Source organism: Lysinibacillus sp. NPDC093216 (genome assembly GCF_050280325.1).
GTDB lineage: Bacteria > Bacillota > Bacilli > Bacillales_A > Planococcaceae > Lysinibacillus.
Map to the genome: position 1 here is coordinate 230,687 of NZ_JBNNVB010000003.1, position 57,671 is coordinate 288,357.

Genomic DNA, 57,671 nt, shown 5'->3' on the forward strand with positions numbered 1-57,671 from the left:
ATTTTTCTTTAATCCATTTTGTGAAAACTACTGTAAACAACACAATTATCAATGTATTCTCCACTGTTAATAGACTTAAAAGCTTTACACCGTCCAGTGTAATATTTAAATCCCCTAATAATGTCACAACCCGTGTAAGAAATTCCTTTTCCAATCTTATTGCAATGAAATTGTTACGTTGAAATTCAATTGAAAGAATAGCAATACCTCCGAGCGTAAATAACACAAAGGGCACATTGGTAATAACAGTGCGATAGCTTTGTATAATAGATCTTATGCCATAGGAATCTTCACTTCTTTTTTCCTCACCAGCTGTGACACTGAAAGTTTCTTGGATCAACGACTTCGTCATCCACAATGTTACAAAGGAAATAATCAGCAATGAGATTAACAGTTGAAAAAAGTGCGTTTGGAAAAACCAACCGCCAATAATTAATCCAAGCATCATGGATAAGTTTACAGCCCAGTAATTGATGGAGTACATTAAAGCCCTGTTTTCTTTTGTGCTGACATCAATCAGCATTGCTTCAGCAGCAGGGTTAATAAAGCCAGTAGATATACTCATTACTAACAGCATTAAAAAAGTTACCCAAGCAGATGTAAAGGCTGGTGAATTGGCAACAATCATCCCCGCAAATGCTAGGACTTTCATCCATTCACCAATGACCATCATTTTTTTCCTGCCTATTGAGTCAGCTAAGTAACCCCCATATAAACTTGCGATAAATTGAACAATCAATTGGATTAAAAGAAGAATTCCTGCATAGATAGCATTCAGCTCTTTTGTAAAATAAATAGCCATGAATGGAAAAACCATTGAACCAACAACTCGGCTCATAAAAGATGTATAAATTCTTATTTGAATGTTACGATGTAAATTTTTGAACATTACTTCCACCCCCACCTCATTATGCTTTGTTCAATAGTGGAAAAAAAGGGTATAATCCAATCATAAATGTCCCCTTTTAAGTGGATAAGGAGAGATTGATGATGAAGAATTATTCTTATTTCCAGATGAGGGCTTTTTTATATCCTAGAGAAGAACAACAGACTGCTGAATGCAAACTTTATGAATTGGAGAGCTTATGGTTTTGTACACAAAAAAGTGTTAAACGTAAGCTAAAACAGTTCGGAGAGGCAGGCAAACTAATCTATGCTCCGGGTAAAGGTAGAGGAAATCCTTCACAAATTGTGTTTTATAAACCCTTTCAACAAGAAATTGAGGATGCCGTAAAACAGCTAGTTCAACGCGATCAATTGGAGGAAGTTATTTTACTATTGCAATTGCCTATTCCAAAAACTTGGATCGCCAATGTATCGCAAGAAATTCAAAGTTTATTCGGCATTCAATCATCCGGGCAACCAAGGGACGTGTTACGAACTGCTCGAACTAGAGAATTAACGACACTGGATCCATTACATACCTCTATTACCTTTGAGACCTTTATTATTTATCAACTAGGAGATACACTCGTAACCTATAATCAAGAACAAGACACAGTAATCCCTCACATAGCACACAACTGGGAAAGTGACAATGAAGGGAAAACATGGACTTTTTACTTAAGAAAAGGAGTCCGCTTTCATAATCAGCACTTATTAACAAGTGAAGATGTGCGCTATACGCTTGATCGTTTTAAAACAAGTTCTTCACCACATTCTTGGCTTGTGGAAGATATAGACCAAATAGAGTGTCTTTCTCCTTTTACAATTCGCTTTAAGCTTTTTAAACCAAATGCACTTTTCCCTAGATTTCTGAGCTTCCACAATCTCGTTATATTGCCTGTCAATGAGCCATTCGACGAAAATAAGTGGATAGGAACAGTTCCTTTTCAAATTAAAAAACGGACGGATAACTTACTCGTCCTCCAAGCGTTCGACAATTACTTTCTTACTAGACCAATATTAGATGAGATTGAAATTTATCGGGTACCAATTGAAACAACTCACTCTGCTATGTATGAAGTGCAAAATCACAATGAAACGATTACAACTTACCAACATAAACAAGACATTGAAGTGGGATTTCGCTTTTTGTCATTTAATTTCAAACGCAATACTATTGTTCATAATGCTGCGTTTCGAGAGGCTATTTATCATCTTATGGATGTACGGAAATTGTGGAAGGATTTAGGTCGAAGTAATCTTCAAGAAGCGTCCAGCTATTTCTTTTGGAAATCTAAGCACCAAACAAAGGATATTCAGCGCGTTCAATCTTTACTAGAAGAGGCCGGATATCAAGGAGAATTAATAACTGTATATACGCTGGACAAACAAAACTGTGTTGAGGAAGCCGAGTGGGTCAAACAAGAAGCTCGTAAATTCGGTCTTCACTTAGATGTTAAAGTCTACTCAATATCAGATTACTACGATCCTTCTCTTGAAGAAGCCGATTTATTAATGATGGGTGAAGTTGCTTCGATGGATCATCACTTATCTTTTTTAGGTGCATTTTTAAATAAAGCACTTATTTTTAATCGTTTTTTATCTAATGCTCACTTAGAAAATTTGAATGTCTATTTTGAAAAAATAAAGCAAGCAACGGATTGGCAGACAAGAGAATGTTGGATTAACGAGGTTGAATGTTATATACGACAAGAGAATTTATTTTTATATTTAAATCATCCTATTAAAAGCCGTATCTTCCATCCTATGATTAAGGATATCCAATTTGATTCGTTCGGCTTCGTAGATTTTCGAAAGCTTTGGATTAAGTAGTTTAAATTCTCCCGAATAGTATTCACAACAAATATCATATACTTTAAAGAAGTGTATATTTTTGGATAATCACTAAAAATTAGGAACGGAATTTGTTAATACGTAATGTGAGCGAAGCGGCTCATTGGACGCCCCAGAAAAGCGCTCAGTCGGAACGGAAATCAACCACGCGTTTGGTAATGAGCCATATTTTTTTGAAATTTACTTAATAGATTAAAGGTCGTGACTATGAAATTATGAAGGAAAAATTTTCGGGGGAATAGGTGAAAACAACAATGAAAAAAATCTCTGTATATAAAACAATAGTAGTATGTTTATTATTTATTCCATTCTATCTATTTCAACCAGTCTCACAAATCTCTGCAGATTCTGGGGAACAAGACATTAAGCGTACTATAAATAAGTATGTTGAAAACTTTTTAGAAGAGCAGCGAATTCCAGGGGCATCTATTGCTATTGTTCATAAAAATGATATTTTTTATTCTAAATCGTGGGGCGTAACGGGAGAATCCGAAGAAAAGGTAACTGCTGAAACTCCATTTGTAGTTGGTTCTATTAGTAAATCATTAACAGGTTTAGCCATCATGAGATTGGTTGATGCAGGCATTATTCAATTAGATGATCCAGTTCAAAAGTATATGCCATGGTTTACCCTAAAAGATAAACAAGCCGCTTCTCAAATAACGATTAAACAGTTACTTACGCAAACAAGTGGGATAAGCACTTATTCTGGCTTAGCTATATCGGACAAAGAATCTAAAGATTTAAGTGCTATAAAGGAAAATGCAGAAAGTTTATCGAATGTGAAGCTGACTGCTGCTCCTGGAGAAAAACATCAGTATAGTAATGCTAACTTTTCTATTCTTGGAGCTCTCATCGAAGAAGTGACCAATCAACCATTTTCTGAATATATGGAGGAACAAGTTTTTTCTCCATTAGGGATGAAAAGTGCAGCCGCTAATAGTAGCATGGCCTATGAAAAAGGATACTTATCTGGCTATCAATCATGGCTTGGTCACCCTGTCAAAAGCACAGTCACATTTGATAATGGAGGGACACCCTACGGATATATAACGGCAAGTGCAACAGATATGGTGCAGTACATTAAGCTACTTAGTCACCATGAGCATAACGATTTTTTAAGTAAAAATGCGTTGAACCTTTATATATCGCCATTTGTTCAAACTAGTAAATATCGATATTACGGCCTTGGTGTACGAATCTCATATCCAGAATCCAAAGAAGAAATGATATGGCATTCTGGTTCAAATCCTGACGCACGCTCAGAAGTATTTTATCTACCAGAAACTGATTGGGGCGGGGTAATTCTCACTAACAAAAGTCATATATTAGAGGAAAAATCACTTCTTTACTTGAAAGAAGGGATTATTAATATTTTAAATGGGAAAGAGCCCGTTGACGCACCTAAATATAAACCTACATTTCAAGTCATAACAATTGCTATATTATGTTTACTTTTTGTGATGTTTATTTATCTTCTATTAAAGGTTAAAACTAATAAAGGAAGAGTGTCGGGTATATTCGGTTTTATACTTTTAGTTTTGGCCATTATCTCCATTCCATTATTAAGCTATAATACAGGAACACCTTGGCACACTATTAGATATTTTGCTCCCGATATTGCATTTTTGGCCATAGCACTGGTTACCCTTTTAACATTGAATGGCTTATTATCTATCTATATTGCATTTAAACGACGACAAAAAAGACAACTTCTCTAAGTAGGAGTTGTCTTTTTTAGTTATGCTTGTATTATCAAGGAAAAAGCTTCATATCTAAAATTGATTATTCATTCCCTTGACCGTAGCCTGCTTCCGAGGCCATAGCGTCTGCTTTCGTAACATGTACCGTACCAAATGGATGGTTAGGAGGAGCGTATATTGAATAAAGCTTTAATGGCACATTCCCTATATTCGTGACGTTATGCCACGTTCCAGCAGGCACTACTACGGCATAATTTTCGTAGACTTTTCTTTCATAATTTAAATTGTTTTTACTAGGGCCCATTTGAGCAAATCCCTCACCCTGTTCAATATATAAAATTTGATCAACATTTGGGTGTATTTCCAAGCCAATATTATCACCAACATTAATACTCATTAAAGTAATCTGTGAGTTCTTTCCCGTCCACAGAGTAGTACGATACGTATCGTTTTGCTTAGCTGCATCTTTAAGATTGATGACAAGTGGCTGAGGTCCATAATCTTTTAATACAATACTTCCACCATTGGAAAAACGAGAAGGTTCAGCACTGTTCGCATACCCTACCTGATAAGGAGGTGTCCAATAAACAAGCTGATCTCTATAGCTATACATAGGCATGTTTCCGTAATAAGGAATGTAGTACATTTTCTCAATCCCCTCACACATTATAAGGTTATCCTATGCGACTTGTTCTAGAAATGTACTTATACGTATTTCCATCCTATAGTACAACTTAAAAATTTATTTACTCAAAGGTATCCTCATCCTCAGCATACTCTAAAATATCCCCCGGTTGACAATTCAATACTTTACAAATTGCATTTAACGTTGAAAAACGTATTGCCTTTACCTTCCCCGTTTTTAAATTCGATAAATTGACAATCGATATGTCTACTGCTTCTGCAAGCTCACTTAATTGCATTTTTCTATCAGCTAATACACGATCCAATCTTACGATAATCGTCAATTTCTTCACTTCCTATACTGTTGCATCATACTCTTCTTGTAAAAAAGAGCCATATCTAAATATCCTACCAATTGTCCAAACTATAAAACTACATAGTAGTATGCTCCAATTTATATCAAAAAATCTAAAAGAAACGGATTGAATCCATTCAATATTGTCTAATTCATTATTGTTTAAAAACATATGTAATAATGTTGAAACTATATATGCTTGAACCGTATTACTTAAAAAACTTAAAATTAATAAACTATATGCTACTAGCTCTATTCTTTTACTATTTCTAAGAGTAAATACATCCCCAACAATGACTGATTTAACAAATTTCCATAATAAAATAAAAATTGACATAACAATCAAAGTAAAGATCATCGAGAGTAAAATTAATACGATTGTTTCACTTTTATCATAAACAAAATTACTCATTATATCTTTATTAAAAAAAACAGTTAATCCATTAAATTTAAAAGAAATGTCAATGTTAGAATCTAAAACTAGTTTATTAATCTTCTCACCAGAGACTGTTAAAGCTACAACTAATAACCCAAAGAGTAATAAGATACATGATGCAATGATTACTATAGTAGCTATTAATAATATATTTAATATTCTCAAACTCATTTTAATATTACGAATTGCTAACGATTGATCCATAACTGCTTCTAACACTCCTTATTATTTGTTCTTTATTTATATTCCTTCCCCCTATTATTGTAGGATATATTATTTCACACCTCCGTTTTGTAGATACTTAAAGCTCGGATATAGTATATATTATAAGCTGATTTCACATCGATGTTTAATAACAGCTTCATGAACTATTTTTTTCAATTCGACTTTTTCTCCAATAAAGGACATACTAACATGAATAAGATTTATCATAAACGAACATTCCAAAAAGTATATGAAATGTCTGGAACTTGATATAGTATGTATTTAGGAAAAAATCAATTTGTTTTGGTGGTGTATATATGAAGAAGTTCATTATGGATTTTTTAATGATTGCAATCGGGGCGATGCTTTTTGCACTGGCTGTAAACTTATTTGTTATACCTAATGATTTAGGTGAAGGTGGCGTAACAGGTTTAACAATCATCGCCTATTATTTGTTTGGATGGTCGCCAAGTATTGTGAGCTTTGCGCTAAACGCAGCTTTATTAGTAGTTGGCTATAAGTTTTTAAGTAGGCAAATGACTATTTATACGATTATTGCAGTATCCCTTCATTCACTGTTTTTACATTTAACAGAATCGTGGTCGATTTCTTCAAATGAAATTATTGTGAATGCTATTTTTGGCGGGGTGTTTGCTGGCGTTGGTATAGGCTTAATTATTAGAGTTGGTGGAACAACAGCAGGTTCAACAATCTTAGCTAGAATGACGAACAAATATTTAGGCTGGAGTATTAGTTACGGTTTATTGTTTTTTGATTTAATTGTTGCTTTTTCATCTTATTTTATTATCGGAGCAGAAGCATTAATGCTTACTGTCATTATGCTTTATGTTGGAACAAAGGTGATGGAGTTTGTTATTGAAGGTGTAAACCCGAAAAAGGCAGTTACGATTATTTCAAAAAGGCCAGAAGAGATTGCCAGTCATGTAAATGGTTTTATGAATCGAGGCGTGACGGTTCTATCAGGCCATGGCTATTATACGAAAGAACAAAAAGAAATTCTGTATATTGTCATAAGTAAACAGGAAGTTGTAAAACTAAAGAAAATCGTCAAAGAAATAGACACGGATGCTTTTATTGCTATTCATGATGTGCGAGATGTCTTTGGACATGGCTTTATTGAATTGTCTAAGGCGTAATTAAGAAACTGAGAAAACACCTTTTGTTGAAATGGGGATTATCCCTTTAAAAATCAACATAGAGGTGTTTTTTCTATTGAACATACTTTAGCTCATCAACTTATATACGTAGTATACATTTTACAAATGCATCCAAAATTTCAGCAATGAAGCCTTTATTCCTTAGCCTGTAATGAAATTTCAATAATCCTATCTAAAAGTTGCGTGTAAGTTAATCCGGCCGAGGATGCGCTTTTGGGGAGTAGGCTGTTTTTTGTCATACCTGGCAAAGTGTTAACTTCCATGACATATGGGGTTCCATCCTTGATCATCATATCGATTCTGGCATAAACACTGCATTTTAAGGCGCTATAGCAAGCTTTTGCGGCTTCAGCAACTCGTTCATGTATGGCAGGTGGAAGTTCTACAACCTCCTCTATCGTAGCGGCATCCTCATATTTCGCTTTATAGTCAAAGAACTGCGCTGTATGGCGAATCGAAATAATCGGTAAAAGCTCCCCATCCAAAATGGAGCATGTTATTTCTTCACCTACTATATATTTTTCAATAATAATTTCATCGTCCCATTTGAACACTTCCTCAACCAAAGTGAGTAAAGAATTTTTATCATAAACTATTTTTACCCCTACACTGGAGCCACCTGAATTAGGTTTAACTACTAACGGATATCCCATTTTGTCTAATTCATCGAACTGAAGCTCATTAATATTCGAAAGATAAAGCCAATCTGGTGTTTCAATGCCCTCATAGCGTAGAATTTTTTTCGAAATATTTTTATCCATACAAATACTGCTTGAAAGTATACCACTACCTGTATATGGAACGCCCATAGTTTCTAGTACACCTTGAATCGTGCCATCCTCTCCAAACTTGCCATGTAGTGCTAATAAAGCAATATCGATATTTCTCACCTTTTCAATAAGCTCAGCCTTGTCATTTTCATTTACTTTAATAGCTACCGCTTCGTATTTACTCTTATCTAAATGAGCGATCATTTCTTCCCCTGTCATAATAGAGACCTGCTTTTCTGAAGAAACGCCCCCCATAATAACGCCAACTTTCATATGTTCAACTCCCCATTTCATTTTTCAAGGTATCACCAATAATCTTAATACCACGCACAATATCCTCTTCTTTGAGCCGAGAAAATCCTAATCGAAAGGTGTTGCTACCTTCTCCATTGCTATAAAAAACGTCACCAGGATAAAAAACTACTCCTTTTTGATAGCACTTTTTCAATAGTGTACGAGCATCCATTCCTTCTTCTAGCTCAATAAAGAGATGAAGTCCACCATCTCCTGTCATTCTTTTAAAGGGAATGTATTGATGGCAAGCTTGACGGGCTAGTTCATATTTTTTCTTATATACGAACTTAGCCTTTTTTAAATACTTTTCAAAATAACCATCCTGTAAATATTGATAAAGCACAGCCTGATCTAGTGTCGATGTATGAATGGTACGTGCTCTTTTCATACTTTCTAAACAGTGGATGAGTTCCTTATCAGCTAATATCCACCCGACACGTAAACCTGGAAAAAGAATTTTAGAAAAGCTACTAATATAAATAACATTGTTGCCCTCACCGATAAAAGTCATTAACGGTGCTAAATGTGAGCCTGAATAGCGTAATTCCTCATTAAAACCATCTTCCACAATTGGAATTTGATATTGTGAAAAAAGCCTAATAATTTCAGCTCTTTTTTCAGAAGATGTCACAATGCCTGTCGGATTATGATAGGACGGGATTAAGTAGGCAAAATCAAATTCCTTTTCCGATAAGCTTTTCTCAACTTGTTCAATATCGATACCGTCATCCTTCATGTCGATTCCGTGGATGTCAAATCCATGTAAGCGAAAAAGCTTTAATGCTGCATGATGAGTAGGATTTTCGCAAATAACACGTCCGGATTTTTTCGCTAAGGAAGATAATAAAATATCCAACCCCTCAGTAAAGCCATTCGTGATCAAAATATCTTTGTTGGAAATATCTACACCTTTCACTTCCATATAGTGAAGAAGGTACTCGATTAAAGGTTTATAGCCTTTTGCGTATCCGTAATTCAAAACGACATCCCCTTCAAGGGACATCCGGGTCAAAAAGGCCCTTTTAAAATTTTCAACATCAAAAAGCTTTTCTTCGGGGGCAACACTATTGAAGGAAATCATGCCTTTTTCCCAATGAATATCTTGCTTCATTAAATCTAATTCATCAGCCAACAAGGTAACGTTATTCAACCTCTCCTTCCAATTAAATTCGATAGATGAAGCTTTCAACGTTTCGACTTTCCCTACAAAATTCCCTTTTCCCTTCACTGCATAGATCAGGCCCTCTTGCTCTAAATCTGCGTATGCATTCAGTACCGTATTTCTACTGACCGATAATAATTTACTAAGTTCACGGGTAGATGGAAGCTTCTGATGCTCCAGCAAGTGTCCCTTCATAATCATTTCTTTTAAATAGTCTTTTAATTGACTATAAACTGGACGATTACCTATAAGCTTAAAATCATTAAACACTTCCTTGACCCCCTTGCTTTATTTTTGCATAACAACATTAAACCTAAAAGGTCCACGCCGTATGTATTTTTCTTTCAAAGTGGTTGCTCAAAAAAACATATAAATTAAATTCATTATTGCAAACGTTGTGTTTCTAATAAAAGAAAAACTCCCATTTTGAAAAAAATAAATCAAAATGGAAGTTATATTCATTCATAAAATTATTCAAAAATAACTTTTTTTATCATGATTACATTCAATCAGATTGAGGTTCCTCTGTATCGGGACATACTAGAGAAAAGACAATACCAACGATTAAACAAATAAAGAATGTTGCTGCTTTGGCAGAGATAATTGCTTCAAGTGGTGAAAGTGACCAAGCAATGGCACTGATAAAACCGACGATAATTGTTGCAATCACACCTATTCCTGAAATACGTTTCCAGAAGAAGATTAATAGAATAACAACTGAAAATGTATTGCCAATGCCTGCCCATGCAAAGGACACAAGATTATAAATAACAGAGCCTGATTTTAGCGAAATAATAATACCGACAATACCACTGATAACCGCTACGAGACGCGAAAGGTGAACTAATCTTTTACTCGAGATATTCCAACGTAATGTTTTGTGGATAATATCTTCACTAATGGACGTAGTGATCACTAATAATTGTGATGAAGCTGTTGACATAATAGCCGCTAAAATACCTGCAACGATAATACCTGCAACCCAAGGTGGTAAGATTTCAAATACCATATGAGGCAAAATCATCTCTGGATCCTCTATTGATCCTTGTTTGTATAAAGTTGAAGCGAAAATCGCTGACAAAAAGGCACCAACATAAACAATCAGCGTCCATATAATGGCCATATTGCGACCTGTAATTCGTTCTTTTTCTGTCGTAATGGCCATAAAACGAGAGCTCAATTGTGGTTGCCCCCCTAACCAGCCAAAGAACCACGACAGATTGGTAAATAACATAGCTCCTAAGGCTAGTCCATTTAAGCCGCCAACCCAACTATCTGCACCGTTGCCCATGTTCGCAAGCTCAGCTGAAATACTTAAGCCTTGATGCTGAATTTCCATGTAAGCTGCAATCGGCACAATAATGAATGATAGAAGCATTAAAAAGCTTTGGATAGTATCTGTCCATACGACAGACATAAATCCTCCCATACAAGAGTAGGCAATTATTATTGCACCAATAATAATTGTTCCCCATGTAATATTAAGACCAGAAAATGAATAAATCGTTTTCCCCATACCTGAAAATTGAGCAGCTAAATAACAAACAAAAAATAACACAAGAACGGCCGAAGCTAACCAGCGAATAATATCTGCATGTTTAGGGAATTTGACAGCGATATAATCTGTTAAACTATTGACCTTATATTTTTGTTGCTCAGTCATAAAGCGTTTCGACAAAAATAACCATGAAGTAATAACTCCTAAAAGCATACCAGATAGTATCCAAATACCTGATAATCCGGCTACATAAATAAAGCCGATTGCCCCTAAAAACATATAAGCTGATTCGCCAGTAGCTCGCTCAGAAAAGGCCAGCGCCCAGCCAGGCAACTTATTCCCTCCTAGAAAGTAATCGTTATGTGACAAATCTTCCTTACTGAAATAAATCCCTATTCCAAGCATCGCAATTAAATATATAAATATTTCAACATATACAACAGTATGCATGACTCTTCATCCCTCCATCTGATTAAAGTAAACAATACCAATTGGTTTTATCAGATAGTAGAGCGGAACTTTTTGTTTGTCAATAGCTATCCTTGCAACGATGAAGCAAAATATTTCGATATTTCCACAAATTTTAAAGCCCCTGGAGAAAGATGAATACTGTGTTTGTGTGCAATTCCAACATGTCTTACATACGATTTATAAAATTTTTTTCGGATCAGGTTAGTTGGTGCATGATGTAAAAGTGAATTCGGCACGATTGAAATACCTAAATTTTCATTGACCATTGTCAAAATTACTTGATCGACAGACAGTTCATAAACAATATTAGGATGAATTTTATGTTCGGATAAGATCCGCGAAACATCACGGTCAATACTGCGCTTGGGCATAATCCAACGTTCATGTTGTAACTGCTCTATATAAAGTTTTTCCTCATTCGCTAAAGGATGATCCTTAGCCATAATGCAAACAAGTTCATCATCAAAAACAGCATCAAATACAAGATTTTTCGAATTTGGCTGTACTAAAAAACCGATATCCACAACACCATTATGCAGCCAATCCTCAATTTGATCATAATCTCCCTCCATCAAGCGAATGTTTAAATTAGGATGATGCTGTTCAAAGTACGCTAACACTTTTGGTAATAAAACGAGCGCAACACTAGGAAGAATCCCAACCGACAGTGTGCCTCCAATGAGATTTTTCAAATTGGCCACTGCGGTCTCAAGCTGCTGCTGTTGCTGTAATATTTTTGAGATGTGCTCATAAACAATTTTTCCTTCACTTGTCAAAGCGATATTGTTGCGATTGCGGATAATTAGAGATAGCTCTAGTTCTGCTTCTAAATTACTGATGGTATGGCTAATAGAAGACTGAGTAAGATTTAGCTTTAATCCAGTTTCAGTGAAATTCCCTGTATCAATAAGCGTATGGAATGCGATATATTGGGCTAATGTCGCCATAGGTACTCAAACTCCTTTTATGATTTTTTTTCATATTCGATTACGTAAATATTCATTTGATTTGTTTTAATAGTCCCCTCTATAATAAAAATAATATCCAAGTAAATCAATACGAATTGCGAAAAGGGGGTTCATAAAATGGCAGAGGAAAAATTAATGATGAAGGCTTTATCCATGGATGTGATTACAGCAAAAATGTTTACTGAACTACATCTGTCTATTACAGAACAATACGGGGCGCATGGTCGTGAGTTAGTTCAAAAAGGATTAAAGGCTTTTGGTTTAAAGGATGCTGAAGCGATGGCGAAAAAGGCGACAGCAGAAGGTGAAAATCATGTTTTCTTTAAATACTTACCTCAGGTTGTTGAAGGTGAAGAAAAATTTGCTGATTTAACAACGTATGCCCGCTTTTCAAAAATGTTTGCCCAAATTGCTAAACAAGTCGTGGATAAGTATGGTGAGCAAGGTGAACAAGTCATTATGCGCGCAGTCCAACGTTTCGGTAACAAGCGTGGTAAAGGTATAGCCCAACGAGCACGCACAAATGGTTTAGAAAATTCTGTAGAAAATTACTTAACAAACTATGATATGGGTCGCAGTGATTTATTTGAAATTAATACTTTTTATAAAGAAAATGAAATTGAGCAAACATTTACACGATGTCCATTTGGTCAACAATGGGCAGATGACGATATGGGGAAATACGGTATTCTTTATTGCAAAGTAATCGATCCATCAATAGCTAAAGGGTATAATGAAAATTTCGAAGTGGTACACGATCAATTTGTATTGCGTGAAGGTCAATGCCATTTCCAATTTCAAATGAAAGAGTGATTCTCATGATTAATGGCAATCGACTACTACAGCATCTTCATGAATTAAGTAGAATTGGACGAAATGAAGCAACAGGTGGCATTAATCGTTTTTCTTTTACACTAGAGGAACAACAGGCCATTGCGTTAATAACCTTGTATATGGAAGAGGCCGGTATGACGGTCACTGTTGATGCTGTTGGGAATACCATTGGCACATATGGTGAGGGAGACGAAACCATTTTGCTCGGCTCTCACATTGATACGGTTCCAGAGGGTGGAAAATATGATGGTGCCTTAGGCGTACTTGGGGCAATCGAAGTTGTCCAAACCATTCATGAACAACAGCTTTTATTCACAAAAAAAATTCAGGTTGTCGCATTTAAGGATGAAGAAGGCACACGATTTGGCTTTGGTTTAATCGGCAGTAGTGCCATGGCAGGCCTTTTAACAGAACAACAATTACAGCTCAACGATGAAGCAGGTATTACCATCGAAGAAGCGATGAAAGAATTCCAATTATCACCTTGCCCTTTAATAAAAGCTCAACGTAATGACATAAGAGCCTATTTAGAAATGCATATTGAACAGGGCAAAGTATTAGAAAATGAAGGGTTACCTATTGGTATAGTGACGGGAATCGCAGCGCCCTTATGGTTAGAGGTGACAGTAATAGGGGTTAGTGAGCATGCTGGTGCAACACCCATGCCGATTCGTCAGGATGCCCTAACCGCTGCAAGTGAAATGATTTTAGCCATTGAAAAAATGTTAAATGCCACATCCGATTCTGTAGCTACTGTCGGAAAACTGAATGTATCACCAAATGGCTCAAACGTTATTCCCGGCAAAGTTACATTTACAATTGATCTTCGTGATATAGACGAACAAAAAATTAGCACCTTGGAAAATGCTATTTTACAACAACTTCAAAGAATTGCTGAGAACAGAAATGTAACACTATCATCGAAAGTGTTACAGCGTATCAAACCAGCAAAGACGGATGCTTTGCTACAACAGCAACTAGCCGCTAGTATTGAAAAGCAGGGTATACAACCTTATTCCTTAATAAGTGGTGCTGGGCATGACGCCATGAATATCGCAAAAATTGCACCAATCGGTATGTTATTTGTCCGCTCAAAAGATGGTATTAGTCATAACCCACTAGAATATAGTTCAGATGAGGATATTGTCATTGCCACAAATATTTTTTACGATACTGTAGTAGAGCTTGCTAAATAACCTACTTTTATAATAGAAGAAAAATATAACTAGAAGCCATCCGTAACGTCATTTTCGGATGGCTCTTTAGTTGTTCCTTTAATGAAGCATATTCATTTGCTGCATGGAGATTTTCTCTAAGATAATCACGAAACAGACATTTTTCATTCCATTCAGTACTGTTGTATTCACAAATATGTAAATGGCTTGTCCCTGCCAGCATAATCCTTTTCTAAAAAACCTTCTATCTTTTAGCTCTGGTTTCGAAACATATTCATATTCCATTTCACTTAAAGTGAAGTTTGGTATTTCATCTAAACTCTGTATACCTATAAAAATATAAATAATCGGTTTTGGTTTAAACCCTTATCGATGTACTTCCAATATGCTCAATACCAACGGCTTTTTCACAGAAAGTATCTACTATTCTGTTTTTCTCAAATACATATTGTTCTTTCCAATGCGGACTATATTAGGACAGCTTAACCTATACTTTCGTCATCTGTTTACCCTCTCATTAATTCTTCCTTTCTTTTTAAATTCTTTTTAAATAAACCTACTAAAAATCCATCTAAACCGAAATATTGATCTTCATCAGATAAGGCTATCATTTGCCGTATTTCAATTTCTTCTAATGATTGAAATATTTCTTTTAATTGATTTTGGGTATACCCTAATCCGCCTTCTAAGCTACGTGTTATATATACTTCTTCATCTGAGATGGCTGAACCACCATATGCACCATGTTCCTCAAATGAGCATAAAGCGAAATAACCGTTAGGCTTTAGTAATTTATGAATCAATTCAATATACGTCACACGACGATGAGGTGCTATATGATGAAAACAACCTGAATCATAAATAAAATCAAAGCTCTCTTCTTGTAGATTCAGTTCAAAAATATTAGCACAAATGAAATCTACATTTACGTCTGCTTCATCAACCCTTTTTTGCGCCCATTGCAATGCATGATCCGATAAGTCGACACCAACAACTGAACAGCCTTGTTTTGCTAAGTAAATGGCATTTCGTCCAGCGCCACAGCCTAACTCTAAAACTTTATCTGGCTGAATCACCTTTTTTTCAAAATAGCTTACTAGATTTTCATCAGGTTTATTAACAAAAAAAGGTACCTTTTTAAATGTTTGATCATAAAATCCATCCCAAAATCCCTGCGGTTCACGTAATAAATTATCTAATACAACTAGCAATTGTTCATTTGATTTGATTAGCATTTTACGCCTCCAATTTGCATCTATCTAAAAACTAAATATTCTATCTCTTTATTATATGGTATATTCCTCCAAGAATGTTATCAATCTTTCTTCCGAATATAGATAACTATCTCTCCTTCTATTAGTTTTGACACTTCTTAATGTTCATTGAAATACAAAATGTTACACTGAAATGGCTAGCATTTCTCACACTGCTTATCGTAAATGTCTCCACCGCACGTCAACAACAAAAATAAGAACATTCCAAAAAAGAGCTAAACGGCTTAAGCCATTGGACTACATGGCTCAAACCGCTTAAAATCTGTTTATTATTTCCACTGTCTGCTTGTAAGGGAGCAATTCATATTTGGTTACAGAATATCAAAGGAAGGAGTTATCTAATGAACTTAAATCTCAAAGCATTGTTTTCTACTTACCGTCATTATCGAACAAAGCCAACTGAGTTAATGTATGACTTTTTTTATTTCTACCATCAACAAGCAAATGAATGGTTTTCTGTTTCAAAGCAAGAGATTTCACAGCGTGACTACCAATGGCTCACTGTTTTTTATACTGAGATCACTTCCACAATATCTCAACCATCGGAAATCTGGTATGAATTTTTATATTTGAACGGTGACATACCATCTAGGCTATCATATAGCAAAGCTCGCGTTATTCAGCTCATCTTTTTAAATGATAATCCTCCTGCTGAAGAATTAAAAGAAGCTACTTTGAACTTTTTCCAGCAAGATACGGTAGTACTTCAGGTTGCAACAAATCGCTTTCTATTAATTGAGGCTATGGATAGTTCGATTAATAAAAAGGAAGATTTCATTGCACTTATTCGCACAATTGAAACAGATTTTTTCGTTCAAATTCATTTGTATCAAGGCGAAGCTTATGAAATAAATAAGCAATTCCCAAGTAAGTTCCAACGAGAAGCTCAATGGTTCGAGGAATGCTTACATTATAAAAATGCTGAACAGTTTTATTCATTTGAAACGATATTCCCTATTTTATTAACGCAACAAATGCCTACTTCCATATTGAAATTTATAGAGGAACAAATTTTAATACCTTTGCAGTCTGATATGGAGTTGCTTGACACAGTCAAGACATTTTACGAATGTGGTTTAAATATTTCTTTGACATCAAAAAAACTACATATTCATCGAAATACTCTTAATTACCGTTTAGCAAAATTTCAAGAAACAACAAATATTTCTACAAAAAATCTAGACGGCGCTATACTCGTCTATATTGCTAGCTTTCTTCGATCAAAATTACAAAATGCACAAAAATAATGACTGAAAATTATGCATTTTAAATATTTAGTTTTCCCCTACATTTTTTATACACTTAAAAAAACAAACAAAGGGGCTATAAACATGGAAAAAATCATACTTAAAAATATTATTAAAACATATGATGGCGGTGTAACAGCTGTATCTGACTTTAATTTAGCGGTTCAAGATCGGGAGTTTATTGCACTTGTTGGGCCTTCCGGTTGTGGGAAATCGACAACATTACGAATGATTGCCGGCTTAGAGGAAATTTCGTCTGGTGATTTTTTAATAGATGGCAAGAAAATGAACAATGTACCTTCTAAGGATCGAGATATCGCGATGGTTTTCCAAAACTACGCACTATATCCGCATATGACAGTATACGATAATATGGCATTTGGCTTAAAGCTTCGCAAGTTTTCTAAGCAGGAAATAAAAGAGCGTGTCCACAATGCAGCTGCAATTCTCGATTTAGAAAAGTATTTAGATCGCAAGCCGAAAGCTCTATCAGGTGGGCAGCGTCAACGTGTAGCACTCGGTCGAGCAATCGTCCGCGATGCAAATATTTTCTTAATGGACGAGCCTCTGTCCAATTTAGATGCAAAGCTTCGCGTACAAATGCGCGCTGAAATTACAAAGCTTCACCAACGATTAAAAACGACTACTATTTATGTAACACACGATCAGACAGAAGCGATGACAATGGCCACTCGTCTCGTTGTAATGAAGGATGGTATAGTTCAACAAATCGGGACACCTGAAGAAGTATATGGAACACCAGAGAACAAATTTGTTGGTGGCTTTATCGGCTCACCATCAATGAACTTCTTTAAAGGAGTATTCCAAGAAAACGGGATTCAGATTGATGATATTACACTAACTATTCCAGCAGAAAAAAGTAAATTATTAAAAGAACGAGGTTATTTACAAAAAGAACTGTTTCTTGGCATTCGACCAGAGCATATTTATGAAAAATCTTCTGTAAATCCCGAACCGTTCTTCACAGCAATTGACGCAAATATTGAAGTATCAGAATTAACAGGTGCTGAGCTGATGTTACATGCGCAATTAAATGGTCAGCCTTATATCGCGCGGGTGAACTCCGATACAAAAATTACACAAGGTCAGGTCGCACATCTACTATTTGACATGTCACGCGTTCATTTCTTTGACTTAGAAACAGAGAAACGCATTCGTTAAGGTTAAAGCCTCTGGCGGATGCTACGGAAATCGTAAAGGTGTTCATATAGGATGTTAGCCGTTATCGCATCCATGCGATAACGACTAACCGACCTGCATCGGTAAAAACGCCACGTCCTGTGGCATTACCGAAATGACCGACATCGTGTCGTCCCTCATGTTGTTGCTGTCGCTTCGCTTTCGCACAGACAAAACACGTTGTTGCTGTCGCTTCGCTTTCGCACAGACAAAAACATGTTGTTGCTGTCGCTTCGCTTTCGCACAGACAAAAACACGTTGTTGCTGTCGCTTCGCTTTCGCACAGACAAAACACGTTGTTGCTGTCGCTTCGCTTTCGTACAGACAAAAACACGTTGTTGCTGTCGCTTCGCTTTCGCACAGACAAAAACACGTTGTTGCTGTCGCTTCGCTTTCGCACAAAAGACATCTGCAGGCCTAAGCATACAGTCGATTCCGGACACAAGTATGCCGAGGCATACTTGATAAATCCGCCCTTTCCCGTAGAAACCTGCGTAAATTTCACCTTCGTATCCTTTAACATTATTAATAGAAAAAGGCAGCAAACAAACTTTCATTTGTTTACTGCCTTTTGTTATTTTATCGCTGCTCCGTAAAGACCCGCTTCACCTTTATGAATGCTGCTTTCAATGATTTGCTCTTTCCCTGCAAAAGGTGTCCCTACAAAATGCTGCTGAATCGCTTCTTTAATATAGTCAATGATTTTAGGATGATGATTAAAAAAGCCTCCTCCTAAAACGATACAATGTGGATCAAGCAGAAAAATTATTTGCTGCAACTGTTTCTCTACGGATTGGACTAATGGCTCCAAAATCTTATCGACGATCGGATTTCCATTGTAGTAAAGTTCCATAATATCCTTCAATAATATCTCAGAATCACCGAGTAGCTTTCTCCCTAATTTTTCAATTGCTGGTCCAGCTACACTTTCTTCTAGTGTAGTTCCGTCATTATCGACAATACTAAAGCCAATTTCACCAGCTAATCCGGTTCCCCTTAAAAATTCACCATTGACAACCGTACAGCAAGAAATACCGGTGCTTAATGTAACATATACCATCGTTTCTTTGGAGAACTCTCTAGCTCGATATTCTCCCCATGTTGCTATATACACATCGTTGTCCATTTTAATATGAGCATGTGGGAACACTTCAGTTAAACGCGTACAAATCGGAAAGTTCTCCCAAGGTATATTATTTTGATAAACCGCGATACCTTTTTCAATATCAACGATACCAGGCACACCAATAGATACCTTTGAAATTTCATTAAAAGTAACTTCCTTTTCTGCACATAGCTGTGCAAAGCTATCAATCAAACAAGCAAATAAAGCTTCTCGATTTGTTTTATCACTAGCCACTTCTCTTGTGCTCAACAATTGCTGATGTATATCAAATAAAGCCGCTGCTAATTTTGTTCCACCTACGTCTGCTACTAAAATGTAACTCATCTTTTCACCGCCAATTTTCTTATCCCACATTAACGACCAGTAGTGTCTGATTGATTCGGGATAACTGGACGTTAATTACACAATAACTTTTACCTATTCACTGAATGAAGTGTTTCATTTAAAGGCTTACCACTTGCGTTAAATTACGTGGTTTATCTGGATCATAGCCTTTGAATATTGCGCGTTGATACGCTAACAACTGGAAATATGGAACTACTTCAACAAGTCGATTCAAGTCATCTATTTCTTCTGAAAGTCTAATGATTAAATCTGCTTCCAAGTCTGCTGATGCTATACCAATTACAGCAACAAAACCACCAAGCTTTTGAATATCTTTTATTAACGCTTGATCGAAGTCCTTGGTTTCGTTTTGTGTAAATAAAATAACAACCGTTTCTTTATCGACAATAGAAATTGGGCCGTGGCGGAATTCTAAATTAGAATAGCTTTCACATTCTGTTTGTGTCATTTCCTTTAGCTTTAACGTTGCCTCTTTAGCTAATCCGTTATAAGCACCTGACCCTAAAAAGATAAAGCGTTTTTTCGTTAAATCCTCTGTCACTAGCTTTAACTGCTCTCCATTGCCTAATGCCGTTTTAACAAGTGCAGGGATTTTTTCTAATTGTTTCATCAATTCAGCACGTTGACTAATCTTTGCCGCGTATAGTTGAAGCGCATATAACATATTAGAAAATGATTGCGTCATTACAATACTTTTTTCTGAAATATCGTTTAAGGCAATCACTTCATCTGCTACTTCAGCCAATGGTGTATCACCATTACACGTAACTGCCATTGTACGTATATTCTCTACTCCGTTCAAATGCTCCAATGCCATAATAATTTCAGAAGTTGTTCCTGAGCGTGAAATACCGATAATATTATACTTTTTATTTGATAGAATATGGGTATCCGTGTGTAAAAATAACTCAGATGCTGGGACTGCTACCGCTACTTCTCCTGTAGCCGATTGGTAATAACGTGCTGCTGCAATTGCTAAATAAAATGATGTCCCACATCCTGTGAAAAGAACTATGTCTACAGCATCTTCATTGAATTTAAGCGACTGAACAATCTCTTTTGTTTTACCTAATTGTTGAGCTTGTTTCATAATCTCATTATATGTGTGCATAAATAAAACCCCTATCTCTCTTTAATTTTAGTTATTTGTAGCTCTTTGATGAGACTTTGAACAGTCTCCTTTTGTACTTTCGCAATTTCTTTTTCGCCTGCATTTGCAGAGCCACATGCAACAGCCCATTTATATGCCTCTGTACAGTCCACACCTTCTGAAAGCTTATAGACAAGTCCTCCTAAAAACGCATCACCGCTACCAACTGTATTTACAACATTAATTTTCGGTGCATTTACTTGATAAACCCCTGAACGATTAACAAATAAAGCGCCTTTTTCGCCCAACGAAAAACATACATGCTCAATTCCTAAATCCTGTATTTTTTCACCAGCTTGAATTAAGTCGTCTTGTGCTACAGCCTGCTTCCCGATTAATTGAACAATTTCATCCTCATTAGGTTTAATAATAAAAGGTATTGCTTCAACGCCTTGCTTCAAAGCTTCTCCGCTCGTATCGAGAGCAACCCGAACACCTTTTTGTTTTAATAATCGAATAATCATTGCATAAGCAGCCATCGGTACACCCTTAGGTAGACTTCCTGAGAGCACGAAATATTCAGAACACTGCGTTTGGGTTTCAATCCAATTCAGCATTTCTTGCCATTCATGTTGGTGAATCGTTGGCCCGTCTTCTAAAAGCTCGGTCATTTCCTTCGTTTGCTTATTTGAAACGGTTAGGCAAATTCGACTTTCGCCTTCTATTTGAATAAATCCTGTTTGCATTTTCTCTTCTTTTAAAAGTGCCTTTATTTTTTCCCCATTTAGTCCACCAACGAAACCACCAACGAACACTTCACCACCTAGCGTTTGAATGACGCGTCCGACATTAATGCCTTTTCCCCCACCTTGCTGCAGCCTCTGCAATACACGATTTGTCTCACCAAGCATTAAAGAATTCATTTCATATACTTGATCAATGGCTGCATTTAAAGTTATCGTCGTAATCATTTTTGTAACATCACAATCTTTTGCTCTACTAACTCAATTAATGCCTCCCGTGCAGGAAGAAAATACTTTCTAGGATCATTTTCTGTCGGATTTTCTAAAAAGAAGGCTCTTAATTGCTCGGCAAATAAATCTTTTAGCTCTGTTGAAAAATTCACTTTCGCAATACCGCAATTTAAAGATTTACGTACGCTTTCTTCTGGTACACCTGATGCACCATGCATTACTAATGGCACATTTGTAGCACGGTGAATTTCCTGCAGTAGTTCGAATTGTAGCTGTGGTTCTTGCTTATACTTACCGTGTGCTGTGCCAAAAGCTGGCGCGAACGATTGGATACCTGTTTCATTCACAAAGCGTTCAGCTAGTTTAGGATCCGTGAAAAAGGCCATTTTTTCGTCAACCGTTACATCATCTTCTACACCACCAATTGTTCCAAGCTCTGCTTCGACAGGTACATTAATTGCACTTGCAGCATCTACAACTCTTTTCACAAGATTAATATTTTCCTTAAAAGGCAATGTAGAACCATCAATCATCACCGACGTATAGCCTGCTCGTAAACATTCCATTACAACTTTATATGACTCACCGTGATCTAAATGTAGGGCTACTGGTACTTTTGCTTGTTCAGCAGCTGTTTTGGCAAGCGCAATCATATAATGCATTTCTACATATTTATAAGTGCTTGAAGTCGTTTGTAAAATAACAGGTGCACCTACTTTCTCTGCTCCTACAATAACCGCTTTAATAATTTCCAAATTATGCGCCCCGAAAGCACCAATTGCATAATTATTTCTATAAGCGTCTTCTAACATTTCTTTCGTCGTTACTAGTGGCATAATCGAGTTCCTCCCTCAATGGGTTGTTGGTATGATTTATAGTATAAAAATTCAGATAACTTATGTGACATTATTAAAAACAATTATGTCAATGAGCTTAAAATGCCTATAAAGTATGAACTCACCGACAAAACAAATGGGTTGATTTCCGTTCCGACTGAGCACTTTCCAGAGTCGTCCGATTAGCAGTTTAGGCCAAAAGGATGTTAGGTACGAAGGCGTTATCACAGGACACGATACTTTTAGCCTTCGTTCCTCTATAAGTTTGAAGCAGAATCATCTCTGTGATTGCCAAGGAGTCGCTCAGTCTTGCACTCCAATCAAACACTACACTTAGCATGTATCTTTTAGCATGATATTCCATTTTTATAACGATAAACGGAACTTCTTCACGTCTGTGCGAAAGCAAAGTGTCAGAAGCAACGTAAGCGGAAAAAGCACTCGCCCCTCAGCGAGTAGTCAAAGAAACAGAAATAACCCACATTTTAAATACCAGCATTCACAAAGATTCCTTGGACTTTTTATTCTTTAACACTATAAAACTCATAGAGAGGAACTATGAGTTTAATTTAATTCTGTATAAAACCGGCAGCGATCGCCTCTTACTATTGAAATGCAAAATTCAACTGGCTTTCCTGAAGTATCAAATGCAGTACGTTCTAGTAATAAAGCGGGTTTTCCTGCCTCCGTTTTCAACAAATGCGCCTCATCTCTACTAATGAGAACAGGTTCGAAAGCTTCTTTTGCCCTCACAACGATAATGTCAAAACGTTGTGCTAATAGGCTATACAAGGAAGAGGAACTAACCTCATGTAATATTTCACTATCCTTGATGATACTTTTAGGTAAAAATGACGATTCTAAAACAATTGGTTCATTATCGGCAAAACGTAAGCGTTTCATTTCAATGACTTGTTCATCTTCACCTAATTCAAGACTGTGTCTAACCTTTGTTGAAGGGAATACTTCCTGAATCTCAAGTACTTCATCTCTTGGGTTTAGACCTTTTTCTTGAAGCACACGACTAAAACTATAAAAACCACCCAGCGATTGTTCAAACCTTGGCTTCGCAACAAAAGTTCCTTTCCCTTGAATGCGGTATAATTTTCCTTCTTGTACTAATTCTTCTATTGCTTTCTTTGCAGTATTTCGACTGACGCGAAACATCTCCATCAATTGATTTTCAGAATCAATTTTATCCTCTGGCTTCCACTCACCCGATTGAATCTTAGCAGATAATCTTTGTTTCAATTGATGATATAGCGGGATTACACTAGCTTGATCTAACGGTTTCATCTTCTACTCATCCTTCTCCTAGGTTTTGTTATCAATATATCATCTAATCAAAAAGATGCCTATCGATATATCAATTCTTTTCAAAGGCAAGATTCCCTAAGCAAAAGGTTTTCTCTATTTCTCCCTCAGCATTAAGCCAAACAACATCTGCATCTTTCCCTACAGCGAGAGAGCCTTTACGATCAGAAACTTCTAAATGGATTGCTTGATTTAGAGAAACGAGACGAACTTGTTCGATTAGTGAAAGTGTCAGCCACTCTTCTATGTTTTTTCTTGCTGTATTCATATTCAACACACTTCCTGCTAAGGAGCCTGTTTTACGTTGAATACAGCGATTATCAAACACTTCTACTTCTTCGCCACCTAATGTATAAATACCGTCTGGCATTCCCTTTGCACGCATACCATCAGTAATGACAAGCATGCGATTCAAACCTTTCATTTTACGAATCATCAACAGCAAATCTTTATGAAAATGTATATTATCTGGAATCAGTTCAACATAGACATCATCTTCTAATAGCACTGCCCCTACAACACCTGGTTCGCGATGATGAATGCCTCTCATTCCATTAAATAGATGGGTTGCATGTGTAATACCTGCTCTTATGGCACAGATAGTCATATCATAGTTAGCATCGGAGTGACCAATAGATGCGATCACATCTTTACTTTTCAATGCCCGAAGTAATTCAAAATTCACATCTTCCTCTGGTGCAAATGTAACCAAGCGAATTAATTGATTTGACTTGTCGTATAAATCATTAAATTGCCTAGCATTTGGTTTTAAAATTGATTCCTCTGGCTGCGCTCCCTTTTTTGATCGATTGATAAATGGACCTTCCAGGTGAATTCCTAACATTTCAGCTACCGCAGTAGGCTGTTCTTTGTTATAAAACGCAAGTGCTTCGATAGCAGCTTCAATTTCTGACATAGGGCTTGTCGTCGTTGTTGCTAAAAAGGCTGTTACACCTTCGCTTGCTAAATATTTTGCAATTTTTGCATAATCAGCAGGGGCGCCATCCATAAAGTCATGCCCTAAAGCACCATGTACATGTATATCGATCATCCCGGGAATAATATAGCCTTGTTGCTGACAATCAATAATATTGTCAGACGATATCAATGGAGGGCAATTATTCATTTGATCGATTACTGCAATTTCCCCATCTACCATTTGTAAAAAACCATTCGCTAAAATGCCATCTTCCATCACAATATTGGCATGAATGATCCATGTCTTGTTCATGAAGTCACCCCTTCATTGGGATAATGCTCTGATTTTATTTGTGCTTCAGCTTCCGTTTTCTTTTTGAAAATATGCGATGACATCCAAGATAAAAATAAAGCTGTTAAACTAACGCCGAAAAACGGCAATAATCCTGGAATCCAACTAAAAATGCGATATAATACGGCAATCCCTGCAATAGAGCCGATCATTTGAAGTGGGTATGCTACGCTAAATAATATCGAAACAGCAAAGTAACGGATGGATGGTAGCTCATAATGAGCGTAAATTTGAAAAATATTCAATACCATAATGCAAAATAGAATACTAATCGTTACAAATAAGGTAAGCAATAGTAAACCTATCATCCCATGAAACGACGAAATTATCTGGAAATTAATTGTTAAAAAGTAGCCGATACCTAAAATAACAATACCTATTTTATTCGATGAAATAAACTCTATTTTATATGTCTTCCAATATGTTTTGACAAGTAGTTTTAAATCGTCCTCCCCTTGCAACCTTTTACGTAATGTTGTAAACATCGCAACAGTTGCGGGAGTAATTCCGAATAAAATAAGTCCAAGTAAGGTTAAGCCAATCCACATTAACTGTAACACTGCTAACAATGTTATTAACTCAACTGTCCAGTATAATTTCCCTTTCCATCCTTCAAATTTCATTTACTTTGCCTCCCTACAATAGAAATCCATGCACGACTAAATTCGCCGCGTATGTCTCATTCTTATCCCACATTAACCGGCAGTCAGGCATCTGCATCAAAAGAATAAATAAATTGAAGCTCAACTGCCAGTAAATGTTCGATTAGTTCCAGACAATAGGTTGTTGGTCACACAAGCGTTTTCATAGGAAGTGAGAGTTTTAGCTTGTGTTCTTTTATCATTCAATGAGATGACACCGACTGTATGAAGCTACACTTTATTTTTTTGTACGATCATATGCTGCTTGAGCTACTTCCATATATTTCTCTAAGCCCATCTTCTCAATTGTTTTCTTATAGTCATCCCAATTGTCGAAGCTTGTCTTACCTGTAATAAAGCTTGCTGTCATCTCATCCACATATGTTTGAATGTCTGTTAAAATAGCTGACACTTGATCATTTTCCTCTAATGTGAAGTTCAAACCTGGAATAATGTCTTCATCTTTCAATGCATATGGCATTACTTGCTTAGCATTGTTAATTGAATTTTCTTTAGCTTCTGCCCCTTGGAAATACTTTTGTGTAACGATTCCAGGGTAGTAACCACCTGGCCATGTTAGGTAGTCACTTATTGCTTGATCTAAGTTTTTACCATCAGGGTTGTTAGTAAGGTTATCTACATACTTTACATTACCAGCTGCATCTTCCTCGTAAGTTACACCATTAAAGCCCATGAAGAACATTTTTGTTCCCTCATCACCGTATAAATGGTCAATCCAACGTACCATCGCTTCAGGGTTTTTCGCTTTATCTGTGACAACAAACATTCCTAAATTACCAAGACCGTTAGACATCGCTGTATATTGACGATCTCCATTAGGGCCTTCTAATACATGCGCACCCACATAACCATCTAATTTGAACAATTCTTTCGGATCTACTTCACTTAGCATACCGAAAGTCCCTTTACCTGCTTCAGCAGCGAATTTTTGAGGCTCTGTTGTGAAAACATCTTTATTGATTAAATCCTCGCTATATAATTTGTTTAAAAATTCAAGCAATTGTTTATATTCGTCTGTTGTTGGAACGAAGCGGAATTCTTCAGTTCCTTCTTTAAAGTCTAAATTAGGATTCATCGTTCCTTGTTTGTTCAAGCCGAATGAACCTCTTAAATAATCAATAAATTGCTTAATTCCATAACCAGATCCCCACCCTTGCTCGTCCTGTTGACCGTTACCGTTTGGATCGTTTTCTTTAAATGCTTTAAGCACTTTATATAAATCTTCTGTCGTTTCAGGTGATTGTAAGCCTAGTTTATCTAGCCATTGCTGATTGATCCATGGTGCTCCTACACGAAGCGACTCAAACTTTGGATCATAGATTGTTGGGAAACCGTAAATATTTCCATCTGCCATCGTAATACCTTGCTTTACAGTCGGGTATTCTTCTAAAAGCTTTTTGAAATTCGGTGCATATTTATCAATATAATCATTTAATGGTAGGAATACGCCTTGCTGACCATACTTGATTAAATCAGTTCTTGAGAATGCCGATGCAAAGAAAATTTCAGGATAGTTCCCTGCTGCTAAAAGTAAGTTCTTTTTATCTGCTAATACTTCTGTTTGAACTGTTGTCCAATTAATATGGATGTTAGACATTTTTTCATATTCTTTCCATAGCATTAAGCTATTCCAATCTTGTGAAGCAAAAAACTTAGCTGCAAATCCATCTACTTCAATTTTTTCTTTAGCAATGGGCATCCCCGTAGCATTCACATTGTCGGCGTTGCCACTTGTACTTGCTTTATTTTCTTTATTATCTGAACAAGCTCCTAAAATACTAGCTGCTAACATCATAGTTGCTATCAAACCATATACACGTTTCTTTTTCATCGCCATTTAAATCGCTCCTATTCTTTAACCTTTTAATGAACCAATCATGACACCTTTTACAAAATATCTTTGTAAGAACGGATAAAGCATTAGCATTGGTAGGTTGGCAATGATTAAAACAGCATATTTCAACCCTTCAACGCTAAGTTTTTGAGCTAGAAAGCTTTCTGAAGTTGCTTGAATCATATCATCGGCTTGTCCTTGAATTAAGATTTGTCTAAGTATAAGTTGGAGCGGAAACTTGCTTTGGTCTTGTAAATAAATTAAAGCTTGAAAATACGAGTTCCAATGGCCTACTGCGTAGAATAAAACCATTACTGCCATAACAGGGAATGATAGCGGCAGTACAATACTCCATAAAATTCGAAAGTTTCCTGCTCCATCAATCGTTGCGGATTCCTCTAATTCATGAGGAATCGATTGGAAGAATGTCCGCATAATAATAATGTTCCATACAGCAACAGCATTCGGAATAATCATGACCCAAAATGTATTAATCATGCCTAAGTCACGAATTAATAAGTATGTTGGTATTAACCCTCCACTGAAGAACATCGTGAATACCATAAATGCCATAATGAAACCTTTTCCTTTCAAATCTCTACGTGAAAGAGGATAGGCTGCACAAATTGTCATCACAACATTCAATACCGTTCCGAAAAATGTGTACTTCAATGTATTGATAAATCCATTAATAATATCTGGATTTTGAAATACCTTTTTGTATGCTTCGACAGTAAATTCCCTCGGCCATAACCACATATCACCTGAGATAACATACTGCGGATTACTTAATGAAGCACTTAATACAAAAAGCAATGGGTAAAGAACGATAATCGCAACAATTGCTAAAAAAATATAATTAAAGATTGTAAACGCTTGATCGCCTTTCGATTCTTTCAATTTCACCACTCCTTTACCATAGGCTTGTATCACTTACTTTTTTCGCTATTTGGTTTACCATAATGAGAAGGATAAAGTTAATGATAGAGTTGAATAAACCTACAGCCGCTGAAAAGCTATACTGCGCTTCTATAATCCCGCTTCGATAAACAAAGGTTGAAATGACGTCCGAAGTCGATATATTTAAATCATTTTGCAATAAAAATACTTTTTCAAATCCAATTGCCATAACTGATCCTACGTTCAAGATAAATAAGATAACGATTGTTGGCATAATCGCCGGGATGTTAATATGAATAATTCTCTGAAATTTTGATGCCCCATCCATCATTGCTGCTTCATGCTGCGCTGGATCTACCGCCGATAACGCTGCAATATATATAATGGAACTCCACCCCATTGTTTGCCATACGTCTGATAGTACATAGATTGACTTAAACCATGCTGGCTCCGAAATAAAATCAATCGGCGTACCACCAAACAACGTAATAACTTGGTTAATCATCCCGTCTGACTTTAAGAAAAGTAACAACATACCTACTACAACTACTGTTGATAGAAAATGCGGTGCATAAATAATTGTCTGTATAAACTTTTTAAACCGAAGACTTTTCACTTCATTTAACAGTAATGCAATAATAATCGGTACAGGGAAAGATACTAGTAACGTAAATACACCAATTCCTATTGTATTTTTAATTAATCTCCAAAAATAATAACTATCAAAGAAGCGTTCAAAATGCTTAAAACCTACCCATGGGCTACCAGTAATCCCCTTTGTAGCAATAAAGTCCTTAAAGGCAATTTGCAAGCCGTATAACGGATAATAATGGAAAATCAAAAAGTAAAGGATGACAGGGACTAATAATAAATAAAGCTCCCAATTTTTCCTGATAGATTTCTTCCACTCTACCCAGTGATTCCTCTTTACTTTTGATTGCTTTTTGAACAAACGCTTTGTTTTAAATGGCTTTTCTTCAACAGTTGTTTCATCCAAAAGCGTCATACATACACCCCCTATTTATCAATGCTGTAGAATAGTAGATTCCTGTGAAATTTCAACAACTCTTCCCCCATTACGGAGTGATTCCGTTGCTGCACAGCCAACTGCTACGCTCATACGACCAGCAAATGGAGTTGTTAAAGGCTCTTTATTGTAAAGTATTAGCTCTACGAAATCTTGCGCAATTTTAGGATCTGCTCCCCCATGGCTTCCTTCCTCGGGTTTCATTTCATAAACAACATCACTAAGCTCTTCCCAGGAATTAGATTTACGCGTCTTCAAATAAATTTTATTGTTTACATCATCATTTTCGATACGCCCTTTCGTACCGATAAATGTATAATTTCGTGAATAATCTGGGGTGAAGTGACATTGTAAATAGGAAGCTTTTATACCACCCTCTAATTCCATAATGAGCATGTTATTATCCTCAACATCAATTTCTTCTCGGAACGCACATTCCGTGAATGTATGTGGGACGTATTCTGGACATGTTTTTTTCTGATCACATGTCGGACATGTTAACGTATTTGGTTTATCTCCACCGTAATAATCTAAGCTACCAAATGCAGATACTTTCGTCGCATGTTTTCCAGAAATCCAATGAATCACATCTAAATCATGTGAGCCTTTTTGCAGTAATAGAGATGTTGTATTTTTGGAATTACCGTGCCAATCATGATAATAGAAGTAACCGCCAAAGCCAACAAAGTGGCGGACCCAAATGGCTTTTAATTCTCCAATAGCACCTGAATCGATTAAGCCTTTCATCGTTTGATACATCCCCATATATCGCATATTAAAACCGACCATTAGATGCTTCCCTGATTTTTTCCATATATCTAAAATTCGATCGCAACCCTCCACTGTAATCGCTAAAGGTTTTTCAGCATATACGTGCTTTCCTGCTTCTAAACAAGTAATAATATGTTCTTCATGTAAATAATCCGGTGATAAAACTGCAATAGCATCAATATCGTCTCTTGTTAGTAATTCCTTATAATCCTTCGTTAAAAATAAAGGTGTTTCAAATTTTTCTTGAAATTTATCTAAACGTTCTTGAGAAATATCAGCCAAAGCAACAATTTCTGATTCTCCATCAGGCTTATGCCAATATTGAGCTAAACCTCCTCTTAATCCAGCTCCAATTACTCCAATGCGTACTTTCTTCATTGATTTTCCCCCTTTAAAAATCTTGCATTCAATTGTATTAAGTAAACGTTTACATTTGATACTGATTTTAAAAATCATCCACAACAACACAACTACATGTCAACACGTTGTAGGTACAAGTTAGATCGAAATAGTATAGTGAATATTCCAAAAATTACGCTGAAATAAATATATAATTCTAACCATAAATATGTCAATACCCCAAATTTAGTCATATTATATAATTTTTTTGCTATTAATCTCTTCGAAAAAAGTTGACTCATCTGCGAATACAGAATATTCAATACATCTCTAAAAGCTCAACCCTCTCAGTATAAAAGATATAATTCCCTCACAATAAACCAAAATTTCTAACTTATAATGGTCATCAATAGATTATATAATATAACAACAGGGATATTATCCCACTTATTATACATTACATAATATTTGTGGATATTTTATCTAAATCGATTACACTAAACATAAGATAAAGTGAAACTCTAATTGGTGGCGTTTCTTCATCCTCCACCGATTATTAGTCTTCACCAATCGAGATTTTCCAGACGGTACCAGAAAAATTACTGCCCGTTAATATAGGATCAACCGAAAGGAGTTGCAACATGGAAGAAATCTTGACGATTACGAATTTGACGAAGCGTTATGGTAGTAAGGAAATATTAAAAGGAATCGACTTGCACGTCTCGCGAGGTGAAATAATTGGTTATATCGGTCCGAACGGTGCAGGTAAAAGTACCACTGTCAAAATCATTTTGGGGATCGAAGGCGATTACGGTGGAGAAATTAAGCTTTTCGGGGAGAATATTGGAAAAGACAGCATTGAATATAGACGGCGTATTGGCTATGTACCAGAAATAGCAGATGTTTATGATAATTTATCTGGTTACGAGTATTTAACCTTCATCGGCCAGCTTTATGGCCTTGAATTAGAAGTCGTTGCTGATAAATCAAAATCCTTAATGGAATTGTTTGGTGTTGGTGAAGCGTATCATTCAAGGATATCTTCTTATTCAAAAGGGATGCGGCAAAAGCTATTAATTATCGCTAGCCTTATACATAATCCCGATTTGTTATTTTTAGATGAACCGATCAATGGATTAGATGCGAATAGTGTGATGATCTTTAAAGAGATTTTGATTCAACTAGCTGCCCAAGGAAAAACAATATTTTATTCCTCTCATATTATGGATGTTGTCGAAAAAATCAGTAGTCGCATCATCCTGCTGAATGATGGGAAAATCGCTGCCGATGGGACATTTGCCCAACTACAGGCAGACAATACCGAAGGAACTCTGGAAAAGATTTTCAACCAATTGACAGGCTTCCATGATCATCAGGAAATTGGTGAGAAATTCGTTTCTATTGTGCAAGAGGTATGATCATGAAAGATTTCAAAACGCTTCAGCTACTTGATAAGATTCAATTTGTTTTTGTGAAAATGGGCATCGATTACGAGATCATGAGAAAGATCCTCCATATTAAACTAACAATGGATGAGCGTAAAGTACCGACCATATTTAACCAAGCATCAAATAAAAACAACAAAAAGCAAAAGAATGGCTACATCAAATCTTTATGGATTTATGTTTTAATGGGACTTATGTTGGTTCCTTTTATGGGATTTGGTCAAAACTATCTTTTCCAGATGAGTATTGCTTATGCAATGATTATTTTTATCATCATGACAACATTGATTTCTGATTTTTCTTCAGTACTCTTGGATGTACGGGACAGAAGTATCCTATCAACCAAGCCTATCTCTGCTAAAACGATCAATGCGGCCAAATTTATGCATATTTTCATTTACTTGACGTATTTAACTATTGCATTCACTGCCATTCCCCTTATGGTGGGCCTATTTAATCAAGGGATTGTATTCTTCATTTTAACTGTGCTCTTACTCGTTTTAATTAATGTTTTTATTGTTGTATTAACCGCTATTTTATATATTGCTATTTTAAGATTCTTTGATGGAGAAAAGCTGAAAGACATCATCAATTATGTACAAATCGGCTTATCATTAATGATGATGATTGGCTATCAAGTTCTTATTAGATCCTTTGAATTCGTTAATTTTGATATGGCGGTAGTGTTTCATTGGTGGAGTATTTTTCTAATTCCTATGTGGTTTTCCGCTCCTTATGAACTATTGCTAAACGGTAACAACTCTTTATTTACAGTGGTGTTCAGTATATTTGCTGTTGTCATGCCAATCATCTCGATATGGCTTTATCTAAAGCTGGTTCCAACCTTTGAACGTAATCTACAAAAACTATTAAACACAAGCAAATCGAAAAAAGAGAAGAACAATCGATTTAAGACCCTTTTGTTAACAATCATTTGTAGAACTCATGAAGAAAGAGCTTTCTACCGTTTCGCTTCTCTTATGATGAAACAAGAGCGAGAGTTTAAACTGAAAGTATATCCATCTTTAGGATTTTCTTTTGTCATTCCATTTATTTTTATGTTTTCTTTTTCAAGGTCCGAAATTGTTGATTATGCCGTTAGCATGGGCTATTTAAATATTTATTTCAGCATGCTAATTATTCCGTCAGCTGTGCTTTTGCTTGGACATTCAGGAAAATATAAAGCGGCTTGGATCTATAAAGTCTTTCCAATTATAGATTATACAAACTTGAAAAAAGGCACCTTAAAAGCCTTTTTGATTAAGTTGTATATTCCATTGTATATTTTTCTAAGCATCATTTTCTGCTTCATTTATGGTACGAGAATTATCCCAGATTTATTAATTGTTTTAGTAGCAAGCTGCATGTTCACCGTCATTTGCTACATCGGCATGGGAAGCGTAATTCCTTTCACAAAGCCTTATAATGAAGTTGGCGATGCCCAGAGCTGGAAAACCCTTATATTGCTTATCCCATTAGGTGTTCTGGCGGCACTGCATTACTTCCTGACTACTCATACTACTTATGGAGCAATCATTTACTTATTCATGCTTGTCATCACGAATTTCGTTCTATGGGAGCTTGCTTTTAAGCGTACGAAAACGGCTTGAGCCTGAGCTCAAGCCGTTTTATTTTAAAAAGCTTTTCTCTCATATATACGAATAGATAGTAGCCACGACCCAATAAATAAAATAATAACCGTAATGCTAGCTACAAAATACATTTGCGTTTCTTGTAGAGTCAAGAACTTTCGTGTTAGTTCTCTTAATATATCATTTATAGGAACTAGTAAACTAATTGTTAACATATAAATACCAAATAAAACACCTGAAGCAATCAATAAATATTGCGTTTTAAATTTATAGGAGATTGGAAACATGAATGATATAGCGACCATAACTAGACCAATAATAAGCAACATTTCTTTCCAAATAAAAAGATCACCTTTTCCATTTATGAGGAAATCCCCCACATAAATCATGAAAACAAATAATGTTGTAAATATCAGTGAACCTATATATTTTGAACTGACAATTTCCTTTCTCGTATATGGCAGAGAATTGAGCAAAATATTAGCATTGTCTTTTTCATCGTAAGCGAAAGCATTTAGTATATATATTACACTATAAAGAAATCCCAAAAATATTAGGGGTACACCTGCCAATAAGTAGATTATTATAGTAGCAATGTAAAATAAAATTAATTTCTTTTGTATTAAAACATCCTTAAGTATAAGGTTAATCATCCAATTACCTTCCTTTTTTCGTATATTACATACTATCTTCGAGGGTAGACCTTTTCACAATAACCGCATCTCTAAATATATTCATCACACGAATTTAGCAGCTGTCTCCATCACTCATCCTCTGAATACAATAGTGTGAGCATTTCTTTGAGCTCTGCTAAGCCAATGTTCATTTCTTTAGCATTTTGAATGGCAATCAATAGATTTTCTTCGATTACTTTTACTTTTCTTTCTCTCATCATTTCCTTATTTTGTTCTGAGATGAACGAACCTTTCCCCACAATAGAATAAATAAATCCGTTTTTCTCTAGCTCTTCATAAGCGCGTTTTGTTGTAATAACGCTAATTTCTAAATCCTTTGCAAGCTGTCGCATAGACGGCAATGACTGCCCCTCTTGTAATTCACCTGATAAAATTAGCTTTTTAATTTGAGTATAAATTTGCTCATAAATCGGTTCTTTTGAACTGTTGGAAATAATAATTTGCATGCAAATACCTCTTCTTTATTTTTATGTGATCAGCACAGAAGACGATGGTTATTCCGTTAGCATGAGCAGTTTTTATTTCAGCATGCTTTCGTCAGTTGTACTTATGCTTGGACATTCAGGGAAATATAAAACAATTTAGATTTATAATGTCTTTCCACATAAAGATTACATTGTCTATTGTTTAGAGTATAATTTTCTGCCTCATGAAAATAATGTTTAGCCCATTTGTACACTTTTATTTGTTACATCGACATCGGAAGTCAAGGTCGACGATACTCAGATTTTATTATATGGGACTTTTTGTTTAAGCGTACTTAAATAGCTTGAGCCTACATCAACGGGCTCAAGCTGTTTTATTTCAAAAAGCCTTTCTCGTATATATACGAATAGATAGTAGCCACGATCCAATATATAAAATAATGATCGTAAGGATAGTTACGAAATACATTTGTGTTTCTTGTAAGGTCAGAAACTTTTGAGTCAGCTCTCTTATTTCACCAAATAAATTAGGAATAAAAAAAGTAGTTATTAGCAGCAAGATACCGACTAAAGCACTTGCAACAATTGGCAAATTTTTCGTTTTAAATTTATAAGAAATTGGAAACATAAATGAAATAGCGACCATTACAAGACCAATAATAAGCAGGATTTCTTTCCATAAAAACATTATCGCTTTTCCATTTAAGAGGAAGTTGCTACTATAAATGATGAATATAAACGCTAGTGTAAATACAAGAGAACCTATATATTTTGAACTGACAATTTCCTTTCTCGTGTAAGGTAGCGAATTAAAAAGGATATTAGCATTATCTTTTTCATCATAAGAGAAACTAGTCATTATAAATGATATACTAAATATAAACCCGAAATACAACGGGGAACTCATACTTCCCAATAAAAGGATTATTATAATAGGAATGTACAGTAAAATTATTTTCTTTTGTATTAAAACATCCTTTATTATTAGATTAACCATCCCATTACCACCCTTTTTTCGTATAGTACATAATATCTTCAAGCGTTGGTTTTTCCATAATAACAGAATCCCCAAATATGTTTGCCACACGATTTTTATCCGCTGTCAATGCCTCAAAGCCTGTGTTCGTTTTTCGAATTGCAACAAACTCTCTTTCCGTTTCCTGATCCAATAAATTCAACGTCCCTTTGACAATGGCATATTCCTCTTCAATCTTATAAAATTCCTTCGTGAATATATGTTCACCGTTATGAACAAAGGTAATATAATCCGCAACTCGGTCTAAATCTGTTGTTATATGTGTCGAGAAGAAAATCGTTTTATCTTCATCTTGCATCAATTCATGTAGAATATTTAGTAACTCTCTACGAAATATCGGATCGAGCCCCGCAGTTGGCTCATCCATAATAATTAATTCTGCATGATGAGCTAGAGCTATAGCTAACGAAGCTTTCATCTTCATCCCCTTTGAAAAGGTCTTCATATTTTTGTTCAGTGGTAGTTCGAACTGAGTAACATAACGTTGAAAAGCATCATCATCCCAGTTTTTATAGGCTGGTTTAATAATCCTTTTCATATCCTTTAACGTTACATATTCATAAAAAACATTTTCATCATAGACAAAGCCAATACGTTCCTTTATTTCTTTTTCATGCTTTTTATAATCCATCCCAAACACTGAAACAGTACCACTATCTTGCTGTAGCAAGTTCATAATCAATTTGATTGTTGTAGATTTCCCTGCACCATTTCCCCCGATAAATCCGGTTACGAAGCCCTTTTTTACGTTAATAGAGAAATCCTTTATCTGAAATCCCTTAAAAGATTTATGAACATGCTGTAATTCAATGACATTTTCCATCATCCATCCTCCGTTTGCAATAATGTAAGCATTTCCTTGAACTCTTTAAGGTAACACTCTAAATAATGTATATATACTTTATATACAATATATACACAGCGGATATATTTTGCAAGTAATAAATTATTATTAAAAATAAAAAACGAAAACATGAGATTGTTAAATCACAATCTCATGTTTTCTGTTTTTAATTATTTAGCTGATAATACTGCCATTTATGACCCCTAATTAGCTTTAGCTAACTATTTAATTGGAGCATTATTAATCGTTGATAATACTTCATTCACCTCGAAGATTTTCCCACGAATATCGGTAATGCCGAAACTTGTTAATCGTTCTGAATGCATATTTAAATATTTCTCAGCATCTGTTTTAGTTTTAAATAAATATATTCCACCGGATTCTTTAGTCGCAGCATTCTCAGTCCAAATCTTCCAAATCATACCTGACTCTTCGTTAATACTTTTCGCTAAATCTGCAAATGCTTCGGACATTTCTTCACCGAATGGCCCGTCCATTGGAAAATCAACTTGTAATAAATATTTCATGATTAAAACCCCCACTTTGATTTTTTCCATAACAATTAGTAATTTTTATGGTCCTTCACCCTAGCGTGTGGTTGATTTCCGTTACGACTGGGCGCTTTCTTGGGGGCGTCCAGTCGTAACGGAAATCAACTTATATAAATGGCATACGTTTTAACAAATAGCATACACAACTTTTGATGATGAACCTAATGATTTAAACTCTCTATATATTTTTCTGACTCATCCGCTATTCGCTTAAATTCAATATCATGAATATAGTGTGAGCAATCAAATTTTATTAATGTGCCATTTTTATGTTTACTGATGAACTCCTTTTGAAATTCATTCCACTCATCTTCATTCCACCCTGTCCCTTGACCGTTTGAAGTGAACAAAAGCATTGGAACATTTGAGATTTCAGCCGCTCCTACCTTTTCGGCATTTTCCTTAATATGATTAATTTCATTCACCATATTTTTAGTTACTGTTCTACGATAAAAAATTACTTTATACAATTCTTTTTCCTCATCTGTCAAAGTCCCATATTTGATGGCATCACTTTCAGAAAGGCCCGGAATCCATCTAGTAATACCAATATTATCAGCAAAGGCACTTAAATGAACTAAAGGCATATTTATATCATAATCTTTATATGCAGCAGGAACAGCCATATCCAACCCTATAATTGCTTTAACTTCATTCTGATAGACTTGAGCCCAATACAATGCCTCAATACCAGACATAGAATGAGGAAATAAAATATATGGTCCTTCAACATCTGATTTTAATAGAGCTTCTCTTGTTTCTTGTAAAATAGTATCAATCTCACGCTCAGAATCTGTAATGTCACTAAAGCCATAACCTGCCTTTTCAACGACAACGATTTTATATTTATCGCTTAACAATGAATATAATGATTTAAAATCTAAAACAGGTGAGCTTGTGCCTCCCCCAGACATAAATACAAGCGTTTCTTCTCCATTTCCTTCTACGTACACATGCATTTGATGTCCATTAACTTCTACCATTTTTCCTGTTGGCGTAAATAATTTTTCTTCCTTTGATAATTTTATTTGATTAATAATATAACTTGTCGTAATGATCAAGAAAAGTATCGCTGTAATAATTGAAAAAAGCATCATGATTCGTTTAAACACTGTCTTTCAACCACCCCTCTTAAGATTTTTACTATCCATCAAAACTAACAGAAGGCATCATGGCTTTTAAAGTTCCAAAAGGTACTCGATAAACTGCAACTTTTGCCCATTCATTTCGAACGCATTATCATCTATACACACTTGTTTAAAGCCATTCTTTTCAAGAACCCTTTGAGATGCAATATTATTTGTTGTTGTTTTTGCTTTAATCTTTTTGACACGGATTTCAGTTTCTAATAGTAGCTTTAAGGCTCAAGCCCCTATTCCTCTTCCTCCATATTCTTGTCCCACTCTGTAACCGACTTCTGCTATATCATTCGTTGTATCTATATCTACTAAATTAATTCTTCCGATAATATTGCCCGAGTTATCTCTTATTAAGTAGAATTTTGATTTTTCTTCCTGTTGTTCTGCTAAAAGCTCTTTATGTCTTATTTTAAACGTTTCAAAATTATAATAATCTTCTCCACGACTAGGTACCATTTGTTCAAAGAATTGTCTATTGTTCTTTTCGAACTGATACAATTCTTCTGCGTCACATTCTTGTAAGCTATTAATTGATATTTCCAAGCAACTCAACCCCTCGTTCTGAATAATATGTATTGTAATCCATATTTAAGAAAACAAACTCTTTATGATATCCTACCGAAAAGTTTGTTTATAATCTATCGGAATCCCAAGATGAAGAAATATGTATAACGACTCGAATAAAGAGAAAAAATCACCCCTCTAAATCTTTCAATCGTCTTCGAATAGTAGCTTCCGAAACGCGAAGAATTCGTGCAATTTCTCGATTACTTTTGCCAGCATCCTTTAAATGCTGCAATTGTAATTCATTTATAGCTACTTTAGGTCGTCCATTTGAATTTCCTCCACGCCATTCCTTATTTTTCTTTTTACTTCTCAAAAATTTCCCCAGCATTTTCTCACCTTCTCATGCGTCATAACTCTAAATTATCAGTTATAAAGCTTTATTGTAAAAAAAGAAAGCAGATTTATATCTACTCTCTTGATTGTTTAGGAAAAATATAAAAATAAAAAACAAAACCAATGATAATTGCGGGTGGTAAAGCAATTCCTATATTTTGTACAAATGCACTTGCAAGTAGTTTTAAAATCTCAATAATATCTTTAGATAAAATGTTTTGATACTGTTCTGCACCTGTCAAACCTTTGATCATTAAAGTTACAGCAAAAATAATGATATAACTAATTAAGCTATAATTAATACTTAACTTTATTTTTTCTTTATCATCGTTCTTTTCCTCTAATAGCAATGTTTCCACACTGATATCTAGAACCTCCGATATTTTCAGCATATTTCTCTTACTCGGATAACCATTCCCAAGTTCCCATTTGGATATAGACTTATCACTTACTTCTAAAATCTCAGCTAGTTCTTGTTGGGTGATTCCTTTCTCTTCTCGATATCTTTTTAGTTTTAAACTTAAAATATTTTTCTCCATTTTACCATCCTCCCATTACCTTAATTTATGGTTATTATCACATACTGGAATTTCTATTAACAGGAATTTTCAAAAATAGAGAAAAATAGACCACAATATAAAAATGCGACAAAACTCATTAAATAGGTTTTTGTCGCATTTTTTATTGGAAATCCATCTGAAATTACCATAAAACTTATATATTCTTTTTCGAAAACTCAGTATGCAACAAACTATAGATCAACATATCTTTACATTCTCCAGTAACACTATGGCATTCAAATTGTCTTAAGCAACCTTCTTCCTTAAAGTTGAATTTCGACAATAGTTTCTTTGAAGCTATATTTTCCTCTGTAACAATTGCCTGTATTCTTACTAAACCTAACTGATCAAATCCTATTGATAATACTGCTTTAACAGCTTCCGACATAATACCTCGATGCCAATATTCTTCAGATAATTCATAACCAATTTCAGCTCGTTTGCCTTCAAATTCACTTAAAAAAATAGTACCAATAATTTCATCGGTTTCTTTGTTAGCAATAGCAAAACGAATAATCCAACCTTCATCATAGCCTTTGTTCCAAAAATTAATTACTTCATAACTTCTTTCTAGAGTTTCTGGTCCATTCCAATCAAGATAACGATATACATTTTCATTTGAATAATAATTGAATAACGTAGGAGCATCCTCCAACTTCAACTTTCTTAATTTAATGCGCTCAGTTTGTACTGATGGAAAAGAGGTCCCTAATACTTTGGTAAAATTCATTTTTTTCTCTCCTTTTTTGAATGAATATCAAAATAAACTAAAGATGGAAATTCACAAGAAGCTGATTAAATTATACCCAGCCTAGATTGCCTGAAAAAACCTCATACATATTTCATAAAAGAAAATAAGCCAATGTGGTCAAAAACCACACTGGCTTATACTATTCTATTCTTCTTCTTTTCTCTTTTAATACAATTCTTTGGATACTCTTCGAAGACAAATAATATTTTTCACCTAAAGTAGCCGTGTCCGCTCCCGTTAGATAATCGTTATAAATATTACAGTCTCTTACACCCAATTCTTTTCTTGTAGCAGTATTGGATCCCCAGTCTTTTTTATGTTCTGCTCTCCGCGGTATATAAATATATTCACCATCAACATATTCTTGTATTAACTCTAGCAACTCAGCTGGTAGAATATGCTTTGCTTTTTTATAGCTCATAATTGCACTCCTAAATTTAATATTTTTTTAGGAAGAGCAAAGGCTATTTAATTTATCCTATATTGCAATAGCCTTTGCTATGCAAAAAAAGTATACCTTCTCATCAAACAATCCCCCCTTGTATTTCTGTAATTTTATCAATACTATACCATATAAGGTTCATCACCAAAACGTGTGGTTGATTTCCGTTCCGGCTGGGCGCTTTCCTGGGGGCGTCCAGCCTCCACTCCAATCAACTTATATACATAGCATACGTTTTAACTAATGTCACTCACTATTTTTGGTGACAATTCCCATATTATCCAAAAATACAAAGAGATTTTATAGATTCCCGTTCGCTTTATTATTGATAAACAAATGAAAAAGTACATTAGCGATATAGCTGCCAATGTACTCCTAAATATTTAAATTATCTATTAGTCTTTACTTTTTAATTTTAATTCTTCATAGCCCTTAATATTTAAGCTTAATTGTTTTTCTTTATTCCAAATACTATAAGGGTAAACTAAATTAACAAAAGTTTTCCCATCTTTCAATTCTATATTGGCTCCTCGTGCATAAAAGGACTCTCCCTTTTCATTTGTTAACGCCCATTCAAAAAATTGATTTTCATCCTCGGAAACGTCAACTATTAAAGATACATGCATAGAGCCATTCGTAAGGGTTGCTGATTGTAGTTGAATACCCTCAACAGCCTTTTCCGCTTCAAATGATTGTGTTACAACCTTCGTTGGTGTCAATGTAAATGGCCATTCTCCATTAATATGAACAATCCCTTTCTTTTCTGTAAAGAAATGAATTGTTTCAATTACTAATTGAGCGTTATCTAGAGAAGGCCATGCCTGGTCATTCGACTGTAATATTTGTTCTAAAATTATGGATTGGTCGGTTCCTTTCAGCATTCGCTCCTCAGTATTACCCGCTAAACCTTTTGAAGTAAGAGGCTTTGTATCTGAAACATGGGCATCAATTTCTTTTCCTTTAGAATCATATATACGATATTCAATACTTATATGCTGAATATCTCTTATATCCATGCTCTTTGGTAAAATCTTGAACTGTAGCCCTACACGATAGGCATCAGCAAATGTATTTTCAAGTGTGACCGTAACATCTTGTGAACTTTGCGATACCCCAGAGTATTGTACTTCTCCATTTTGACTAGCAAGTTCAATCCCAGCATCCTCCTGGAAACCTAGAAATGCTTTTAGTTTAGCCATCGCTGTATCATTAGACAAAATCACACCCGAAGCGAGAACTGCACATGCAGCCGCAGCTGAAATAGGCTTCAACCAACGTTTTTTTGTCTTTTTCTTTGATTTAGAGCGAATCTCTGTATAGGAACGATCAAAAGCTTTTTGCACAACTTCTGGTATTTCTTGTTCTCTATTCATTTCTTCATGTAAACGGTCGTCTAATGATTTTTTCATAGCAATTGTGCCCCCTCAACATAATAATTATTTTTCAGATATTGCTTCGCTCTAGAAATTCTCGACTTAATCGTCCCTTCTGATTCATGAAGAAATTCGCTTATTTCCTTTGTCGTGAGCCCATTCACATAATAAAGCGTTAAAGCAATGCGATAGCTCTCATCTAGACTTTCTAATGCCTCATCAAGCTCAAGTGAAATTTGATCTTGGTGTCGCAGTTCATGCAATGTCGTCACATCCAGTGGTACAGTACGTTGATCCTGCTTCATAAAGCGATAACAGTTATTTAAAAGTATTCGACAAATCCATGTATTAAAATATTTTGCTTCTTTTAGAGAATCTATTTTTTCAAACGCTGTCAGTATTGTATCCTGTAAAAGATCTGCAATGTCCTCATCTTTCAAGCCTAGTCGTTTTGCTGTCCGGTAAAGCGTTATTTCATATTGACGGATTAATTGTATAAACGCTTCTCCATCTCCCTTCTTTGCTTTTTTTACAAGAAACTCGGATCGCATATAATCACCTCTTTTTCTCTTTACATACCGTTAGAGCATTTTGATTGATAGTTAGTTGCATCGATTTTTATTTTATTACACTAAAAAAGCAACCGGCGAAATAACAGTCGGTCGCTACCTACTAATATAAATTTTAAATGAGAGGCTATTTAAAACAACTAACACTGTTTACACTCCGAAAATAGGTATTTCCGATCTGTTCTAACATCCACAAGGTTATCGAAAAACAAAAGGACTTTTATACTCTAATCTGTCACTTTTTAAGTAATAAGACTCTCAATTCATTATTGACATTCCTGCTTCAGTACATAATACTATACTTAAAATTTGAGTTTTCATAGGCATAAAGTTCCAATAAAACTCAGAGGAGGAAACTATTTGAAAAACAAAAGCATTAAGCGACGATTATTGTTTTTTACATTAAGTTTGCTGTTATTGTCATCTGTCATTAATTCCGTATTAGGTGTTTGGATTGTGGGCAAAAATAGTAAAGAAGTTTTAATTGAAAAAGCCAATGAACAGGTCTATGAAATCGCCAAGCAAGTTGAAACTATATTAAATTCTGAGAATGATCCCATCTCATCTTTACAAGATTTTGTGGAGTCAAAAGAAAAACAAGAGAATGTAACTTATGCTATTGTCATTGATACCAATGCAAAAGCAGTGGCGCATAGTGATAAAGGGAAATTAGGAAAAACATATGAGGATGCATACACAATCGATGGTGCCAAGCACGGAAAAAAGCAATTTACGAGATGGTATGCTGAAGTTCAAGGTATTTGGACATATGACATCATGGAACCTATATATAAAGATGGCAAGCTTTATGGCGTAATTGATATTGGGGTGCCTGAAAGCGGTATTCAATCTATTACAAACTCTGTACTAGGCTATCAGATTATTACAGGCATAGTGAGTTTTATCGTTATAGGTGCTTTAATGTGGTGGATTATTGGTCGCATTGTTACTGCCATTAAGAATCTTGAAAATATCATTCATCAAACTACTAGCTTAGACTTTACCGAAAATCCAGAATTAGAGAAGCTATTACATCATCAAGATGAAATTGGTCTTATGGCAAAAGGCATCTCTGGCATGCAATCGGCATTAAAGAATGTTACCGTCAATATACATAAAACTAGCTCCGAGCTATCAGATTCCTCAAAGATTCTTATTCAAATAGCAGAAGATACGGTACGTACGACTGATGAAATTAGCTCAGCCATTAATGAAGTAGCAAAGGCTACAGAAGAGCAAGCTCATGATACAGAAAAAAGTGCTGAACAATTAAATCAACTATCTGGAAACATTGATCGTGTTATTGAGCACACAGAGAAGATTGCTTCTATGACAGAGGATATTGATCATTTAAGTAATCAAGGTGTAGAAACCATCAATCAACTCTCTATTTGGTCAGAGAAAAATCGAGAATCTTCTCAACAGGTAAGCAACATTGTTCAAGAAGTAGATAAAACTTCATCTGATATATCAAGTATTGTTAATACAATTACAGACATCGCAACTCAAACTAATTTATTGGCTCTAAACGCTTCCATTGAGTCAGCTCGCGTCGGTGAAGCCGGTAAAGGTTTCGCAGTTGTCGCGGATGAAATCCGAAAATTATCGGAACAGACATCTAATGCTACTGAGGATATTAAGAATAAAATCTCTGCCATTCAGGATATTTCTAAAAGTGCTGTGCAGGAAATCAGTACGAGCCTTAGCATTGTCGAACAAAATGCAAAAGCTACAAAGGATACTAGCGAAATCTTTAATACAATAAAGGTAGCTCTAGACCAAACGAGTGGAGTGGCACAAGATGTGAAACATTTATCTCATGAGATGGATGAACGCAAGGAGCAAATCATTAGTGCCGTACAAAACATATCTGCTTCTGCAGTAGAAACCTCTGCTGGAACAGAACAAGTTTCCGCTTCCGCAAATGAACAGCTTAAAAGCATCGAGACTGTCTCTGAAAAAGCTAAAGACCTAAATGCTATTGCTGATGCTTTAAGAGACGAAATGAAAAAATTCACTATTTAATGTAAAAAAGCTGATTCAATTATGAATCAGCTTTTTTAGCACATATCTCTATATCAATTCACTTTCTTTGAGTAAATCATAGATGATTGTGTCTTTCGTTTTATGAATACCAAATTTACCTATTTGTTTTAAGATAAATGGAGCATCTACATCTGTTAATTTTTTACCATCAAGTAAGCGAGCAGTTGAAGATAATAAAGTACGAATGTCAAAAGTAGATGCAAATACTTCTGGAACGCCTCGATCAATATCTAATAATTGATAAACAGCTTCCATCGCTGTTCTTACTGAATATTCAGTTGTGAATACAGTATCTCTTTCTGTTTCACTAAAGTTCCCAATGAAGGCTAAGTTAGTAGATCCATTAGGGACAACTAAAGGACGATCTCCCATTGCTCTAGGCATGAAGTAAGATGTTATATAAGGCATGTAACATGGAATAGTATTACAAGAATTTTGCGCAATATCCGGTATTTCATCTACAGGTACACCCATATGGTACAACCACTCTTGCGCGATCTCAATTCCAGAACATTCCGTGATACTCTTTTTAATAAAATCACCTGGTTTATTTGATAGTAAACCATAAATCCAAACTACTAATTGGTCTTTTGGTTGATTTTTAAAATGCGGTTGTCGGTTCAACGTATAGCTTAGCATCCAATTAGAATCTGTAGCAGTTACAATACCACCCGTAACTACCTTGCCTGCATACGGATCTCTTTTACTGATTTTTTCAATATACGGAGCAACTCGATCATCCAATGTAGTAAGCGTTGCTGAAACAAACCAACTTTCTTCTGGAAGGTTATCGCAGAATTTTTCTGGTTTACCAAAATCAGAATCTTGGGAAGCGATGTTTTTCCAAAGTGACCAGCTTCCTCCTAAATCAGTACTTATAGGGGCCGGCGTATTATTGTCACCATAAGTTGTACTCTCCGTGATACTACCATTTGTTACAAACACTAATTCATTTTCTGTTAGCTCAATATTCTTTTTCACACCATTTTGTTTTAACACTAAAGTATGGGCTACTTTTTTATCGCCAACTTTATCAACTAAAACATTCTCTACAACAGTATTAAATTGGAAATCAACATTATAACTTTCCAAATATTTAATCATAGGAAGTACTAAAGATTCGTACTGATTATATTTTGTAAATTTCAAAGCAGATAAATCAGGTAGACCCCCAACATGATGAATGAAACGCATAATATAACGACGCATTTCCATTGCAGAATGCCATTTTTCAAAAGCAAACATCGTAGACCAATATAGCCAGAAATTCGATTCAAAGAACTCTTCAGAGAAAACATCTGTAATTTTTACATCCTCTAATTTCTCTTCAGGAATAAAGAATAATTTAATCATTTCCTCAGATGCTTTATCAGATAATGTAAACTTGCCATCATCCTCAAGTCTTTGTCCTCTATTTTCAATCAATCTACATTTCGAATAGTTAGGATCCTCTTTATTTAACCAATAAAATTCATCTAAAACAGAAGCGTTTTCTACTTCTAATGATGGGATTGAACGGAATAGATCCCATAGGCATTCAAAATGATCTTCCATTTCTCGACCACCGCGAATAATAAAGCCTCTTGTCGGATTTAAAATACCATCAAGGCTACCACCTGAGATATCTAGTTCTTCGAGAATATGAATATTCTCTCCCTTCATTTGACCATCACGAATTAAAAAACATGCGGCTGAAAGTGAAGCTAGCCCCGAACCAACAAGATACGCTGATTTCTCATCAACACCCACTGGTTTTTTAGGACGTGCAAAAGCCTCATAATTACCATTACTGTAATACATAGTACCGCCTCCATAAACTATTATCGTGATATAGCATACCATTATTTTGCAAGGTAATGGTAAAATGAGAGAGAAATTAACAAATAATTCAATTTTAAAGTTAAACTCTAAATATACTATACCCTATTATTTGACATAACAATTCATTGCATTTTTATAAATTATTCATCAATATCTTTATATAAAAGGGTTTATGCAATACTTAAAAATTAGATTACCTTTGTTGCGATAACCTATAAAGGACTTGGATTATTGTATGATTTCCTTCTATAAGATTAATTATAAAGCTGTTAAAGTATAGAACCTTTTGAGGACAGCCATGCATAATTATTATAGTAAGAAAACAAAAAACGATGCTTCAAGGGCCACATTTTACAAGCACACTTTTGGTTTTTATTTTGATAGTCTCTATTCGAATTTATTATTATTTAAATAATTTAACTATCCACACTCCCCTCCTGAAATCCGCTTAATGGAAGCCTTATAAGCATATTCAAATATGTAAAAATAAACAAAATTAATATATTTTAAAAATAATGTTTGACAATCTTTTAGGGTGCTATGTAGAATAGGACAAGTGATTATGAGAATCATTATCAATTAAGGCGAACCTTTATTTTTTTTGCCTATAATTGAGAATGAATCTCACTTTAACGAATATATGTTGTTAGTTAGGATGGTAACGGATGGAAGCAAGCGCGAGGAGCATAGAACAACAAGAAACGAATATGAAAAAGATTAAGAGCAGACCGCTTATTGCTTCTATTATTTTAATAGTAGGTACGATTTTATTAGCTTTAAGTATGGGCATGTCCATTTCATTTGGGGCGGCAGATATTAGCTTAACGACTGTTTGGCAAGCTGTTTTTCAATTCGATGATTTACTTACACATCATAATGTCATCTGGGAGCTTCGTATTCCAAGAGCAATTGGAGGAGTAGTCGCTGGTGCGTTTCTAGCGGTATCCGGAGCAATTATGCAAGGTATGACACGAAACCCCCTTGCCTCGCCTTCTTTAATGGGTATTACAGATGGTGCGGTATTTGGAATTGCAATTACGTATGCATTTTTCCCTAATTCCCCTTACATAATGTTTGTTCTTGCTTCATTCATTGGTGCCGCATTTGGTGCAAGTATTGTATATGGTGTGGGTGCATCCTCACCTGGAGGGCTCACACCTGTGAAGTTAGCGTTAGCTGGTGCAGCGATTAGTGCACTGCTTGGGGCCATATCTTCTAGTATTGCACTTTATTTCAATCTTGCTCAAGAAGTGAGCATGTGGAATGCAGGAGGCGTTTCAGGTGTGAAATGGGTAAGTATTGATATGTTGCTACCGATAGGACTTGTTTGTCTTGTTATAGCGATTTTAATGTCGAGATACATTACCATCTTAAGTTTCGGCGAAGAAATTGCGATTGGGCTTGGACAAAATACAACCTTCATTAAATTTATTGGAACTGTACTTGTGCTCGTTTTAACGGGGTCAGCCGTATCTATGGCAGGTTCTGTCGGATTCGTTGGACTTGTTATCCCACATATGACGCGTTTTCTCGTCGGGTCCGATTATAGATGGGTCATTCCATGTTCAGCAGTATTAGGTGGTTTGTTAATAGAATGTGCAGATATGTTATCTCGTGTTATCAATCCTCCATTTGAAACGCCAATTGGTGCAATTACAGCTTTAATAGGTGTTCCATTCTTCCTTTACTTAGCTCGTAATGAAGGGAGAGGGAAAATATGAAGCAAAGAATCTTAACAAAAAAGAATATTTCAGTTTTAGCCATTTTAGCTTGCCTAATTGTGTCGGTATTCTTAATTAGCTTAAATACAGGGACGTTTAAAATACCACCAATAGATGTATTGAAATCGTTAATTGGGTTAGGAGCCGAAGATCAATCTGTCATTTTATTCGAATTTCGTATGCCTCGAATGGTTATCGCGATTTTAGTTGGTTCAGCGCTAGCGATATCAGGAGCTATCATGCAAGGCTTATCTAGAAATCCACTTGCTGACCCTGGAATTATCGGTATAAATGCTGGTGCTGGATTAACAGTTGTTGTTTTCGTCTATTTTTTCTTCGGGAAAGTTGGGACCGGTACGCTAATATCAGTTTTCATTCTTCCATTATTTGCGCTAGTTGGTGCTTTATTAGCAGCGGTTATTATTTATACGCTAGCTTGGAAGAACGGCGTTTCATCCACTCGTTTAATTCTTGTCGGTATTGCAGTTGCAGCAGGATTTAGTGCTGTTAGTTTAATCTTCTCGATGAAAATGACTTCAAATGATTTTCGCTTTGCAACTATTTGGTTAGCAGGGAGTTTATGGGGAACCGATTGGAAGTTTGTATTAAGCGTACTACCTTGGATGCTCATATTTCTACCCATTGCATTTTGCAAGGCACATGTATTGAATGTAATGAATTTAGGAGATGTAGCAGCGGTTGGCCTTGGTGTAAATGTAGAGAAGGAAAGACGTAAATTATTATTTATCGCCGTTTGTTTGGCTGGTGCATCGGTAGCTGTTGCCGGTGGCATTGGATTTATCGGATTAATGGCACCCCACCTGGCAAGACGTCTTGTTGGAGGAAAACATCAAATTATGTTACCTACAGCAGCATTGATTGGCACTTTTTTATTACTATTTGCAGATTTAATTTCAAGAAGTGTACTAACAACTTCAGAAATACCAGTCGGTCTTGTTATTTCTATTATTGGTGCACCCTATTTTATTTATTTACTTATGAGGACAAAGTAAAAGGAGTCTTTTTTGATGGTAACTTTAGCAGTTGATTCGGTATCCGTTGGCTATAATGAAGGATTAATAATAGATGGATTATCAGTGGCGATTCCCGAAGGAAAGATAACAACGATTATTGGACCAAATGGATGTGGGAAATCTACATTGTTAAAAACAACTTCTCGTATTTTAAAGGCAAAACAAGGGACTGTTTATCTTGATGGAAAGGCAATTGAAAAACAGTCAACAAAAGAAATTGCAAAGAAAATGGCGATTTTACCCCAGACTGCAGAAGTTCCAATGGGTCTTACTGTGTTTGAACTTGTTTCATATGGCCGCTTTCCACACCAAAATGGATTTGGAACACTGAAGGAAGAAGATTATCGCTACATCCATTGGGCACTTGAAGTGACAGGGATGACAGAGTTTTCCAACCGTTCAGCAGAAGCTTTATCAGGTGGCCAACGTCAACGAGTATGGATTGCAATGGCACTTGCTCAAGGAACGGACCTACTTGTATTAGATGAACCAACAACATACTTAGATATGGCTCACCAACTAGAAATTTTAAAGTTATTAAAAAAATTAAATGAAGAAGAAGGCCGTACGATCGTTATGGTCATTCATGATTTAAATCATGCTTCTCGTTTTTCTGATCATATGATTGCTTTAAAGGATGGTAAACTGATTCACCAAGGAACTCCAGATGAAGTAATGACAAGTGAGACACTTCGGAATGTGTTCGAAATTGAAGCACTAATCGTTTCATGCCCTGTAAACAGTAAGCCAATTTGTTTAACTTACGATTTGACAATAATTAATAATCTAGAACAGATAAAAGCATAAAAGAAGGAGCACTCTTCCTCTCTTAAATAGATAGAGAGAGCATTCTAATGGGCGTTGAGCTTCTCATTTTAGCTTGAGATGTTGAACACCCATTAGAATGCAGTGGGTCGCAAACAATTTATCCGGGAGGAACAAAAATATGAAGAAATTTAAACTAACATTACTAACAATGGTATTAGTTATTACATCTATACTATTTGCAGCTTGCTCTTCTGATAAAAAAGAAGAAAAACAAACAGACGCTAAAACAGAAGAACGTACAGTAGAACATGCCAAGGGGGAAATTAAAATCCCTGCTAATCCAAAGAAAATTGCTGACCTTAGTGGTTCAACAGAAGAGTTATTAATCTTTGGCATGAAACCAATCATTACTGCAAATACGTCTCAAGAAGAAATTGATCCACATATTGAAGATCAATTAAAAGATGTAAAACCGGTCGGCTCTGCTTGGGGTGACAAAATTAACATCGAAGCGGTGGCTGCTGCAAAACCAGATTTAATTCTTATAAATGATCGTCAAGAAAAAATTTATGATCAACTATCTAAAATTGCACCGACTGTTATGTTAAAAACTCCATTAGATCAATGGCGTCCAAAGTTTGAGGAACTAGGTAAAATCTTCGATAAAGAAAAAGAAACAAAAGAATGGTTCAAACAATATGACGAAAAGGCAAGCAAGTTACACGATAAAATCGTTGCTAAAACTGGTGATGCGAAGTTCATGAAAATGGCTGCATATCCAAATGCATTCCGTATATATGGTGACTATGGTTACGGTAGCGTACTCTTTAAAGATTTAAAATTACCAGCAGTTCCAGGTACACCAATGGATGAACCACTAGTACAAGTACAAAAAGAAGCTTTAATTGACTACAATCCAGATTACCTATTCGTATTTACAACAGGTGACGGTTCTCAACGCTTAAAAGAGTTCCAAGAAGAAACAATTTGGAAAAACATGAATGCTGTTAAGAACAACCACGTATTTATTATTAAAAATGATGCGGTCAATAAAGGCTACTTCCCTCTAGGTAAAGAAATGATTTTAGATGAAATTGCTGAATTTGTTCTAGGGAAATAATAACAATGAGAATCACCTTCGTAATATCGAAGGTGATTTTTTTAAAACTCGTTTAAGGATCTGATATAGTTGTTTAGTTATCGATTGGCGAATAATTCAACTTAGTTCCCTTATTTTATGAATCGTATAAATTGTTGCTCCCCAATTTGTAAAATCTCATCATTCATTAATATTATGTCAGTATCATCTTCCACAAGCTTTTCCCCATTTAAAGAAACGCCATTTTGTTTCATTAATCGCATAAACTCACTTTTACTTTTAATATATTCTTCAGCAATTAATGATGGAATAATATCTAGTACAGACTCTTTCCCTATTTCAATTAACATTGTGGGGATTTTATCAGGCAAAACCTCTCCTTCATTAACGCTCTTACCTACCCCCTTTTGAATCATCTTTAATTGTTCTTCTAGTTTTAAAAACATACAATACAACTCCTTTAATATTGAATTAATATTGCAAGTTCTATAAGAGTAAAAATCAATTTCGCCCTGGCGTAATTGCCGCTGACGCTTCGCTTTCGCGCAGAAAACATTTGCCGCTGACGCTTTGCTTTCGCTACAGATAAATTGCCACAGGATGTGACGTTCTTAGACTGGGCTCCTCTATAAAAGGAGTCACATCACGTTCATCTTACCACCCGCTTCTGCTGAATGAAGATAAAAAAACGCCCTTTAGGAATAAACCTAAAGGACGTGTTATGAACGTGTTACCACCTTAATTTAAGAGCTACTCACATAACTCTTCTCAATAGGTACGGCTAAATGCGATACCTTTGCATTGATTACGGATGCAAACCCGTCGTAGCCTACTAAAGTTCGGTACGCAGCTCCAAGATGAATTCATTTTAACTTTCCTTGCGCCTCTCATCAACCGGCTACTTTCTGTCAGTTCCATTAAAACTACTAGTTCTCTTCAACACTTTTACTCTTATACTCCAAATTGTTATCAACAATTTTTCGTTATGCAAATCTTGATAATTATTATAGTATATTTGTTTGAATTGTCAATAAATTATTTTTAACCTTTTAACCATAACGTGGGGTTGATTTCCGTTTCAGATGAGCACTTTCCAGGGGGGCGTCCAGCAGGGACGGAAATCAACTTATATTCACGGTATACGTTTTTAACATTTCATACCTTAATAAATTTGTTATATCGGAAGGCGAATCCTCAAAGTGTCGTCTGTTTCTAGATACAATTTATACTGCATAAGAGGTGTATCCTTGTTTAAATAAATTTCACTGCCGTTTCTACTAACTTCCTCAAACCCTAACTTTTCCATCATTCTTCTTGAACGAAAATTAGTTTCATGTGTTTCACCATAAAATGTTGTAATACCAAATTTCTCGAACGCATACTTTATGAACATGTGAGTTACGGTAGTTCCTATACCCTTCCCCCATAACTGACTTTCACCAATAGCAATACCTATTTCAGCACTGTCGCTTTGAATCTCTGCTAGATCTGCATAACCAATTAATCTGTCCTTATATTCAATTCCTAAGCGAATAAAATCCTTACGATTCAAATTCACACTGTACTGCCACCAACTAAATAATTCTTCTTCGTCTAAATTTTTTCTCCACCCATTGGCTTCGCAAAATTTCTCGTCCTTACTCCAACGAAGAACGAAATGATAATCATCATTTTTTAAAGTTCTAAAAATTAATTTTTTAGCATCCTCAAACATATTCGATTTTAACTCCTGCCCTTTTTTACACTCTATGATTTTGAAATATTCATGCTCTTATTATACAAAGAAAAAAATAAAATATGGTATATAAATCCAATTATTACCGTCTTTTTAAATGCTTTTAGTATTTATAAGGTTTAAAACAATGCAACTTAATTTGGACCTATACACATCGACAAATTATGACAAAAAAATATAATTCAGTTTGATATATTATTTTAGAAATCTATTATTCGAGGAAGTAGAAAATTAAGAATGGAGAATAGAACATGGAAACACAAGCTTACAAATACCCCAGACAAAAGATTAATGGGATATGGCTAATAATTGCTGGCATAGCAATGTTCTTATTATTAATAAAATATAACGGCTATCCAAATATTTGGCCATTTGCCATCGTTTATATACTAGGTATGGTTTGGCAATTAAGCCCTAAAACTCGAGAGAAATTAGCAGTCGGTCCTGGTACAGGCGGCCAAAAAAGGTGGTCTAATTTTTCAATTTTTTTATTAGCAATTTTAGTTTTTATTAGTTTTCAATTTTTCGCCGATGATTATAGAACTTGCTGGTTATTAATTATTTTAGCTGTTGGTGTTCATTTCTTACCTTTTATTCCGGTACATGGTAAATTAATGCTTTTTCTATCAATCAGTTTAATCATCAATGCGTTCATAGGATTAATGATTACTAACGTTAATCTAGATATCTTTTTTGTAATAGATGGTCTAATAAAGATTTTATTTGGTAGTATTTTTATTAAGCTCAGTCCTATTAATTTTTAAAAGAATTGAGGATTCTGTTTCACAGTGATCCTTCCAACAAATAAAAGAATCCATTTTGAAAAGAAGACTAATCAAAATGGATTCTTTTCTAATGTTTATGTAATCTTTCCTACATATAAACCCCCGTTTTTATTTGGTCTTCGCGTATTTTTATAGCTTTTGATTCTTTGGAAAAAATTTCAAAACATGTTCCCACTCCAACTTCGCTCTGTACTTTTACTTTGCCATGATGTTTGTCAATAATCCAATTTGCAATAGCAAGCCCTAGACCAGCTCCCGCTTCTTCTCAATAACGCCCAAAATGCGCTTGCAATTCTTGTGCTTGAAAAGGCTTAGTCAGGTAATCGTCTCCTCCAAAGTTGATGAAATTTACGAAATTAATCCCTTGTTATGAATTCGTGTTGATGATACTATATGAATATACAACATGAATATTCATATAAATAATTCATAAAGGAGGTATTCACCTTTGGCAAGAGGAAAAAAAGTTTTTTCAGAAGAAGATAAAATTATGATTAAAAGTAAATTGAAAGATGAGTGTATGGCTTTTTGGATTTCTCAAGGTTATAAAGAAACAAGTATTGGTGAATTATGCAAAAAAACAGCAATATCAACGGGTACTTTTTATAATTTTTATTCAAGTAAGGAAGAACTTTTTTTTGAAGTTTTGTACGACATTCAAGAAACTATTTATGGGAATTTTATTAAACGAATTGAACAATGCCCTGAAAAGTCCGGCTTTGAAACAGCAATAATCCAACTTTACTATGAATACGAAAGCAAACCATTTCTTTATGAAGTAAAAACAATCGATTTCACAGCATTTTATAGTAAGCTTTCGGAGGAAATGAAAGAAAAACTAATATTTGATAGTAGTAATCTTTTTCGTACTGCAATCAAACAAGCAAATCTTAAATTAAAAGTTCCGGAAAAGTTAGCATTTTCAACTTTCACCGTACTTCTTTCTAGTATTGCAAGTAAAGACGGAATATCAAAGAACTGTGACCATTTTGCTGCATTTCAATTTATGACTAAGCAGTTGGTAGCAAGTATCTTTGAGTAGAAGCTCTATTTCAAATATAAAATAGGAGGAGAGCAATGAGTTTATTTTGGAATATTATAGATTTTCTTAAAGAATCAACACCGTTCTTCATCGTGTTTAATATCATTGTAGCAATCGTCCTGCTCATCTCAGGGTTTATTTTATTATCCAAAAAGAATAGAGAACAGAGGACGAAAAAAGTTATCGGTATGGTTTGTTTATCAATTTCATCGTTATCTTTTTTGGGTGCCCTTTCCAATGCTATTTTTTCTTTCATTGTATTTAAAAATTAAGAGGAAAGAGGGATAAAAAGATGTTAGATAAATTACTTAACATTATGGATGCGGCTTGTAAATGGGGAAATAAAAATCTGGGGACCTCTATTCAATTCCCTAAACCAACAAACAAATCCATGGTATCCAGTGCTTTTTCAAGTGGAATTATTAGTAGCGCAATTCTGGTCTATGGGCTTATTTTCAACAAAAAATGGATTTTGTTATTTGGTGGACTTGGGATAATTAGTAGTGTTTTCATTTATCGACAAAGTGTAAAGAACGATTAAATAGTATGTATTAAAAAAGCACGAGAAATCAATTTTAGAAACATTGATTTCTCGCGCTTTTTTAATATGAAATTATATTATTGCTTTTCTAAAATAATTAAAAACATTTTATCTACTGCCATATTTTTAAGTAAAAGTGTTTTTATTGCTCACTAGGTTGTGTGGATGGCTTTAATAAGAACCAAACAATTACTAAAGTTACTAGTGCTAATATAAAAGTACTCATATAAATGAAATGTACACTTGAAGCTAATGCCTCTTGTGATTTGGTTACTATGTTTGCTGTAGTTCCTCCATGTCCACCAGAAGATACGAGATCAAGGTTTTTAATCCCCTGTGCATGAATCATCGTATTGAAAATTGCCCCGAAAACTGCAGCACCTAATGTTTGACTAAACGTATTGATAAATGTGTTTAAGCCAATTGCCGTCCCTCGCGTATGGGCTGGAACAGCTGATTGAATTGTTACCATATAAATAGGTACAATAAGCCCCATTCCTAAGCCGAATAATCCAACTGCAACATAAATAAGGAATGCTGGTGAATTTGTTGACAAAGTAAATAGTGAAAAGGCAGCAATTGAAAGAATACTAGCTCCAAGTAGAATGATTTGTTTCGTTTTTAAGTAATCAATTAATTTCCCAGAAAAAATAGTGCCAAATGTCCACATAACAGGAAGCGGCATTAAAACGAGTCCGGCCTCTGTCGCATTTTTTCCTAATACACCTTGGCTCCAAATCGGAAGATACATTGTAATACTAATAATCATTGCACCAGAAATAAGAGTTAATATGTTTATAATAGATAATGTACGATTAGAGAAAAGTGCTAGCGGAATTAATGGTTCCGGAGATTTTCTCTCAATGAATAAGAAAATAATGAATGCAACAGCTGCAAAGATTAAGAGGCTAACAATTGTAATGTCCCCCCAGTTTTGCTGACTGCTACCTGTTAATAACGCGTATAGTAGCGCGATTGTACTTAATGAAAATACCGTCGCTCCAAGATAGTCGATATGGTGCTTAGCAGGTTTAATAGATTCTTTATAATAAATTACAATCATTAAGCAAGCGATAATTCCAAATGGAACGTTTAAGAAGAAGATGTAGCGCCAAGAGAGAGAATCAACTAAAAATCCTCCAACTAATGGTCCGATTACACCAGAGACGCCCCAAACAGCACTAATCCAACCCTGTGCTTTTGCACGGTCTTTCACTTCGCTATATAAGTCACCCATGATTGTCATTGTTATTGGCAAAATAGCGCCAGCACCTAGACCTTGAAGGGCACGAAAGACGATGAGCTGTTCCATCGATGTAACAACACCGCAAAGTGCAGAGCCGACTAAAAATATTGTAGCTCCAATCAGTAAAACTTTTTTACGACCGAATAAATCAGCCAGTTTCCCGTATATTGGAGTCGAAACGGCTGTGGCTAGCATATAAATTGCATATACCCAACTAACAAGTTCGACGCCTGACAAATCACTCGTTATACGGGGGATTGCTGTACTAATAATTGTTCCTTCTACAGCAGAAAGAAATGTCATTAACATTAATGATAAAATAACTTTTTTTCTCATATTTTTCCCCTTTACTTCTATACAGATCAATTATGCTTCGTCATAATTGCGTCTGGAATTGGCTTTGGGCCAATAAATGTTTTTTGTGCGAAAGCGAAGCGGCAGCAACAAGTGTTTTTTGTGCGAAAGCGAAGCGGCAGCAACAAAAAATTTGTCTGTGCGAAAGAAGTTAAAATTATTCACTATATAGCTAAGTATATTTTTTTATTATCTATAAACAATATAGATAATCAATAAAGTACCTTTATTGCACTAACCTTCTTCGTTAGTTCAAGTACATTTTTTCACAAGATAAACATCAATTTTAACATAAATATACATTAAAAATCACCTCCAAGAATAACTAAAGAGGTGATTTTTATCAAACGTTATTACCAATTATCATTCTTTATTATTAACGAGCACACATGTTGCTTTGAAATCAATTGTCTCGGCATAATTGCGTCCGGAATCGATTTTGTGCTTACCTTTCAATCCTTAAATACTCGCCACATTTCCTCATATTTAACTTTAGCAGAGGTGGATTTTATTTAACCAAAAAGTGATCTTACTAGT

The 57,671-nt window shown here is 35.2% G+C and carries 55 protein-coding genes, 4 pseudogenes and 1 other annotated feature (1 of these 60 cut by a window edge); of the genes and pseudogenes, 18 read left to right on the forward strand and 41 right to left on the reverse strand.

What is annotated here, in order from left to right:
* Positions 1 to 889: the 5' portion of an MDR family MFS transporter gene (locus ACQKOG_RS05825; RefSeq protein WP_402874302.1), read on the reverse strand. The gene continues 392 nt to the left of window position 1, outside the view; the window shows 889 of its 1,281 coding nt (coding positions 1-889); the start codon lies at positions 887 to 889; the stop codon falls past the left edge of the window.
* 101 nt (positions 890 to 990) lie between these two features.
* Here ACQKOG_RS05825 and ACQKOG_RS05830 point away from each other — a divergent pair, with 101 nt between their 5' ends.
* Together ACQKOG_RS05830 and ACQKOG_RS05835 are read left to right on the forward strand one after the other, a co-directional pair.
* Positions 991 to 2,718 (forward strand): ABC transporter substrate-binding protein, encoded by a 1,728-nt coding sequence (locus ACQKOG_RS05830; RefSeq protein WP_427445548.1) that lies wholly within the window; start codon positions 991 to 993, stop codon positions 2,716 to 2,718.
* 275 nt (positions 2,719 to 2,993) lie between these two features.
* Positions 2,994 to 4,460 (forward strand): serine hydrolase domain-containing protein, encoded by a 1,467-nt coding sequence (locus ACQKOG_RS05835; protein ID WP_402873338.1) that lies wholly within the window; start codon positions 2,994 to 2,996, stop codon positions 4,458 to 4,460.
* Between the two features lie 64 nt (positions 4,461 to 4,524).
* On the opposite strand, the gene ACQKOG_RS05840 is transcribed toward ACQKOG_RS05835, so the two are convergent.
* From ACQKOG_RS05840 to ACQKOG_RS05850, 3 genes are all read right to left on the reverse strand, one after another.
* Entirely contained in the window at positions 4,525 to 5,088 is a 564-nt protein-coding gene (locus ACQKOG_RS05840; RefSeq protein WP_370077275.1) for a cupin domain-containing protein, read from the reverse strand.
* A 100-nt stretch (positions 5,089 to 5,188) separates the two neighbouring features.
* Positions 5,189 to 5,410: a helix-turn-helix domain-containing protein gene (locus ACQKOG_RS05845; RefSeq protein WP_370077277.1), complete on the reverse strand. Its 222-nt coding sequence runs from the start codon at positions 5,408 to 5,410 to the stop codon at positions 5,189 to 5,191.
* A 12-nt stretch (positions 5,411 to 5,422) separates the two neighbouring features.
* Positions 5,423 to 6,061, reverse strand: a complete 639-nt coding sequence (locus ACQKOG_RS05850) for a DUF2975 domain-containing protein (protein WP_370077279.1) — start codon at positions 6,059 to 6,061, stop codon at positions 5,423 to 5,425.
* Positions 6,062 to 6,378: 317 nt separating this feature from the next.
* Between ACQKOG_RS05850 and ACQKOG_RS05855 the strand changes: the two genes are divergently transcribed.
* A complete protein-coding gene (locus tag ACQKOG_RS05855) occupies positions 6,379 to 7,218 on the forward strand; it encodes a YitT family protein (RefSeq protein ID WP_427445553.1) in 840 nt (279 codons plus the stop codon).
* Positions 7,219 to 7,373: 155 nt separating this feature from the next.
* Here ACQKOG_RS05855 and ACQKOG_RS05860 read toward each other — a convergent pair whose 3' ends face one another.
* The 4 genes from ACQKOG_RS05860 to ACQKOG_RS05875 form a co-directional block, all read right to left on the reverse strand.
* Positions 7,374 to 8,282 carry a D-alanine--D-alanine ligase gene (locus ACQKOG_RS05860; RefSeq protein ID WP_427445556.1) on the reverse strand — a complete coding sequence of 303 codons (909 nt, stop codon included), beginning with the start codon at positions 8,280 to 8,282 and terminating at the stop codon, positions 7,374 to 7,376.
* Positions 8,283 to 8,286: 4 nt separating this feature from the next.
* Positions 8,287 to 9,735, reverse strand: a complete 1,449-nt coding sequence (locus ACQKOG_RS05865; protein ID WP_427445559.1) for a PLP-dependent aminotransferase family protein — start codon at positions 9,733 to 9,735, stop codon at positions 8,287 to 8,289.
* 235 nt (positions 9,736 to 9,970) lie between these two features.
* Positions 9,971 to 11,413: a sodium/proline symporter gene (locus ACQKOG_RS05870; RefSeq protein WP_427445562.1), complete on the reverse strand. Its 1,443-nt coding sequence runs from the start codon at positions 11,411 to 11,413 to the stop codon at positions 9,971 to 9,973.
* A gap of 86 nt (positions 11,414 to 11,499) precedes the next feature.
* Complete coding sequence (locus ACQKOG_RS05875) at positions 11,500 to 12,381, reverse strand: LysR family transcriptional regulator (protein WP_427445565.1); 882 nt, start codon at positions 12,379 to 12,381, stop codon at positions 11,500 to 11,502.
* A 138-nt stretch (positions 12,382 to 12,519) separates the two neighbouring features.
* On the opposite strand from ACQKOG_RS05875, the gene ACQKOG_RS05880 reads away from it, so the two are divergent.
* Both ACQKOG_RS05880 and ACQKOG_RS05885 read left to right on the forward strand, forming a co-directional pair.
* Entirely contained in the window at positions 12,520 to 13,215 is a 696-nt protein-coding gene (locus ACQKOG_RS05880) for an L-2-amino-thiazoline-4-carboxylic acid hydrolase (RefSeq protein WP_427445568.1), read from the forward strand.
* Between the two features lie 5 nt (positions 13,216 to 13,220).
* Positions 13,221 to 14,432: a Zn-dependent hydrolase gene (locus ACQKOG_RS05885; RefSeq protein ID WP_427445571.1), complete on the forward strand. Its 1,212-nt coding sequence runs from the start codon at positions 13,221 to 13,223 to the stop codon at positions 14,430 to 14,432.
* Between the two features lie 7 nt (positions 14,433 to 14,439).
* Here the strand turns inward: ACQKOG_RS05885 and ACQKOG_RS05890 are convergent, their stop codons facing one another.
* The 3 genes and pseudogenes from ACQKOG_RS05890 to ACQKOG_RS05900 form a co-directional block, all read right to left on the reverse strand.
* A complete protein-coding gene (locus ACQKOG_RS05890) occupies positions 14,440 to 14,634 on the reverse strand; it encodes a GrpB family protein (protein ID WP_427445574.1) in 195 nt (64 codons plus the stop codon).
* 135 nt (positions 14,635 to 14,769) lie between these two features.
* Positions 14,770 to 14,871, reverse strand: a pseudogene (locus ACQKOG_RS05895) (GrpB family protein); the annotation flags it as partial.
* Positions 14,872 to 14,917: 46 nt separating this feature from the next.
* Positions 14,918 to 15,646, reverse strand: coding sequence for a class I SAM-dependent methyltransferase (locus ACQKOG_RS05900; RefSeq protein WP_427445577.1), 729 nt, complete (start codon positions 15,644 to 15,646; stop codon positions 14,918 to 14,920).
* A gap of 380 nt (positions 15,647 to 16,026) precedes the next feature.
* Between ACQKOG_RS05900 and ACQKOG_RS05905 the strand changes: the two genes are divergently transcribed.
* Both ACQKOG_RS05905 and ACQKOG_RS05910 read left to right on the forward strand, forming a co-directional pair.
* The gene (locus ACQKOG_RS05905; protein WP_402873259.1) at positions 16,027 to 16,932 is read left to right on the forward strand and encodes a PucR family transcriptional regulator; all 906 of its coding nucleotides are present in this window, start codon (positions 16,027 to 16,029) and stop codon (positions 16,930 to 16,932) included.
* 84 nt (positions 16,933 to 17,016) lie between these two features.
* On the forward strand, positions 17,017 to 18,114 hold the full coding sequence (locus ACQKOG_RS05910; RefSeq protein ID WP_370077291.1) for an ABC transporter ATP-binding protein: 1,098 nt from the start codon (positions 17,017 to 17,019) through the stop codon (positions 18,112 to 18,114).
* 592 nt (positions 18,115 to 18,706) lie between these two features.
* On the opposite strand, the gene ACQKOG_RS05915 is transcribed toward ACQKOG_RS05910, so the two are convergent.
* From ACQKOG_RS05915 to ACQKOG_RS05965, 11 genes are all read right to left on the reverse strand, one after another.
* Positions 18,707 to 19,582 (reverse strand): ROK family protein, encoded by an 876-nt coding sequence (locus ACQKOG_RS05915; RefSeq protein WP_370077293.1) that lies wholly within the window; start codon positions 19,580 to 19,582, stop codon positions 18,707 to 18,709.
* 118 nt (positions 19,583 to 19,700) lie between these two features.
* Entirely contained in the window at positions 19,701 to 20,714 is a 1,014-nt protein-coding gene (locus tag ACQKOG_RS05920; protein WP_427445582.1) for an SIS domain-containing protein, read from the reverse strand.
* Positions 20,715 to 20,725: 11 nt separating this feature from the next.
* Positions 20,726 to 21,664, reverse strand: a complete 939-nt coding sequence (gene pfkB, locus ACQKOG_RS05925; RefSeq protein ID WP_427445585.1) for a 1-phosphofructokinase — start codon at positions 21,662 to 21,664, stop codon at positions 20,726 to 20,728.
* Positions 21,661 to 22,503 (reverse strand): class II fructose-bisphosphate aldolase, encoded by an 843-nt coding sequence (locus tag ACQKOG_RS05930; protein WP_402873269.1) that lies wholly within the window; start codon positions 22,501 to 22,503, stop codon positions 21,661 to 21,663. Before ACQKOG_RS05930 ends, pfkB begins: the two co-directional genes overlap by 4 nt.
* A gap of 564 nt (positions 22,504 to 23,067) precedes the next feature.
* A complete protein-coding gene (locus tag ACQKOG_RS05935; protein ID WP_370077300.1) occupies positions 23,068 to 23,799 on the reverse strand; it encodes a GntR family transcriptional regulator in 732 nt (243 codons plus the stop codon).
* Positions 23,800 to 23,869: 70 nt separating this feature from the next.
* Positions 23,870 to 25,048: an N-acetylglucosamine-6-phosphate deacetylase gene (nagA, locus tag ACQKOG_RS05940; RefSeq protein WP_370077302.1), complete on the reverse strand. Its 1,179-nt coding sequence runs from the start codon at positions 25,046 to 25,048 to the stop codon at positions 23,870 to 23,872.
* Positions 25,045 to 25,710 carry a YesL family protein gene (locus tag ACQKOG_RS05945; protein WP_370077304.1) on the reverse strand — a complete coding sequence of 222 codons (666 nt, stop codon included), beginning with the start codon at positions 25,708 to 25,710 and terminating at the stop codon, positions 25,045 to 25,047. Before ACQKOG_RS05945 ends, nagA begins: the two co-directional genes overlap by 4 nt.
* Positions 25,711 to 25,966: 256 nt before the next feature.
* A complete protein-coding gene (locus ACQKOG_RS05950) occupies positions 25,967 to 27,580 on the reverse strand; it encodes an extracellular solute-binding protein (RefSeq protein ID WP_370077358.1) in 1,614 nt (537 codons plus the stop codon).
* A gap of 24 nt (positions 27,581 to 27,604) precedes the next feature.
* The gene (locus ACQKOG_RS05955; protein WP_370077305.1) at positions 27,605 to 28,483 is read right to left on the reverse strand and encodes a carbohydrate ABC transporter permease; all 879 of its coding nucleotides are present in this window, start codon (positions 28,481 to 28,483) and stop codon (positions 27,605 to 27,607) included.
* A 13-nt stretch (positions 28,484 to 28,496) separates the two neighbouring features.
* Complete coding sequence (locus ACQKOG_RS05960) at positions 28,497 to 29,489, reverse strand: ABC transporter permease (RefSeq protein ID WP_370077306.1); 993 nt, start codon at positions 29,487 to 29,489, stop codon at positions 28,497 to 28,499.
* A gap of 18 nt (positions 29,490 to 29,507) precedes the next feature.
* Positions 29,508 to 30,659 carry a Gfo/Idh/MocA family protein gene (locus ACQKOG_RS05965; RefSeq protein WP_370077307.1) on the reverse strand — a complete coding sequence of 384 codons (1,152 nt, stop codon included), beginning with the start codon at positions 30,657 to 30,659 and terminating at the stop codon, positions 29,508 to 29,510.
* Between the two features lie 602 nt (positions 30,660 to 31,261).
* On the opposite strand from ACQKOG_RS05965, the gene ACQKOG_RS05970 reads away from it, so the two are divergent.
* Positions 31,262 to 32,038, forward strand: coding sequence for an ABC transporter ATP-binding protein (locus tag ACQKOG_RS05970; RefSeq protein WP_402873278.1), 777 nt, complete (start codon positions 31,262 to 31,264; stop codon positions 32,036 to 32,038).
* 2 nt (positions 32,039 to 32,040) lie between these two features.
* Positions 32,041 to 33,675, forward strand: coding sequence for a hypothetical protein (locus tag ACQKOG_RS05975; RefSeq protein ID WP_427445594.1), 1,635 nt, complete (start codon positions 32,041 to 32,043; stop codon positions 33,673 to 33,675).
* Between the two features lie 23 nt (positions 33,676 to 33,698).
* Here ACQKOG_RS05975 and ACQKOG_RS05980 read toward each other — a convergent pair whose 3' ends face one another.
* The 13 genes and pseudogenes from ACQKOG_RS05980 to ACQKOG_RS06040 form a co-directional block, all read right to left on the reverse strand.
* Positions 33,699 to 34,310, reverse strand: a complete 612-nt coding sequence (locus tag ACQKOG_RS05980; protein ID WP_402873284.1) for an ABC-2 transporter permease — start codon at positions 34,308 to 34,310, stop codon at positions 33,699 to 33,701.
* Between the two features lie 110 nt (positions 34,311 to 34,420).
* Complete coding sequence (locus tag ACQKOG_RS05985) at positions 34,421 to 34,798, reverse strand: GntR family transcriptional regulator (RefSeq protein ID WP_370047444.1); 378 nt, start codon at positions 34,796 to 34,798, stop codon at positions 34,421 to 34,423.
* 358 nt (positions 34,799 to 35,156) lie between these two features.
* Entirely contained in the window at positions 35,157 to 35,774 is a 618-nt protein-coding gene (locus ACQKOG_RS05990; RefSeq protein WP_402873288.1) for an ABC-2 transporter permease, read from the reverse strand.
* Positions 35,775 to 35,778: 4 nt separating this feature from the next.
* Positions 35,779 to 36,636: an ABC transporter ATP-binding protein gene (locus ACQKOG_RS05995; protein ID WP_402873291.1), complete on the reverse strand. Its 858-nt coding sequence runs from the start codon at positions 36,634 to 36,636 to the stop codon at positions 35,779 to 35,781.
* A 242-nt stretch (positions 36,637 to 36,878) separates the two neighbouring features.
* Entirely contained in the window at positions 36,879 to 37,184 is a 306-nt protein-coding gene (locus tag ACQKOG_RS06000; RefSeq protein WP_370077313.1) for a monooxygenase, read from the reverse strand.
* 185 nt (positions 37,185 to 37,369) lie between these two features.
* Entirely contained in the window at positions 37,370 to 38,320 is a 951-nt protein-coding gene (locus ACQKOG_RS06005) for an alpha/beta fold hydrolase (RefSeq protein WP_427445600.1), read from the reverse strand.
* Positions 38,321 to 38,386: 66 nt separating this feature from the next.
* A pseudogene (locus ACQKOG_RS06010) lies at positions 38,387 to 38,890 on the reverse strand (GNAT family N-acetyltransferase).
* 151 nt (positions 38,891 to 39,041) lie between these two features.
* Positions 39,042 to 39,242, reverse strand: a complete 201-nt coding sequence (locus ACQKOG_RS06015) for a helix-turn-helix domain-containing protein (RefSeq protein WP_370077316.1) — start codon at positions 39,240 to 39,242, stop codon at positions 39,042 to 39,044.
* A 79-nt stretch (positions 39,243 to 39,321) separates the two neighbouring features.
* Positions 39,322 to 39,786, reverse strand: coding sequence for a helix-turn-helix transcriptional regulator (locus ACQKOG_RS06020; RefSeq protein ID WP_370077317.1), 465 nt, complete (start codon positions 39,784 to 39,786; stop codon positions 39,322 to 39,324).
* A 175-nt stretch (positions 39,787 to 39,961) separates the two neighbouring features.
* A complete protein-coding gene (locus ACQKOG_RS06025; RefSeq protein WP_370077318.1) occupies positions 39,962 to 40,537 on the reverse strand; it encodes a GNAT family N-acetyltransferase in 576 nt (191 codons plus the stop codon).
* 160 nt (positions 40,538 to 40,697) lie between these two features.
* Positions 40,698 to 40,979 (reverse strand): CD3324 family protein, encoded by a 282-nt coding sequence (locus tag ACQKOG_RS06030; RefSeq protein ID WP_370077319.1) that lies wholly within the window; start codon positions 40,977 to 40,979, stop codon positions 40,698 to 40,700.
* A 416-nt stretch (positions 40,980 to 41,395) separates the two neighbouring features.
* Positions 41,396 to 42,409 carry a DUF4179 domain-containing protein gene (locus ACQKOG_RS06035; RefSeq protein ID WP_370077320.1) on the reverse strand — a complete coding sequence of 338 codons (1,014 nt, stop codon included), beginning with the start codon at positions 42,407 to 42,409 and terminating at the stop codon, positions 41,396 to 41,398.
* Positions 42,406 to 42,924: an RNA polymerase sigma factor gene (locus tag ACQKOG_RS06040; RefSeq protein ID WP_370077321.1), complete on the reverse strand. Its 519-nt coding sequence runs from the start codon at positions 42,922 to 42,924 to the stop codon at positions 42,406 to 42,408. Before ACQKOG_RS06040 ends, ACQKOG_RS06035 begins: the two co-directional genes overlap by 4 nt.
* 378 nt (positions 42,925 to 43,302) lie before the next feature.
* Between ACQKOG_RS06040 and ACQKOG_RS06045 the strand changes: the two genes are divergently transcribed.
* On the forward strand, positions 43,303 to 44,967 hold the full coding sequence (locus tag ACQKOG_RS06045) for a methyl-accepting chemotaxis protein (RefSeq protein WP_370077322.1): 1,665 nt from the start codon (positions 43,303 to 43,305) through the stop codon (positions 44,965 to 44,967).
* Positions 44,968 to 45,015: 48 nt separating this feature from the next.
* On the opposite strand, the gene ACQKOG_RS06050 is transcribed toward ACQKOG_RS06045, so the two are convergent.
* Positions 45,016 to 46,788 (reverse strand): oleate hydratase, encoded by a 1,773-nt coding sequence (locus ACQKOG_RS06050; RefSeq protein ID WP_370077323.1) that lies wholly within the window; start codon positions 46,786 to 46,788, stop codon positions 45,016 to 45,018.
* 686 nt (positions 46,789 to 47,474) lie between these two features.
* On the opposite strand from ACQKOG_RS06050, the gene ACQKOG_RS06055 reads away from it, so the two are divergent.
* The 4 genes from ACQKOG_RS06055 (at position 47,475) to ACQKOG_RS06070 (ending at position 51,452) form a co-directional block, all read left to right on the forward strand.
* Complete coding sequence (locus tag ACQKOG_RS06055; RefSeq protein ID WP_370077324.1) at positions 47,475 to 48,530, forward strand: FecCD family ABC transporter permease; 1,056 nt, start codon at positions 47,475 to 47,477, stop codon at positions 48,528 to 48,530.
* On the forward strand, positions 48,527 to 49,543 hold the full coding sequence (locus ACQKOG_RS06060; protein ID WP_370077325.1) for a FecCD family ABC transporter permease: 1,017 nt from the start codon (positions 48,527 to 48,529) through the stop codon (positions 49,541 to 49,543). The genes ACQKOG_RS06055 and ACQKOG_RS06060 overlap by 4 nt, the downstream gene beginning before the upstream one ends.
* A gap of 15 nt (positions 49,544 to 49,558) precedes the next feature.
* Positions 49,559 to 50,371 (forward strand): ABC transporter ATP-binding protein, encoded by an 813-nt coding sequence (locus ACQKOG_RS06065; protein WP_370077326.1) that lies wholly within the window; start codon positions 49,559 to 49,561, stop codon positions 50,369 to 50,371.
* 139 nt (positions 50,372 to 50,510) lie between these two features.
* Entirely contained in the window at positions 50,511 to 51,452 is a 942-nt protein-coding gene (locus ACQKOG_RS06070; protein WP_370077327.1) for an ABC transporter substrate-binding protein, read from the forward strand.
* 110 nt (positions 51,453 to 51,562) lie between these two features.
* On the opposite strand, the gene ACQKOG_RS06075 is transcribed toward ACQKOG_RS06070, so the two are convergent.
* Positions 51,563 to 51,877, reverse strand: a complete 315-nt coding sequence (locus ACQKOG_RS06075; RefSeq protein ID WP_402873307.1) for a hypothetical protein — start codon at positions 51,875 to 51,877, stop codon at positions 51,563 to 51,565.
* 261 nt (positions 51,878 to 52,138) lie between these two features.
* Positions 52,139 to 52,380 (reverse strand) — a binding site (T-box leader).
* A gap of 225 nt (positions 52,381 to 52,605) precedes the next feature.
* Complete coding sequence (locus ACQKOG_RS06080; RefSeq protein WP_370077329.1) at positions 52,606 to 53,145, reverse strand: GNAT family N-acetyltransferase; 540 nt, start codon at positions 53,143 to 53,145, stop codon at positions 52,606 to 52,608.
* Positions 53,146 to 53,417: 272 nt separating this feature from the next.
* On the opposite strand from ACQKOG_RS06080, the gene ACQKOG_RS06085 reads away from it, so the two are divergent.
* Entirely contained in the window at positions 53,418 to 53,930 is a 513-nt protein-coding gene (locus ACQKOG_RS06085; protein WP_370077330.1) for a DUF6609 family protein, read from the forward strand.
* 150 nt (positions 53,931 to 54,080) lie between these two features.
* Here the strand turns inward: ACQKOG_RS06085 and ACQKOG_RS06090 are convergent.
* Together ACQKOG_RS06090 and ACQKOG_RS06095 are read right to left on the reverse strand one after the other, a co-directional pair.
* Positions 54,081 to 54,207, reverse strand: a pseudogene (locus ACQKOG_RS06090) (ATP-binding protein); the annotation flags it as partial.
* Positions 54,203 to 54,303: pseudogene (locus tag ACQKOG_RS06095) on the reverse strand (response regulator transcription factor); the annotation flags it as partial. The pseudogenes ACQKOG_RS06095 and ACQKOG_RS06090, both read right to left, overlap by 5 nt.
* A gap of 96 nt (positions 54,304 to 54,399) precedes the next feature.
* On the opposite strand from ACQKOG_RS06095, the gene ACQKOG_RS06100 reads away from it, so the two are divergent.
* From ACQKOG_RS06100 to ACQKOG_RS06110, 3 genes are read left to right on the forward strand one after another with little or no spacing between them, the layout of a single operon-like run.
* Positions 54,400 to 54,993, forward strand: a complete 594-nt coding sequence (locus ACQKOG_RS06100) for a TetR/AcrR family transcriptional regulator (protein WP_370077331.1) — start codon at positions 54,400 to 54,402, stop codon at positions 54,991 to 54,993.
* 35 nt (positions 54,994 to 55,028) lie between these two features.
* The gene (locus tag ACQKOG_RS06105) at positions 55,029 to 55,265 is read left to right on the forward strand and encodes a hypothetical protein (RefSeq protein ID WP_370077332.1); all 237 of its coding nucleotides are present in this window, start codon (positions 55,029 to 55,031) and stop codon (positions 55,263 to 55,265) included.
* Positions 55,266 to 55,285: 20 nt separating this feature from the next.
* A complete protein-coding gene (locus ACQKOG_RS06110) occupies positions 55,286 to 55,534 on the forward strand; it encodes a hypothetical protein (RefSeq protein WP_370077333.1) in 249 nt (82 codons plus the stop codon).
* A gap of 142 nt (positions 55,535 to 55,676) precedes the next feature.
* On the opposite strand, the gene ACQKOG_RS06115 is transcribed toward ACQKOG_RS06110, so the two are convergent.
* On the reverse strand, positions 55,677 to 57,116 hold the full coding sequence (locus tag ACQKOG_RS06115) for an MDR family MFS transporter (RefSeq protein WP_370077334.1): 1,440 nt from the start codon (positions 57,114 to 57,116) through the stop codon (positions 55,677 to 55,679).
* Positions 57,117 to 57,671: the final 555 nt, after the last annotated feature.

What these genes read in the sequence shown, in the direction of transcription:
- ACQKOG_RS05830 (WP_427445548.1), top strand. Translation starts at nt 991, where the DNA reads ATGAAGAATTATTCTTATTTCCAGATGAGGGCTTTTTTATATCCTAGA.
- ACQKOG_RS05835 (WP_402873338.1), top strand. Translation starts at nt 2,994, where the DNA reads ATGAAAAAAATCTCTGTATATAAAACAATAGTAGTATGTTTATTATTT.
- ACQKOG_RS05840 (WP_370077275.1), bottom strand. Translation starts at nt 5,088, where the DNA reads ATGTACTACATTCCTTATTACGGAAACATGCCTATGTATAGCTATAGA.
- ACQKOG_RS05850 (WP_370077279.1), bottom strand. Translation starts at nt 6,061, where the DNA reads ATGGATCAATCGTTAGCAATTCGTAATATTAAAATGAGTTTGAGAATA.
- ACQKOG_RS05855 (WP_427445553.1), top strand. Translation starts at nt 6,379, where the DNA reads ATGAAGAAGTTCATTATGGATTTTTTAATGATTGCAATCGGGGCGATG.
- ACQKOG_RS05860 (WP_427445556.1), bottom strand. Translation starts at nt 8,282, where the DNA reads ATGAAAGTTGGCGTTATTATGGGGGGCGTTTCTTCAGAAAAGCAGGTC.
- ACQKOG_RS05870 (WP_427445562.1), bottom strand. Translation starts at nt 11,413, where the DNA reads ATGCATACTGTTGTATATGTTGAAATATTTATATATTTAATTGCGATG.
- ACQKOG_RS05875 (WP_427445565.1), bottom strand. Translation starts at nt 12,381, where the DNA reads ATGGCGACATTAGCCCAATATATCGCATTCCATACGCTTATTGATACA.
- ACQKOG_RS05880 (WP_427445568.1), top strand. Translation starts at nt 12,520, where the DNA reads ATGGCAGAGGAAAAATTAATGATGAAGGCTTTATCCATGGATGTGATT.
- ACQKOG_RS05885 (WP_427445571.1), top strand. Translation starts at nt 13,221, where the DNA reads ATGATTAATGGCAATCGACTACTACAGCATCTTCATGAATTAAGTAGA.
- ACQKOG_RS05890 (WP_427445574.1), bottom strand. Translation starts at nt 14,634, where the DNA reads ATGCTGGCAGGGACAAGCCATTTACATATTTGTGAATACAACAGTACT.
- ACQKOG_RS05900 (WP_427445577.1), bottom strand. Translation starts at nt 15,646, where the DNA reads ATGCTAATCAAATCAAATGAACAATTGCTAGTTGTATTAGATAATTTA.
- ACQKOG_RS05905 (WP_402873259.1), top strand. Translation starts at nt 16,027, where the DNA reads ATGAACTTAAATCTCAAAGCATTGTTTTCTACTTACCGTCATTATCGA.
- ACQKOG_RS05910 (WP_370077291.1), top strand. Translation starts at nt 17,017, where the DNA reads ATGGAAAAAATCATACTTAAAAATATTATTAAAACATATGATGGCGGT.
- ACQKOG_RS05915 (WP_370077293.1), bottom strand. Translation starts at nt 19,582, where the DNA reads ATGAGTTACATTTTAGTAGCAGACGTAGGTGGAACAAAATTAGCAGCG.
- ACQKOG_RS05920 (WP_427445582.1), bottom strand. Translation starts at nt 20,714, where the DNA reads ATGCACACATATAATGAGATTATGAAACAAGCTCAACAATTAGGTAAA.
- pfkB (WP_427445585.1), bottom strand. Translation starts at nt 21,664, where the DNA reads ATGATTACGACGATAACTTTAAATGCAGCCATTGATCAAGTATATGAA.
- ACQKOG_RS05930 (WP_402873269.1), bottom strand. Translation starts at nt 22,503, where the DNA reads ATGCCACTAGTAACGACGAAAGAAATGTTAGAAGACGCTTATAGAAAT.
- ACQKOG_RS05935 (WP_370077300.1), bottom strand. Translation starts at nt 23,799, where the DNA reads ATGAAACCGTTAGATCAAGCTAGTGTAATCCCGCTATATCATCAATTG.
- nagA (WP_370077302.1), bottom strand. Translation starts at nt 25,048, where the DNA reads ATGAACAAGACATGGATCATTCATGCCAATATTGTGATGGAAGATGGC.
- ACQKOG_RS05945 (WP_370077304.1), bottom strand. Translation starts at nt 25,710, where the DNA reads ATGAAATTTGAAGGATGGAAAGGGAAATTATACTGGACAGTTGAGTTA.
- ACQKOG_RS05950 (WP_370077358.1), bottom strand. Translation starts at nt 27,580, where the DNA reads ATGAAAAAGAAACGTGTATATGGTTTGATAGCAACTATGATGTTAGCA.
- ACQKOG_RS05960 (WP_370077306.1), bottom strand. Translation starts at nt 29,489, where the DNA reads ATGACGCTTTTGGATGAAACAACTGTTGAAGAAAAGCCATTTAAAACA.
- ACQKOG_RS05965 (WP_370077307.1), bottom strand. Translation starts at nt 30,659, where the DNA reads ATGAAGAAAGTACGCATTGGAGTAATTGGAGCTGGATTAAGAGGAGGT.
- ACQKOG_RS05970 (WP_402873278.1), top strand. Translation starts at nt 31,262, where the DNA reads ATGGAAGAAATCTTGACGATTACGAATTTGACGAAGCGTTATGGTAGT.
- ACQKOG_RS05975 (WP_427445594.1), top strand. Translation starts at nt 32,041, where the DNA reads ATGAAAGATTTCAAAACGCTTCAGCTACTTGATAAGATTCAATTTGTT.
- ACQKOG_RS05980 (WP_402873284.1), bottom strand. Translation starts at nt 34,310, where the DNA reads ATGATTAACCTTATACTTAAGGATGTTTTAATACAAAAGAAATTAATT.
- ACQKOG_RS05985 (WP_370047444.1), bottom strand. Translation starts at nt 34,798, where the DNA reads ATGCAAATTATTATTTCCAACAGTTCAAAAGAACCGATTTATGAGCAA.
- ACQKOG_RS05990 (WP_402873288.1), bottom strand. Translation starts at nt 35,774, where the DNA reads ATGGTTAATCTAATAATAAAGGATGTTTTAATACAAAAGAAAATAATT.
- ACQKOG_RS05995 (WP_402873291.1), bottom strand. Translation starts at nt 36,636, where the DNA reads ATGGAAAATGTCATTGAATTACAGCATGTTCATAAATCTTTTAAGGGA.
- ACQKOG_RS06000 (WP_370077313.1), bottom strand. Translation starts at nt 37,184, where the DNA reads ATGAAATATTTATTACAAGTTGATTTTCCAATGGACGGGCCATTCGGT.
- ACQKOG_RS06015 (WP_370077316.1), bottom strand. Translation starts at nt 39,242, where the DNA reads ATGCTGGGGAAATTTTTGAGAAGTAAAAAGAAAAATAAGGAATGGCGT.
- ACQKOG_RS06020 (WP_370077317.1), bottom strand. Translation starts at nt 39,786, where the DNA reads ATGGAGAAAAATATTTTAAGTTTAAAACTAAAAAGATATCGAGAAGAG.
- ACQKOG_RS06025 (WP_370077318.1), bottom strand. Translation starts at nt 40,537, where the DNA reads ATGAATTTTACCAAAGTATTAGGGACCTCTTTTCCATCAGTACAAACT.
- ACQKOG_RS06030 (WP_370077319.1), bottom strand. Translation starts at nt 40,979, where the DNA reads ATGAGCTATAAAAAAGCAAAGCATATTCTACCAGCTGAGTTGCTAGAG.
- ACQKOG_RS06035 (WP_370077320.1), bottom strand. Translation starts at nt 42,409, where the DNA reads ATGAAAAAATCATTAGACGACCGTTTACATGAAGAAATGAATAGAGAA.
- ACQKOG_RS06040 (WP_370077321.1), bottom strand. Translation starts at nt 42,924, where the DNA reads ATGCGATCCGAGTTTCTTGTAAAAAAAGCAAAGAAGGGAGATGGAGAA.
- ACQKOG_RS06050 (WP_370077323.1), bottom strand. Translation starts at nt 46,788, where the DNA reads ATGTATTACAGTAATGGTAATTATGAGGCTTTTGCACGTCCTAAAAAA.
- ACQKOG_RS06055 (WP_370077324.1), top strand. Translation starts at nt 47,475, where the DNA reads ATGGAAGCAAGCGCGAGGAGCATAGAACAACAAGAAACGAATATGAAA.
- ACQKOG_RS06060 (WP_370077325.1), top strand. Translation starts at nt 48,527, where the DNA reads ATGAAGCAAAGAATCTTAACAAAAAAGAATATTTCAGTTTTAGCCATT.
- ACQKOG_RS06065 (WP_370077326.1), top strand. Translation starts at nt 49,559, where the DNA reads ATGGTAACTTTAGCAGTTGATTCGGTATCCGTTGGCTATAATGAAGGA.
- ACQKOG_RS06070 (WP_370077327.1), top strand. Translation starts at nt 50,511, where the DNA reads ATGAAGAAATTTAAACTAACATTACTAACAATGGTATTAGTTATTACA.
- ACQKOG_RS06075 (WP_402873307.1), bottom strand. Translation starts at nt 51,877, where the DNA reads ATGTTTTTAAAACTAGAAGAACAATTAAAGATGATTCAAAAGGGGGTA.
- ACQKOG_RS06080 (WP_370077329.1), bottom strand. Translation starts at nt 53,145, where the DNA reads ATGTTTGAGGATGCTAAAAAATTAATTTTTAGAACTTTAAAAAATGAT.
- ACQKOG_RS06085 (WP_370077330.1), top strand. Translation starts at nt 53,418, where the DNA reads ATGGAAACACAAGCTTACAAATACCCCAGACAAAAGATTAATGGGATA.
- ACQKOG_RS06105 (WP_370077332.1), top strand. Translation starts at nt 55,029, where the DNA reads ATGAGTTTATTTTGGAATATTATAGATTTTCTTAAAGAATCAACACCG.
- ACQKOG_RS06110 (WP_370077333.1), top strand. Translation starts at nt 55,286, where the DNA reads ATGTTAGATAAATTACTTAACATTATGGATGCGGCTTGTAAATGGGGA.
- ACQKOG_RS06115 (WP_370077334.1), bottom strand. Translation starts at nt 57,116, where the DNA reads ATGAGAAAAAAAGTTATTTTATCATTAATGTTAATGACATTTCTTTCT.